Raw genomic sequence first — 56,605 nt, forward strand, 5'->3', positions numbered from 1 at the left:
ACGGCGGTCACGGCCTTCCTGCGCGGCCCGCCGTACACCCACCAGCCGACCACGAACCAGATGAGCAGCACCGACAGGTTGCTGCCCCACGCGTTGGCCCATTCGAAGGGCGCCTCGGGCCGCGGCGAGGCGTGGCCGAGCACCTTCTGGATCTGGGCGGCGGTGGGGTGAATGAGGTTCTGGACGAAGGCGTTTCCGCTGATCCAGCCGGGCAGGACGCGTTCGAGTGGCGAGGTGAAGGCGAACGAGGGGAACAGCACGCCGAGCAGCCCGCCCGCCACGGTGGTGACGAACAGCACGCCGAGCATCCTGACCAGGCGCAGCTGCGGGAGTTCGCGCTCGGTCAGGTTGCCGAGGTAGAGCACCATGATGAGGAGCGAGACGTAGAGCGCGAGGCGCATGAGGTAGCCGACGATCCGGCCCGCGCCGAACTCCCCGTAGGTGTCCTGCGGCATCTCGGCCAGCATCAGCGCGCTGAGCAGGTATCCGGCCAGCAGAAGCACCCACAGGCCCAGGCCGCGCGGCAACCTGATCGGCCGCCTGCGCCACAGGATGTACGCCATGGGGAAGGCGAGGACGATCACCGCGAGGCCGCCGAAGCCGAGCGCCCACCATACGGGATAGCCGACCAGCAGGGCCCCGATCGGCCATGCTGCCCGGCTGTCTCGGCGGGTGTCCCGCACCGTCACGTGTCGGACACCTGGGGGATGGGGGACGTGTCCGCCGCTTCGGGCTTGCGTCCCTGCTGACCGCCCGAGCCGCCCTTGGCGAGGATGTCGCCGGTGACCGGGCTGATCCTCTGCGGCGGCCGCCGCGCGGGGGCTGGCACGAGCGGTGCGGGCAGTCCGGTGGTGAGCCTCGAGGGCGCGGGCTCGGCCGGGGCGGCGGCGGGGCCCCGGTCCGTGACGGTGACCGCGCCGATGACCGGCACCGCGTGCCGCTCCAGCCGTCGTACTGCCAGCGCCACGTCGTCCGCCCTGGCCGCGCCGAGCCCGACCACCAGCAGCGCCCCGTCGGCTCTGGCCAGGTCGCCGACGTCGGAGCCGGTGAGCACGGTGACAGGCGCGGCGGCGGACAGCGGCCGCGCCACCGCCGTCGAGCCCAGCGCGGGCGGCACAGGGCGCAGCAGCAGCCGCGAACCCGGGCATGTGGCGACCACGGAGGCGGCCAGCTCGCGCAGCGCGTGGGGGTCGGCCGGTTCCGACAGGTCGGCGAGGACGGCCAGCCCGGTCAGCCGCTCGACGTCGCCTGCCGTACGCAGCCCTTTGTCGAGCAGGTCGCGCGTGTAGGCGGCGGCGGCGCCGGACACGAGCCCGATCATCAGGCCGCTGCCGAGGTAGAGCGGGAGGCTGGGCGAGCTGGGCGCGGTCGGCTCGGCCGCCTGGCTGATGACGTAGCCGGGCGTCACCGCCACGGTCTTCAGCGAGTCGTATTTCATCGTGAGGCTGTAGATCTGCCTGGTCAGCACGTTCTGCCGCTGGGCCGCGATGGTGTGCTGGGCGGTGCCTCTGCGGAGCCCGGCCAGCTCCTCGACCACCTTGCCGAGGCTGGTGTTGACCTGCTTGAGCTTGGTGGCCAGCGCCTTGAGCTGGGTGGCGAGCGCGGCCTGCGCGGTCTCGGTGCGGTGTTCGAGGTAGGCCAGCGCGTAGGCGCGCGACTGCGCGGCGGCGATGGCGGGGGTGTCGGCCGTGACCGCGATGGACAGCACCGAGGAGTTGGGCGGAACGGTCACGTCCGCCGGAGCGGGTGTGGTCGTCAGCGCCTCGGCGGCCTTGGCCGACACGACCGCCGACTGGGCGATCTGGGCCTCGGTGTCGAGGTTGAGCGCCTCGCGCTGCCTGCCCGTCACCTGGTTGGGCTGCTCCTGCACGCCGGTGGAGGCGACGAGGACCTGTGTCGTGGCGGTGTAGGCGGGCGGGGTGAGGCGCAACAGCGCGACGCCGCCGAGCAGTCCGGTGAGCAGACAGGCGAGGAAGAGGGTCTTGCGCCTGCGTAGCAGCGAGACATGCTCGGCCAGGTCCGCGCCGGAGGACATCAAAAGCAATCTCCCTGTAGTCGCCACGCGACTGTGAGTTACTGGGGTCACGTCACTATAGGGCGGGCGGATATTTCCCCGGTCGAATACCGAAGATTTTCTCCCGACGCCCCCGTCAAATATCGCGAATTAGCGTGAAATGTCGGGGTTGGCGATCCGGGAAACTCGTGACCTCGCAGGTGGGTGGCGTGGCAGGGTGGATCGGCAACGCGGCGGGGGTTGACATGAATACCGAGGGGAGTGAAGAAGAATTGCGTCTGAGAAAAGCGACGGCCCTGATTCTGCTCGCCGTACTGCCCGCCTGTTCCACGGCCTCGGGAACGGCCCGGCCCACCCCGGCGGACACCCAGGTGGAGGCCAGGATCAACGGCCTGCTCGGCATCACGGAGTCGCCGGCGTGCGAGGTCACGGCCAAGCTCATCCCGTCCTGCGGCGCATGGTGGGGGATCGCGCCCGAGATCTTCACGGGGCTGACGTCCGACAGGGCGCTGGCGCAGGCGGAGCGGCGGATGGGCCGCGCCGCCGACATCCTGCACGTCTACCACCGGGGCAAGGAGCTGTTCCCGACCGGCAGGGAGATCGCGCTCGCGCGCGATCCCGGCCATCCCAGGATGTTGCTGATCAACTGGAAGCCGTCGTTCGACACGACCTGGGCGGCGATCGCCGACGGGGCGCTCGACCGGCGCATCGACCGGCTGGCCGAGCACATCAGGCAGACCTTCCCCGAGCGGTTCTTCCTCACCGTCCACCACGAGCCGGAGGACGACGTCAGGGCGAACCCGGGCTCGGGCATGACCGCCCCCGACTATGCCGCGATGTTCCGCCACGTCGTGCAGCGGCTGCGCGAGAAGGGGGTCAAGAACGCGATCACGGTCATGACCTACATGGGCGCGCCGAACTGGGCCTCGCAGCCGTGGTTCGAGCAGCTCTACCCCGGCGACGACGTGGTCGACTGGGTGGCGATGGACCCCTACGCCGACGCCATGGTCCGCGACTTCGACGGGCTGGTGAACAAGACCCGCAAGGACTACGCGCGATGGCCGGGCTTCTACCGGTGGATGCAGTGGCGCTTCCCCGGCAAGCCCATCATGATCGCGGAGTGGGGCGTGTTCTCCTCCGACCGCAAGCGCGCCTTCTTCGAGTCGACGCGGGCGCAGGTCACGCGCTATCCGCAGATCAAGGCGCTGGTCTACTTCGACTCGCCGCGCGCGCCGAGGGGCGACACCAGGTTCGACACCGATCCTGGGGCCGCGCGCGCCTTCACGACACTCGCAACGGATCCTCACTTCTCCGCGACGCGCGTGCCGCGACCGTGAGCGCCGCCCCGCCGAGGACCACGGCCCCGCCGAGGATCCAGGCGGTGGCCGTGTTGGGCACGTCCAGGAGCTTGAGCGCCGACGCGAGCAGCACCACGGCCAGCAGCGCCCTGATCGCGCCGCCGGGCGCCCATGCCGAGATCCGCGCGCCGAGATAGACGCCGGGGATCGAGCCGATCAGAAGCGAGAGCGTGAGGTCGAGCTGGAAGTCGCCATAGAGCAGGTGGCCGAGCGCCGCCGCGGCGACGAGGGGGACGGCCTGCACCAGGTCGGTCCCCACGAGCTGGTTGGCCTTGAGCGCGGGATAGAGGGCCAGCAGCGCCACGATGATCAGCGATCCCGAGCCGACGGAGGATACGCCGACGACCACACCACCGACGATACCGACCAGTACAGTCGGAATAGGGCGCACGTGAATATCGCGGGCACCCGACGAGCCGCCCCTGTCGCCGAGCCAGGTCTTCAGTACCAGGCCCGCGACGGCCAGCAGGAGCGCGACGCCCAGCGCCACCTTCACCGCCTGCTGGACGGCGGCGCCGTCGCCGAAGGCACTGACGAGGAAGACCCCGCTGAAGGCCGCGGGCACCGAGCCCACGCACAGCCAGCCGACCAGACGCAGATTGACGGTGCCCCTGCGCAGGTGGACCAGGCCGCCGACCGGCTTCATGATCGCCGAGGCGACCAGGTCGCTGGAGACGGCGGCCAGCGGGGGGACGTTGAAGAAGAGCATCATCATGGGCGTCATCAGCGCGCCGCCGCCCATGCCGGTCAGCCCGACGACGATCGCGACCAGGAACGACCCGGCCACCAGGGGGAAATCGATCAACGGACCCATCCTCCGCTTCTGAGCGCGTCGAGGACCCGGGAGACGGCGGCCCCGATCGAGATGTGCGTGGTGTCGATGACCAGGTCGGCGTCCTCGGGCTCCTCGTACGGATCGGAGATGCCGGTGAACTCGGGGATCTCGCCCGCGCGGGCCTTGGCGTACAGGCCCTTGCGGTCGCGGCGCTCGCACTCCTCCAGCGGCGTGGACACGTGCACGAGCAGGAAGTCGGCGCCGACGGACTCGACGAGCCCGCGCACCTCCTCGCGGGTGGCGGCGTAGGGTGCGATCGGCGCGCAGATGGCCAGCCCGCCGTGGCGCGCCGCCTCGGCGGCGACGAAGCCGATGCGGCGGATGTTGAGGTCGCGGTCGTCCTTGGAGAAGGTCAGCCCCTTGGACAGCAGGTGACGCACCACGTCGCCGTCGAGGTAGGTGACGGTGCGGGTGCCGAGCTCCAGCAGGGCGTCGCGCAGGCCGCGGGCGATGGTCGACTTGCCGGAGCCCGACAGGCCGGTGAGGAACACCACGACGCCCCTGCGGTGGGGAGGTCCTGGCAGGGTGACGGGTTCGGGTCCCGCCAGGTGCTCGGCCGCGCCGTAGGCGGTCGCGACGTGCTCGCGCAACTCCAGGTCGATCGCCTGGTCGTCGCGAGGGGCGAGGGGTGCCGAGACCACGATCGTGCCCTCCGGCAGCTTCTCGCGGGCCTTCAGCGCGGCTCTGACCACCGCGGGGCCGCCTTCGCCGTACGCCAGGGGGAGCAGCAGGACGACGCCTTCGAGCTCCTCGGCGACGGCCAGGATCTCCTGCGTGCTGAGGTCGTCCAGGGGGCCGCGCATGGTGACGGCCAGCGCGGGACGCCCCGCCAGCTCCTCGCGCACCTCGGCGGGCGAGCGTCGCAGCCTGGCGAAGGGGCCGTGCTCGACGGCGCCCAGGGCCTCGACGGGGCCTGCGACCAGATCGTCGTGCCCGGTCTCCGTCACGGTGAGGACGGCGAGCGCCACGCCCTCGGGGTCGAGCAGCGTGACCCTGTCGCCCTGCTTGGCCTCGGGGACGCGCAGCGTGACCGGCGCGGGCCACGGCGTGCCGTCGGCGAGGGTGCCGCGCTCTTCGACCTCGTGGAGGTCGTCATGGCCGAGGAAGCCGGTCAGCGGGTGGAAGGCGCCGGAGATCAGCAACTCGAGGTCGGCGAGCTCGCGAGGGTCGGGGGTCCACTGGAGGTGCGCCGTCATCGCTCCACATTTCCGATCGACTTAGTCGGATATACCTTACCCTGTCATATCAACCGGGCGAAATGATTCTGGGGCTTCCTGATGACCATCGTCACCTCGTCGTACGAAGAGGTGAACCTTCCGCCCGACAGCTTGTCGACCAGGCGCACCATCGCCGAACCTATGCCTCCCATGGCGGGACCGCTGGTCGAGGAGACATCGTCGCTGACCATCAGGCCGCGCATGAGGCAGAACGCGTGCATGCCCTCGCGGGAGGCGACCGGCTCGTAGACGGCCGGCAGCGGGCCCGCGCCCACGCCCTTCGACAGGCGCGACCACAGCAGGCGGCGGAGCCACCCGGGGGTGAGTCTGTCGCACAGGCCGTAGGCGGTGGACCTGTCGCGCATGCGCAGCAGCAGGAGGCCGCCGGGGCGCAGGCCGTTGAGCAGGCGGTCCAGGACGAGCTCCGCGTGCTGGATGCGCTCGACGAGGAAGGTCACCTGGACGGCGTCGAACGAGCGCGGCGGGACGGGGACCGAGCGGAGGTCGCCGAGGGTCCACGAGTCGAGGTCGCCGCGCTCGGACATGACCGCCCTGATGGCGGGCAGGTCCTCGTCGACGCCGACGACCCTGGTCTCGATCGCGTCGAGGGCCGGCGGCGGATCGTGGGCACACCCGGCGACGAGCAGGTCGAGCCTGCGCCCCAGTTGCTCGGTCCACTGCTCGCGGATCCGCTGCTCGAAGAGGTCGCCTCTGGCGACCGACCACACGTCAGCCATGTCACCCAGAGTAATCATATAAACGCGATCTGTTAGTGATTTCCTGGGCGTTCTTGGGATGCCCTTCCGGTGGCCCCATCCCCCGGACCGCGGCGCTTTCCGGGCGACGGGCGACCCGCCCGAACCCCGCCCGAACCCCTCGATCGTCTCGGCCGCCGCCGAGAGGGGACGCGGCGACCCGTTGCTCCGCGTAACCGGCCCGCCCGGCAGGCGAAGCGAGACCCGTCCCCCGGCGCGGTCAGGTGGAGGCACGGGCCCGCGGTGGAAGTAGTCTGGTCGGACAGACCCCCGCGACCTCACTCGGCCGGGGGTAGTCGTGTTGCCGTCGTGGGGCTTGAGGGCGTATCTGATGAGTCTGTCCGGACTGCTAGACCTAGTCTCCGCCGACCCGAAGCTGACCGCCGCTCTGAAGCAGGGCGGCGACGCCTCGTTGATCGCGCCTGCCGCGCTGCGCCCTTTCGGGGTCGCCGCGCTGGCCGAGCACGACCAGCGCGCCGTCCTGGCCGTCACCGCGACAGGCCGTGAGGCCGAGGACCTGGCCGCAGCGCTCACCAGCCTCATCGAGCCGGGCTCGGTGGCCGTCTTCCCCGCGTGGGAGACGCTGCCGCACGAGCGCCTGTCGCCGCGCAGCGACACGGTGGGGCAGCGGCTGGCCGTCCTGAGGAGGCTCGCGCACCCCGTGAAGGGCGACGCGACGGCGGGCCCGCTGTCGGTCATCGTCGCGCCGATCCGCGCGCTGCTGCAGCCGATCGTGAAGGGTCTGGGCGACCTGGAGCCGATCCGCCTCAAGGCGGGCGACGACGCCGACCTCGAGGACGTGGTCGCGCAGCTCATCCAGAACGGCTACGCCAGGGTCGACATGGTCGAGAAGCGCGGCGAGGTCGCCGTGCGCGGCGGCCTGCTCGACGTGTTCCCCCCGACGGAGGAGCACCCGCTACGCCTGGAGTTCTGGGGCGACACGGTGGAGGAGATCCGCTGGTTCAAGGTCGCCGACCAGCGTTCGCTGGAGGTGGCCGACGACGGTCTGTTCGCACCGCCGTGCCGCGAGCTGCTGCTGACCGACGAGGTCAGGGCCAGAGCGGCGGAGCTGGCCGGCGAGCACCCCTCGCTGGCCGAGGTGCTCGACCGGCTCGCCGAGGGCATGCCGGTGGAGGGCATGGAGGCGTTCGCGCCCGTGCTCGCCGGCGAGATGGATCTGCTCATCGACCACCTGCCCTCGACGGCGACGGTGTTCGTGTGCGATCCCGAGCGCATCAGGGGCAGGGCCGAGGAGCTGGTAAGGACGAGCCAGGAGTTCCTCGAGGCGTCGTGGATCAACGCGGCGGCGGGCGGCGAGGCGCCGATCGACCTCGACGCGGCGGCCTTCCGCACGCTGGAGGAGGTCCGTGACCAGGCCGACTCGCTCGGCCTTCCGTGGTGGACGATGGCGCCCTTCGGCGAAGGCGTGGAGCTCGACGCACAGGACAGCGAGTCCTACAGGGGCGACACCCAGAAGGCGCTGGCCGACATCAAGGGCTGGCTGGGCGAGGACAAGGCCGTCGTGCTGCTCAGCGAGGGCATGGGGCCGGCCGAGCGGATGGTCGAGCTGCTCAAGGGCGTGGATGTTCCCGCTCGTCTGTCGAAATATCTGGACAGCGCGCCGGAGCCGAAGGTGGTGCACGTCTCGACCGGGCTCATCGAGCACGGATTCGTGACGTCGGGGCTCGCCGTACTGACGCACCTGGACCTGGTGGGGCAGAAGGCCAGCACCAAGGACATGCGCCGCCTGCCCAGCAGGCGGCGGAACATGGTCGACCCGCTGCAGCTCAAGGTCGGCGACCACGTGGTGCACGAGCAGCACGGCGTGGGCCGCTACATCGAGATGGTCCAGCGGACCGTGCAGGGCGCCACCCGCGAGTACCTGGTCATCGAGTACGCCAAGGGCGACCGCCTCTACGTGCCGACCGACCAGCTCGACGAGGTGACGCGCTACGTCGGCGGCGAGGCGCCCACGCTCAACAGGATGGGCGGAGCCGACTGGGCCAAGGCCAAGTCGCGGGCCAAGAAGGCGGTCAAGGAGATCGCCGGCGAGCTGATCCGCCTCTACAGCGCGCGCATGGCCAGTCCAGGCCATCCCTTCGCGCCCGACTCGCCGTGGCAGAGGGAGATGGAGGACGCCTTCCCCTACGCCGAGACCGGCGACCAGCTGGAGGCCATCGACGAGGTCAAGCGCGACATGGAGCGGGCCGTCCCGATGGACAGGCTGGTCTGCGGCGACGTCGGCTACGGCAAGACCGAGATCGCGGTGCGGGCGGCGTTCAAGGCGGTGCAGGACGGCAAGCAGGTCGCGGTGCTCGTGCCGACGACGCTGCTGGTGCAACAGCACCTGTCGACGTTCAGCGAGCGCTTCTCCAGCTTCCCCGTCAGCGTCAAGCCCGTCTCCCGGTTCCAGACCGACGGCGAGGTCAAGGTCACCCTCGAAGGGCTCAGGTCGGGCCAGGTCGACCTCGTGATCGGCACGCACAGGCTGCTCAGCCCCGAAGTCCGCTTCAAGGACCTCGGCCTGATCATCATCGACGAGGAGCAGCGCTTCGGCGTCGAGCACAAGGAGGCCATGAAGCACCTGCGCACGCAGGTCGACGTGCTGGCGATGTCGGCCACGCCGATCCCGCGCACGCTGGAGATGGGCCTGACGGGCATCCGCGAGATGTCGACGATCCTGACGCCGCCGGAGGAGCGGCACCCGATCCTGACCTTCGTCGGACCGTACGACGAGAAGCAGATCGGGGCCGCCATCAGGCGCGAGCTGATGCGCGACGGCCAGATCTTCTTCGTCCACAACAGGGTCGCCTCGATCAACAAGGTCGCCTCCAGGCTGAGGGAGCTGGTCCCCGAGGCGCGCATCGCGGTCGCGCACGGCCAGATGAACGAGCACCAGCTCGAGAAGATCATGGTCGGGTTCTGGGAGCGGGAGTACGACGTGCTCGTCTCCACGACGATCGTCGAGTCGGGCCTCGACGTGCCCAACGCCAACACGCTGATCGTGGACAGGGCGGACAACTACGGCCTGTCCCAGCTCCACCAGCTGCGCGGACGCGTCGGCCGGGGCCGCGAGCGCGGCTACGCCTACTTCCTCTACCCGCCGGAGAAGCCGCTCACCGAGACCGCGCACGAGCGCCTCGCCACCATCTCCCAGCACACGGAGATGGGCGCGGGCATGTACGTCGCGATGAAGGACCTGGAGATCCGCGGCGCGGGCAACGTGCTCGGCGCCGAGCAGTCGGGATTCATCGCCGGCGTCGGCTTCGACCTGTACGTCAGGCTCATGGCGGAGGCGGTCCAGGAGCAGAAGGCCAAGCTGTCGGGCGTCGAGGTCGAGGAGGAGCACCAGGACGTCAAGGTCGAACTGCCCATCAACGCGCACATCCCGCACGACTACGTCACGTCGGAGCGGCTGCGGCTGGAGGCGTACAAGCGGATCGCCGCCATCACCGCCGAGATCAACATCGACGAGGTGCGCGACGAGCTCACCGACCGGTACGGCAAGCCGCCCGTCGAGGTGGAGAACCTCCTGGAGGTGGCGCGCTTCCGGCTCAAGGCCCGCAGGGCAGGGCTGACAGACGTGACGCTCCAGGGCCAGAACATCAAGTTCGGCCCCGTCGTGCTGAGGGAGTCCCAGCAGGTCAGGCTGGACCGCCTCTACAAGAAGGCGATCTACAAGCAGGCCGCGGAGACGCTGCTCGTGCCCGCGCCGAAGACCAAGCCGCTGGGCGGCGTGCCGCTGCGCGACCTGGAACTGCTGAAATGGTGCTCCGACCTGGTCGAGGTCATGTTCCTCGAACCGGCGAGGGTAAAGTAACCGACGAGAAACGCGCGCCCATACCGTCCGCAACCGGCCCAGGGCGTCGCGATGGATCGCGAAGGGATCAAGGGTGAAGTCGATTCGAGTGGCCGTGGCCGTCGCCGCGCTGGGTGTCGCGGTGACCGCCTGTTCGTCGCCCGTGCAGGCCGGCTCCGCGGCCATCGTCGGCAATGAGCGCATCGCGGCCAGCGATCTGAACACGCACGTCAAGCAGCTCGAAGAGGCGCTTGTCAAGGCCAAGATCCCGCAGTCGCAGCTGCAGCTGCCCGTCACGCAGTACGTGCTGCTGCAGATGGTCAACGTCGAGCAGTTCAGGCAGCTTGCCGCCAAGGCGGGCGCCAGGGTCACCGACGGCGAGATCGACCAGTTCATCGCCGCTCAGGGCGGTCTGGAGGCGCTGGAGCAGAAGACGCTCGTCCAGGGCGTGCCGCCGGCCTACACCCGCCAGTGGCTCGGCACCTCGATCGCCATCTCGAAGCTGATGCAGCAGTACGGCGGCGGCACCGACCAGGCCGCCCAGCAGCGCGGCCAGGAGAGGCTGATCAAGGAGGCCGCGGCCATCAAGATCACCTACAGCCCGCGCTACGGCACCTTCGACCCCAACAAGGGCTTCGTCGACGCGGGCCGCTTCGGCAGGCCGGCCGCCGCCGCCCAGGGCTGAGATGCCGCTCGTCATCGTCACCACCTCGCCGCGCGTCGCGCCAGGAGTGCTCAGCCACCAGGCGTGGCGGGCGCTGGCGTCGGGGCGGGTGCTGACCGCCTCCGAGGACCACCCGCAGCTGCCGTTCCTGGCGGAGGCGGGCGTCGAGGTGGAGGTGGTGGTCCCCGACCACGCGGCCCTCGTACGGCAGGCCGTCGACGGCACGGTGGTCTGGCTGGCCACCGAGGACGAGCACTTCATGCGCGCCGTCGGCCACGCGGCTCTCGCGCTCGACGAGCCGCCGGTGATCGAGGTCGTGCCCGGCTCCTACGACCTGCCGGGCGCCCGCGTCCTCGACCTGGTCGCGGTGATGGACAGGCTGCGCACCGAGTGCCCGTGGGACCGCAAGCAGACCCACTCCTCCCTCGTGCCCTACCTGATCGAGGAGGCCTACGAGGTCCAGGAGTCCGTCGAGCGGGGCGACTACTCCGCGCTGCGCGAGGAGCTCGGCGACGTGCTGCTGCAGGTCGCCTTCCACTCGAGGGTGGCCGAGGGCTTCGACATCGACGACGTGGCCGACGCGATCGTCACCAAGCTGGTGCGACGCCACCCGCACGTGTTCGGCAGCGTGATCGTCGAGAGCGCCGACGAGGTCAACGCGAACTGGGAGGCCATCAAGGCCACCGAACGGGAGGGCAAGGATCTCTTCGACGGGGTGCCGATGGGCCAGCCCGCCCTGTCGCTCGCCGCGCAGCTGATCCGCAGGGCCGAGGGCGCGGGCGCGCCGGAGGGCCTGTCCCATGCCGTCGGGCAGGGCGTGGCCAGGGAGCTGTTCGACCTGGTACGGCGGGCACAGCAGGCGGGCCTCGACCCGGAGGCCGAGCTGCGGGCCGCGGCCAGGACCTACCGCGATCGGGTGGAAGCCTGGGAGTCCCGGTAGCGGACGGCTTCCCCTGATGCCAGGATCGTCCGGCATGGGGGAATTGAGGCGATTGCAGGCCGGTGAGCCGCCAGAGGTGGGCGGCTATCGCCTGCTCGGCGGGATCGGCGACGGCGGTCAGGGTTCGGTGTTCCTGGGGGAGGGACCCGACGGCCGCAGGGTGGCGGTGAAGATCCTGCACGCGAGGCTGCTCGGTGACCAGCACGCCAAGCGGCGGTTCCTGCAGGAGGGCGCGACCGCCGCGCGGGTGGCCGCGTTCTCGACGGCGAAGGTGATCGAGACGGGCCTGGTGGAGGGCAGGCCGTACATCGTCAGCGAGTACGTCGAGGGCCCATCGCTGCAGGAGCTGGTCGCCAGGGAGGGCCCGCGCGCCGACGGCGCGGTGGAGCGGCTGGCCGTCGGCACGGCGGCCGCGCTGGCCGCCATCCACAGGGCGGGCATCGTGCACCGCGACTTCAAGCCGAGCAACGTGCTCATCGGCCCCGACGGGCCCAGAGTGATCGACTTCGGTATCGCCAAGGCCATGGACGCGGGGACCACGGCCTCCAGCGTGGTCGGCACCCCCGGCTACATGTCGCCCGAGCAGATCGCGGGACAGCCCGCCAGCCCCGCCTCCGACATGTTCGCGTGGGCGACCACGATGGCCTTCGCCGCCACCGGCAGGGCGCTGTTCGCCGGCGAGTCGATCCCCGCGGTGATGCACCGCATCCTCACCGCGCAGCCCGACCTGCGCGAGATCGGGGAGCCGCTGCGCTCGCTGCTGGCCGCGTGCCTGGACAAGGAACCATCCACCCGCCCTTCGGCCGACGACGTGCTGCAGTCCCTCCTGGACGGCTCCACCGCCGACGACGCCTTCCACGCCAAGGCCGCGGCCGCCGCCCGCCGCGCCCCTCGCGGGCCGTCGCGCAGGGCTCGGCACACGGCGCCCGCCAGACGGCGCCGCCCGATCGTGGTGGCGGGCGTGGGCGTGGCGCTGGCCGGGGGACTGGCCCTCGGACTCGCGTGGCAGGGCGACCAGACGCCCACAGGCCGATCGGGTGGCGGATCGGCTGTCGGCAAGGCCGTCACCAGCGCGTCGCCCGCGTCGGCATTCGGCAGACCCCTGGGTGGCCCCTTCGGCACGGGCGAGGTGAGCGCGCTGGCCGTCGGAGAGCTCAACGGATCGGCTGTCGTGGCCGCCGCCGAGGTGAAGACCAGCAGGCTGGGCGTGTGGGACCCGGTCAAGGGCAAGCTGCTGGCCCGCATGCCGCAACGCGTCATCGACGTCGGCTCGCTGGCCTTCGCGTCCGTGGGCGATCAGACTGCGCTGGTATGGGCCACCCCCGACGGCCGGGCGCACTGGTGGCACCCAGGCGGATCCGCGCCCGTGAGATCGACGGTTGTCTGCAAGAAGCAGCCCCACATGGCGGTCGTCCAGCGGCCGGATGGCGACGCGGTGGTCGTCGGCTGCGAGGAGGGCCGGATCCAGGGGTGGGACCTGGCGACGGGCAAGCCGTCGGGCCTGTGGTCCTTCCTCGCCCGTGGGGTCACGAGTGTGTCGTCGGCGGGGGACGGCGAGACCGTGTTCGCCGTCGGCCTCGACGGCCGGGTCCAGAGGTGGAAGCCGTGGGCCAAGCAGCGGCCCGAGACGATCACCTGGGCGGGCGGCACCGCCGTGCACGCCGTCGACCAGCGGATGCTGGCCGTACAGGGGCGAGCGGGGCTGGACGTCGTCGACTTCGACAGCGGCAGGCGGATCTGCGCGGTCGGCTCGCCCCCGTCCCGGCTGGCGAGCAGCAGGAACCTGCTGATCGGGGCGGGCGAGGGCGTTCGCGCGTGGAACCTGCGGACCTGCGAGCCCTTCGCCACCGTGACCGACTCGGGCCAGGTCGGCGTCCTCGCCACCGGGGACGCCGGCGGCCGGCCGTACGCGGTCGCGAGCGTCGACGGCAAGGGCCTGGTGATGTGGAGCCTCGATGACGTGCCAGCTGGCTAGGGTCGATAGGCTTTCATGGCAAACCGCCCTTCGACTCTAGGAGCGCCTGACGTGGCTTCCATCGAGGCCGTTTCCGCCCGCGAGATCCTCGACTCCCGGGGCAACCCGACGGTCGAGGTCGAGGTTCTCCTCGACGACAACAGCACAGGCCGCGCAGCGGTCCCCAGCGGCGCGTCCACCGGCGCGTTCGAGGCCGTGGAGCTCCGCGACGGCGACGAGCGCTACGGCGGCAAGGGCGTCGAGAAGGCCGTGCTCGGCGTCACCGACGAGATCGCCGACGAGATCCTCGGCATCGACGCCGACGAGCAGCGCATCATCGACCAGATCATGATCGACCTGGACGCCACGCCCAACAAGGCCAAGCTCGGCGCCAACGCCATCCTCGGCGTGTCGCTGGCCGTGGCCAAGGCCGCGGCCGACAGCGCCGACCTGCCGCTGTTCCGCTACGTCGGCGGCCCCAACGCGCACGTGCTGCCCGTCCCGATGATGAACATCCTCAACGGCGGCGCCCACGCCGACACCAACGTGGACATCCAGGAGTTCATGATCGCGCCGATCGGTGCCGAGACGTTCCGCGAGGCCGTCCGCATGGGCACCGAGGTCTACCACGCGCTCAAGGGCGTGCTGAAGGAGAAGGGCTACGCCACGGGGCTGGGCGACGAGGGCGGCTTCGCCCCCAACCTGCCCTCCAACCGCGACGCTCTCGACCTGATCCTGGTCGCCATCGAGCGCGCGGGCTACACGCCCGGCGAGGACGTGGCGCTCGCCCTCGACGTGGCCGCCTCCGAGTTCCACAAGGACGGCGTCTACACCATCGACGGCAAGGGGCTGTCGGCCGACGAGCTGATCGCCTTCTACGCCGACCTGGTCGACTCCTACCCGCTGGTCTCCATCGAGGACCCGCTCGACGAGAGCGACTGGGAAGGCTGGAACAAGATCACCAAGGCGCTCGGCGACAAGGTTCAGCTGGTCGGCGACGACCTGTTCGTGACCAACCCCGAGCGGCTGGCCCGCGGCATCGCCGAGGGCACCGCGAACGCGCTGCTGGTCAAGGTCAACCAGATCGGCACGCTGACCGAGACGCTCGACGCGGTCGACCTGGCCCACCGCAACGGCTACCGCTGCATGATGAGCCACCGTTCGGGTGAGACCGAGGACACCACGATCGCCGACCTGGCCGTGGCGACCAACTGCGGCCAGATCAAGACGGGCGCGCCCGCGCGCTCCGACCGGGTGGCCAAGTACAACCAGCTGCTCCGCATCGAGGAAATCCTCGACGACGCCGCGCGTTACGCGGGTCGCGGGGCTTTCCCGCGCTTCCGGCGCTAGTTTCAAGTACGGCCATGGCGTCCGGTCTCGGGCACCTCCCCGAGACCGCCGCGCCGGGCTCGCTCGGACAGGCTTCCCGCGCACCGGGTGTCCGTGCCGCCCTGGGGACCCCTTCGGGCGGGACGGCCGGCTGGTGAGCGGGAACGACCGCCGAGGCGGACGACTCTCGGGTCGCTCGCCCTCGTGGTCGTCTCCGGTCGTAGGCAGACCGACCCCGGCCTGGCCGGTCACCCCGACAGGCCTTGACGGACTGATCGGCCTGGCCGGCCTTGACGGGCCGGTCGGCTTGGTCGGCCTTGCCGGACTGATCGGCCTGGCCGGCCTTGACGGGCCGGTCGGCCTGGCCGGCCGCGTGAACCGGTCTGGCCGGGTTGGGTGTGCGGTCGTCTGGACGGGGCGGGGGTTGGTCGGTCACCCGGATCGGCCGGGTCACCCGCGGTCTGGACGTCCGACGGCGGCCGTGAGCCGGATGGTCGACCGGCGGCCATCGGGTGACCGGCGGTCGGCGGGTGACCGGCGGTCGGTGTGAGTCCGGTGGTCGACCGGTGGCACCGAGTGGCCGATGTCCGACAACCATCGGCAGACCGTCAGTCGGACGGACGCGAGGCGACCGTCAGCCGGTCGGGCGTTGGGCGATTTTCAGCCGGTCGGGCGTTGGGCGGCCGTCGGTCGGTCGGGCGTCGGGCGGCCGGTTCTGGAGGGCAGGAGGTCGGTTCCGGAGGCGGGAGGTCGCCGGTCGAGTCATCGGCCAGCGGGCGAGCCGAACGCCTGCGACCCCGGCGGGACGACCAGCGCGGGGTGGGATGACCGGTGTGGGATGGGACGATCAGCTCAGGGTGGGATGACTAGCTCGGGGTGGGATGACCAGCCCGGGGTGGGATGGCCAGCCCGGGATGGGACGACCAGCTCGGGGTGGGATGACCAGCTCGGGGTGGGACGACCAGCCTGGGCCAAGACGGCCTGGCCGGCCCGGGACGGGATGGCGCCGCCTGACGGCTCGCGGTGGCGCGGCCACCTTGGGTGCGAGGCCCCCGCAGGGGAGGCGGTCACGGCCGGGGGTAGGGGAAGCGGCGGAGTGAGGCGGAGGGAGCACAGGTGGCGAAACGACCGCAGTTGACGGGACGGGCCGCGATCCTCGCGGTGGTGGTGTGCGCGATCGCCATGAGCCTGGCCTACCCCGTGCGCGAATACGTCGCCCAGCGCCGTGCGATCGCCGAGCTGGAGGCCGAGAAGGCCAAGGAGCAGGAGGAACAGCGCGTGCTGGCCGAGCGCCGGCGGCAGCTGGAGGACCCCAACTACATCAAGCGCGAAGCCAGGCGCAGGCTCCACTACTGCGGCGCGGGCGAGAAGTGCTACATGGTCGCCGACAGCAAACCGAAGCAGACCCAGGCGGGCGCGCGGCAACAGGCCGCGATCACGCCGCCCTGGTACCAGACGCTGTGGGAGTCGGTCGAGGCGGCCGACACGGGCAAGGGCGTCAAGGCCTCTGCGGGAGCCACGGTCGAGGAGAAGAAGGACGATGGAAAGCCATGACATCGAGGCGGTCGAGCGGCAGCTCGGCCGTCCGCCGCGAGGCCTGCGCAAGGTCGCGCACCGCTGCCCCTGCGGCAACCCCGACGTGGTCGAGACGGCGCCGCGGCTGCCCGACGGCACCCCGTTTCCCACGCTCTACTACCTGACCTGCCCCAAGGCCGCCTCCGCGATCGGCACTCTCGAAGGTTCGGGGCTGATGAAGGAGATGCAGGCAAGGCTGGCCGACGACGCCGAACTGGCCGCCGCCTACCGGGCAGCGCATGATGACTACATCGCCAGGCGCGACAAGGCCGCGGCGGAGGAGGGCATGGAGCCGCTGCCGCGTGACATGCAGAGCACGGGCGGCATGCCGTACCGGGTGAAGTGCCTGCACGCGCTGGTCGCGCACGAGCTGGCGGTGCAGGGGGGCAACCCGTTCGGGGCGGAGGCGTTGGAGCGGTTGCCGGAGTGGTGGGCCGACGGCCCCTGTGTGCGGGCGGAGGACGAGCAGTGACAGTGAAGCGCGTGGCGGCCGTCGACTGCGGCACCAACTCCGTCCGCCTGTTGATCGCCGACGTGTCGTGCGGTGAGCTCACCGAGATCGAGCGGCGTATGGAGATCGTCAGGCTCGGTCAGGGCGTCGACAGGACGGGACGGCTGGCGCCCGAGGCGCTGGAGCGCACGTTCACGGTGATGCGCGAGTACCGCAAGCTGATCGAGCAGCACGGCGCGACCGCCACCAGGGTCGTGGCGACGAGCGCGACGCGGGACGCCGAGAACCGCCAGGTGTTCGTCGGCGGGGTGCGCGAGATCTTCGGCGTGGAGCCGGAGGTGGTCTCGGGCGACGAGGAGGCCGAGCTGTCCTTCACCGGGGCGACGAAGGGGCTGCTGCACCTGTCTCCCGAGACGGGGGTACCGGACGGTCCGCTGCCGCCGTACCTGGTGGTGGACATCGGAGGCGGCTCCACGGAGTTCGTCGTCGGCTCCGATCATGTGCTGGGGGCGCTGTCGGTCGACATCGGGTGTGTACGGCTGACCGAGCGGCACCTTCGTGACGCGGGCGACCCGCCCTCGCCGGAGGCGCTCGAGCGGGTGGTCGCCGACATCGAGGCCGCGCTCGACAGGGTCGAGTCGGAGGTTCCCGTACGGCAGGCGCGCACGCTCGTCGGCCTCGCGGGCTCCGTCACGACGGTCGCGGGGATCGCGCTCGACCTACCCGCTTACGATCCGGAGCGGATTCATCACACCATTCTCCACGCCGAACAGGTTCATGAAGTGACGCGCCGACTGCTCGCCATGACGCATGGTGAGCGAGCCGCGATTCCCGTCATGCACCCGGGGCGAGTGGACGTGATTGGGACGGGTGCCCTGATTCTGGACCGCATCGTGCGCCGTTTCGCGTTTTCGCAGGTCGTTGTCAGCGAACACGACATTCTGGACGGAATCGCCTGGTCCATCGCCTGAAATTTCCGGGATTTCGGACATTCTCGCCCTTTGGGGCGTGTTGAGAGTGCATTCTGTTCTGTGATTAGGTAAAGGAGCTTTACGGGGGCTTTGCCATATGGTTCGGCACGGGGTGTGCCGGCGTGGCGACCGTTCCCGAGCGCACCTTTTCCCTCACGGAATGGAGCACTCTCACATGAAGTCCTCAGGACTGGCTCGCAGAGTGGCCGCCTTCGGCGCCACGACTGCGATGCTGGCCGCCATGGTCGCGGGGTTGGCCGCCGCCCCCGCACAGGCGGCGACCACGGCCAAGGCGGGCACGCTCTCCACTGCCGCCTCCGCCACCAAGGCCAAGCCCCTCGCGGTTTCGGTCGCGACGCCCAAGGCGTCCGTCCGCGGCTACGAGGGCTCGTGCCCGGTGACCGTCAAGTTCTCCTCGCAGATCAAGGTCAAGCTCAAGGGCAAGACCACGGTCGCCTGGCGTTGGCTGCATGGCAATGGGTCCAAGGGCAAGGTCCAGACCAAGAAGGTCGCGGGCAACGGGGTCAAGACGATCAACGTGTCCCAGGCCATCAAGTTCACGGACAACGTCAAGGGTTGGGAGGCCGTCGAGGTCCTCGGCCCGAAGCACGTGAAGTCGAAGAAGGTCTACTTCTCGGTCACGTGTGGTGACAACAACGACGGCGATGGCCTGCACGAGGCCGACTACGACGACGTGACCGCCCGCGCGTGGGCGTCCCCGAGCACGTACGTCGGTCCGTGTACTCCCGGCGACAAGATCGACTTCACCGGTGTGATCAGCGTGGACAGCCCGCGTTGGGTGCACTACCGCTGGATCCTCAACGGTGACGTCGTCGACGGGGGCAAGGTCAAGGTCTGGAACTCGCGGAAGGTCGGCTTCGGCTTCTCCCCGCGTTCCAGCCACCGTGGCTGGGCGGTCCTCGAGACCCTCGGCCGTGGCGCGACCGAGTCCAACCGCGTCGGCTACAAGGTCTGGTGCAAGGGTGACGGCGGCCACCACGAGACCAAGGTCTCGGTGTCCACTCCCACCACCGGCACCAACCACAACACCTGCGCCGTCGGCGCCAACGCCACCATCTCCTCGACCGGCCGCGGCCGCGTCGAGTACGTGTGGTCGGTGAACGGCAAGGCCGTCGCGACCGGTGACACCTACTTCGGTGACGCCGGCAGCAAGTCGGTCTCGCTGTCGGAGCAGGCGCTGAGCGGTGAGGCCACCAAGGGCGGCACCGTGTCGATCTCCATCTCGGGCCCGAACAACCGCGACTCGGCTTCCCAGTCGTACGCGGCTTGCCAGAAGCCCGAGCCGAAGGTGACCGTGTCCGGTCTGTCGGTCGTCGGTCAGCGCAACGAGATGTGCGCCGACAAGCGGGGTCCCGGTGTGGACTTCAAGGCGACCCTCAACAGCACCGGTCCGACCACGGTGAAGTACCACTGGGTGGTCAACGGCAAGCAGGACGGTCCGCAGCTCGAGCGTCAGGTGAACGGTAGCCTCGACGTCACCTGGGGTATCGGTGGCACGCACGGCGCCTCCGTCACCTCTGGCTCCATCGAGCTCGTGATCGACAGCCCGAACGGTGGGTCCGCTTCCGCGGTTTACAACGCCACCTGCCCGGCTCCGGCTGCCAGCTAGAAGAAGGACGAGAAGGCCCCTGCGGGTGCCTGATCGGTTGAACTGAGACCGGGCGGTGCCTTCGCCGGCGCCGCCCGGTTTTTCTGTTGCCACTACTGCGCATTGCACAGTAGTGTGCATCGCGTGGATAGCAGCCAGCTCCTCAAGGGCGTGCTCGACCTCGCCGTCTTGGCGGTCCTCGACGAACGCGACAGCTATGGCTACGACGTCGTCAGGCGGCTGAGAGAAGCAGGGCTGGAGGACGTGGGCGACGCGTCCGTCTACGGCACGCTGCGCCGCCTGTTCAAATCGGGCGCGCTGACCTCGTACGTGGTGGCCTCCGACGAGGGGCCGCATCGCAAGTACTACGGCCTGAACGACGTCGGCAGGGCCCAGCTCGCCGCCTCGGCCACGACCTGGACCTCCTTCGCCGCCACCATGGCCGACCTGCTCAAGGAGAGGCACCACTGATGACACCCGAACAGTACGCGCAGGCCGTACGAGAGGCTCTCGCCGGCCACCCCAACAGCGAGGAGCTGCTGGAGGATCTCGACGACCATCTGGCGGAGGTGGCGTCGGAATCGGAGGTTCCGCTGGAGGTGCGCCTGGGGCCGCCCGAGGCGTACGCGGCCGAGCTGGCCGCCGCCTACGGTGGCCGGACGGGCGAGCGGCGCAGGAGGTTCAACCTGAGGGCGACGGGAGCCTCTCTGGCTGGACATCCGGTTATGGCCCGCCTGACGGGCCTGTTTCCCGAGCTGCGGCCAGGGTGGTGGGTACTGCGCGGCTACGTCCTGGCCATGCTGCTGATCTCGGTAGTGGACAGGCCGCAGCTGGTGCCCAACGCGTTGGGCGAATTCGCCCTGGTCGCTTTCGCCATCTGGTTGTCGTACGCGCTCGGCAGGGCGAACAGGGGCCGATGGATGACGATCGCCTCGGCGCTCGCCTCCGGCCTCGGCGTGCTCGCCCTGCTCGTCGGTTTCGCCGCCGCGGAGGCGTTGAGGTCGAGGAGCGACGAGCCGCCGATCGCCTACGAGGAGCCGGTGATGATGAACACCGTCTCCTCGTTCGGCGACGTCGTCAACATCAGGCCGTACTCCAAGGACGGGACTCCGCTGAGCGACGTCTACCTCTACGACCAGGACGGCAGGCCGGTCACCACGAACTTCGCCGACTCCGGCTACATCGTGGACCGCGCCTGTGGCGAGCCCGTGCTCAACCGCTACCCGCTGCCTCTGGTCGAGGACAACGGGGGCATGGACGAGAACGGCACCATGCAGGCGCCCACACCCACCAGGTCTCCTACGGCCTGTGCCGCGCCTTCCCCCTCGGCCGTGCCCATGGCGTCCCTCGTGCCGAGTCCCGCTCCCACGAAGGAATCGGAGTAACCGGCTGCTCAGGCCCGCCGGACGGCCCCGTTGTCCGCTGGAGACCCGTCACCGGCATCCGCGTCACCGACGGCCCCGCGACCGTGCGCTATCGCTGATCGGGCACTATCGGTGCCATGAGCTTCGTACCTCCCGGCGCCGGCTGGCCTGATGATCCCGCGGCTCCCGACACCCCCGTGGCGCACTCGCCGGAGGAGGTGCGGGAGCTGGCGGCCGCCGGCCGTACCCTCGCCGAGCTGACGGCCAGGGTGTCGGTCTGCAGGGCCTGTCCCCGGCTTGTGGAGTGGCGGGAGGAGGTCGCGGACGTCAGGCGGCGGGCCTTCGCCGAGGAGACCTACTGGGGGCGGCCCGTCGCGGGCTGGGGCGAGGAGAAGCCGCGCATCCTGCTAGTGGGGCTCGCGCCCGCCGCGCACGGCGGCAACAGGACGGGGCGCATCTTCACCGGCGACCGTAGCGGGGACTGGCTGTTCGCCTCGCTGTACCGCACGGGGCTGGCCGTACAGGAGACCAGCGTGAGGGCGGGCGACGGGCAGCGGCTCATCGACACGCGCATGGTGGCGGCCGTGCGCTGCGCGCCGCCGGCCAACAAGCCGCTGCCCGAGGAGAGGGCCGCCTGCTACCCGTGGCTCCAGCGCGAGCTGGCGCTGACCGCCGACAGCGTGCGCGTGGTGGTGGCGCTCGGCGGCTACGCGTGGCAGGCCGTCTGGCCCGCACTGAAGGAGACCGGGTACGGCATGCCGCGCACCAGGCCGCCGTTCGGCCACGGCGTCGAGGTCCCCCTGTCGTACGGCGGCGCCGAGGTGACGCTGCTCGGCTGCTACCACCCCAGCCAGCAGAACACCTTCACCGGCAGGGTCACCGCCGCCATGCTCGACGGCATCTTCGCCAGGGCATCCGCAAGAGCGGGGAAAACGCAAGCCTAGATTTCCCTCTCGAAGTGTGGGGAGACTCACTGGGAATGCCATGGCCTCCAGCGAGGTTGCACAGATATGCTTGTGAAAGATTTCACAAGCGTGCTCGAGGATGGGACCTCAGGTGAACAAGCACATCGTGATCGTCGGCGGAGGATACGTCGGCATGTACACCGCCCTGCGGCTGCAGCGCAAGCTCGGTAAGGAGCTGCGCGACGGCAGCGTGCACATCACCGTCGTCGACCCCAACTCCTACATGACCTACCAGCCCTTCCTGCCGGAGGCCGCCGCGGGCAACCTGTCGCCGCGGCACGTCGTGGCCCCGCTGCGACGCGTGCTGCCGAAGGTCGAGATCCTCAACGGCGTGGTCACCAAGGTCAACCACGCCGGCAAGCTGGTCACCTTCGCGCCCGCCGAGGGCGAGCCGAGGGACATCCCCTACGACATGCTGGTGATGGCCGCGGGTTCGATCTCGAGGACCCTCCCCATCCCGGGGCTCACCGACATCGGCATCGGATTCAAGACCGTCGGCGAGGCCATCGCCCTGCGCAACAGGGTCCTGCACCAGCTCGACGTGGCCGAGTCGACCGAGGACGCCGAGGTCCGCAGGCGGGCGCTCACCTTCGTGGTCGTCGGCGCCGGGTTCGCGGGCGTCGAGGCGCTGGCCGAGCTCGAGGACATGGCCAAGGACTCCACGCGCTACTACCGCAACATCACGCCGGCGGACGTGCGCTGGGTGCTCGTCGAGGCGACCAACAGGGTGCTGCCCGAGGTCGGCCCCGAGATGGGCAAGTGGACGCTGGAGCAGCTGCGCGAGCGCGGCATCGAGGTGAAGCTGGAGACGCGCCTGGAATCGGCCACCGGCGGCCACGTGGTGCTGTCGGACGGCACCGAGTTCGACGCCGAGACCCTCGTCTGGACCGCGGGCGTCAAGCCCAGCCCTGTCGTGACCGAGGGCGACCTGCCGATCGACGAGCGCGGCCGGATCAAGACCACCACCAAGCTGACCGTCGCGGGAACGAAGGACGCCTTCGCCGCCGGTGACGCCGCGGGCGTGCCCGACGTCACCAACCCTGGTCAGTACTGCGCGCCCAACGCCCAGCACGCCGTACGGCAGGCCAAGGTGCTGGCCGACAACATCGTCCGCTCGCTCCGAGGACAGCAGCTGGTCGAATACCGCCACAAGTATGTCGGATCGGTCGCCGGGCTGGGGCTCCACCAGGGCGTGGCGAACGTCTACGGCATCAAGCTTCGCGGATTGGCTGCATGGTTCATGCACCGCACCTACCATCTGTCCCGGGTGCCGACGCTGAACCGCAAGGTCCGCGTCGTCGCGGACTGGACCCTGGCGCTGTTCTTCAAGCGGGAGACCGTGTCTCTCGGCGAGATGGAACACCCGCGCGACGGGTTCAGGGCGGCGGTCGCGAGCAATCGCCGTCGCTAGCGCTTCGGAACCCTCCTTCCCGCACGATGAGAAGGGGGAGATCCAGGGGTGGGGCTCTCTGCGGTGACCGTGCTCGGCGTCGACCGGCCTGGCGTGATAGCCGAGGTGACAGGTTCGCTCGCCGACTGCGGCGTCAACATCCAGGACTCGACCATGACGCTGCTCGGCGGGCACGTCGCGATGATGCTTCTCGTCGCGGGCGAGCTGTCGGCCGAGCAGCTGCGTGAGAAGGTGTGCGTCCCCGACGTCGTGGTCAGCGCGGCGGCCGTCGACGCGCGCCGCCACTTCAGCTGTCCCGGCACCGGGCTCGGCTACGTGCTCACCCTGCACGGCCCGGACAAGCCGGGCATCATCTCCGCCGTCGCCGGTGTGCTGGCCTCGGTCGGCGGCAACATCACCGGGATGAGCACCAGGCTGAGCGGCCGCCTGTACGTGCTCATCGCCGACGTCGACCTGCCGGCCTCGGTCGACGTGGCCGATCTCATGCGCGAGCTCGCCGCCGTCGGCGCCGACCTCGGCTCGGAGATCACCTTCCGTCCCGGCGAACCGGACCTACTGTGAGCGGAGTCCCGCGGGCGGTCCTCCGCGCCCCCCATCCCGTGCTGTCCACGGCCGCCGAGGTCGTGGACCCGACCGACCCCTTCGTCGTCTCGGCCGCCGCCGACCTGTTGACGACCCTGCGCGAGATCGGCAAGCCCTCGGGGCTGTCCGCGCCCCAGATCGGGCTGAGCTGGCGGCTCATCGCCGTGAACGCGAGCCTGCACCCGAGAAGCAGGTCGAGCGCGGGCGCGCTGACGCTGGTCAATCCACGCCTGGCGGAGGCCTCCGACTGGCGTCAGGGCAGGGAGGGCTGCTTCTCGGTGCCCGGCCTCCTGGGCGAGGTGCCCAGGGCCACCAGGATCACCGTGTACGGCGAGCTGCCCAGGACGGGCGAATCCATCACGATCGAGGCCGATGCCTTCGAAGCCCGATGCATCCAGCATCAACTGGATCATCTGGACGGTGTGCTCTTCCTGGACAGAGTGTCCGGAGCGCGAGCACTTCACCACAGATCTCACTCTTGTTACGCCTGATACAAAGTTGTGCTCCTCGTGAGCATGGTCCGTTTCGTATGATTGCGGCGCCCCCGTGGCCCAATGGCAGAGGCAAACCCCTTAAAAGGGTTGACGTGCGGGTTCGAATCCCGCCGGGGGCACCGCTTATTTATATCTATTTTATGGCTCTGACCTGGCGTTTCTCCTTGACGTCCGGACCTGCAGTCAGGGGGCTGCCACGCTGCGTGTTCGCGGGGTGCGGCAGCCCCTGGGGAGTCGGGCAAAGCGCTTGACAACAGGTCTTTGTTCTGGTTGCTCCCGCGCCTTTATCCGGGCGTCCCGAAAACGGTTTTCTGACCCAGTTAAAGCGGCGTGAACGTCCGTGCCATGGCGCCGCGCTTGGCCAAGGTGACGGGCCGGGAACGTGAAGTGAAACACTCTCCACTCCTTCGAAAAGGACAAATCGGGCAATTAGGTAATTTCGGACTTCTTTCGTGCTCGGTGGAGCGCCCCGCGGCTCGACCTCGATCACTCGAACACCGGTGCCCGGGTCCGAACCGGTCAGGGTCGGCGTCGCGGTCACGCGGGATGCTCGCCCAGCCACTCGCTCAGGCCGTGGCGGTCTCCCCGTAGACGTCGGTGGGCGGCACCACGGCCGCCGCGCCCCGTCCGGCGAGGAAGGAGGCGACGGAAACCTCGCGCGCCATCGCCTCGCCTGGCCTCGGCCTGCCCACACCCTGGCCGCGACCGGATGAGGGCGCGGGCGGATCCGGAGGTCGGGGGAGTCGTGAAGGATCACCGGGTCCCTGACCGCCGGCCCGTGCAGGGCCGCGAGCTCGGTGAACGACCTCGGGAACCGACAGGGGATCTCGTTCGTTGGCATCTCTGCGGAAGTCTCGAATGTACATAGATCCCGGCGTGACTCGGCCCGTGTGACTGCCGGTCCCATACCCTGATCACATTGGTCGCAGCGTGGAGGCAGCGATGGAGAGTAAGAACCCGGTATTCAGCCGGTCGCCATACACCCACCAGCAGCAGCAAGGGTGGACCCCCAGCCCCGAGCACCTGCAGGGGATGTACGACAACCCGGCCTACGCACCACCCACCGCGCCGGCCACCAGGACGATGACCATCGACGACGTCGTGGTCCGCGGGTTCATGACCCTCGGCACGCTCGTCGTCGCCGGCGCCGCCTCGTGGTACTTCGAGGTGGGCATGGGCGTCGCGGTCGTCTCGGCCCTCATCGGCGTCGTCCTCGGCCTGATCGCGTCGTTCAAGCAGAGCACCAGTCCGCCGCTCATCCTCGGCTACGCCCTGTTCTACGGCGTCTTCGTGGGCGCGTTGAGCCGCATGTACGAGTCGTTCTTCAACGGCATCGTGCTTCAGGCGGTGATCGGCACCGCGCTGGCCTTCGCGGCCGTGCTGACCGTCTACTCGCTGCGGATCGTCAGGGTCACGCCGAAGTTCACCAAGTTCGTGGTGGCCGCCGCGATCGGCGCGCTGGCGCTGGTCCTGGTCAACCTCATCGCGGGCTTCTTCGTCGACGGAGGCCTCGGCCTGCGGACCGACAGCCCCCTCGGCTGGATCTTCAGCGCCGCGATGATCCTGCTCGGCACGTTCTTCCTGCTGCTCGACTTCGACGAGATCGAGCGCGGGGTGAAGGCGGGTGCTCCGGAGAAGTTCGCGTGGCAGTGCGCGTTCGGGCTCACGCTGAGCCTGGTCTGGATCTACCTCGAGGTGCTGCGCTTCATCAGCTATTTCTCGGGCGATGACTGATCGCTAACCCGAAAGACCCCGCTGGTCCACCAGCGGGGTCTTTTCTTTGCGCCACCAGTGATCTACCCGGCGTGACAAAACGCTGGCCGCCCAGGGGTTGCCATTCGGGGTGAGGTGTTGCAGTGTCAAGCAAAGGACCTTAATCCGTGGAGGTGCCCATGTCCTTGAACCACTCACCGGAGATGCAGACAAAGCTGATCGCAAGGGTCCCTGCCATTACGGGACGCGAACTCCCAGAGTGGTTCCAAGCCATAGACAACGGTCCATCGTTCCTCAGATGCGACGAACGGGCCCACTGGCTCGCCGAGGAGCACGGACTCACTCACGGCTACGCCGCCGCCATCGTCCTGGAGCACGAGCGGCACCGCCGTAACAGGATGGGGTTCATCTAAACCCCTCAAGGACCGTCGCGCCCGTGCCGTGGATACGGCTCGGGCGCGCATCATTGAGGAATGGATCTCGACAAGGCGCGCGCATACCTGGCGCGCAACCACCACGCCGTCCTGCTCACCCATCACGCCGACGGCCGGCCCCAGATGTCGCCGGTGCTGGTCGGCATCGACGAGGACGGCTACGCGGTCGTCAGCACCCGCGAGGGCGCGGCCAAGACGCGCAACGTGCGCAGGGACCCGCGGGTCGCGGTCTGCGCGTTCACCGACGGCTTCTTCGGCGAGTGGATCCAGGTCGAGGGCACGGCCGAGGTCGTCTCGCTGCCCGAGGCCATGGACCACCTGATCGCCTACTACCGGGCGATCTCAGGGGAGCATCCCGACTGGGCGGACTACCGCGCGGCCATGGAGCGCGAGCGGCGCGTCGTGCTCAGGATCGCGCTCGACCGGGCCGGGCCCGACCATCACGCCTGAGGACGACCGCCGAGCCGTGGTCCTCGTAGTCGCCCGGCCAGCCCACCGCCCACAGGTCCTTCGTGCCGGGGATCGCCGCGACAGCCTCGATCCTGCCGCCCGCACCGCGCTCCGCGGTCCACGTCCTGCCGTCGAAGTGCAGGAACAGCGGGTCGGCCGGGCGGTCGGGGTCGGCTGCCGCGACCCACACGTCGTCGGGGCCGAAGGCGGTGACGCCGGTCGGTTCGGCGGTCAAGAGCGGCAGTTCCTCGCGCTTCCACGAGCGTCCGTCCCAGTGCAGGGCCAGAGGAGTGGCGCGGGACTCGGCCCCCTCAGGCGCGTCGTAGACCGCTGCGGGACATGACCTGTCGGGAAGCGGATCGACCTGACGGCTGTTGACGATCTTCCCCACGGCCCACACGTCCGTGGGGCTGATCTGCACGACCGAGGTCAGCGTGCCCCCGCGGATGTCGGGAACCCGTAGGTGGTCCCAGCCCGAGCCGTCGGCCTTCCTGCTGTGCACGATGTCCGGGGTGACGCCGTCGCAGTTCGCGCGGGGCTTCGCACCGACGATCCAGGTGTGTCCTGCCCGGGACGTGACGGCGTTGAGCATGCTCTCGCCGTCGCCGGTCACGAGTTCGTAGCCGCCTCGCCCGCTGGTGACGATGAACGAGCGCGGCCCGTCCGAGCCGATCAGCACCGCCCTGTCGCCGTCGGAGGCGACGTCGTGAAAGTGCTTGTCTTCGGAGATCCCGAACGGCCGCTTCTCCGTCCAGCGGCGGCCGTCCCAGCGCGCGACCGTGTCGCCGCCTGCGATCCAGAGGTCGTTCGGGCCCGTGGCGTCGAAGCCGTCGTAGCCGAGATACCGGGGGATCGGCAGTTTCGACCATTTCGCGCCGTTCCATCGGGCGACGGTGGCGTAGCCGCCGTCATCCTCCGCGCCGTTCTCGAACCCCAGCGCCCAGGCCTGCCGCGGTCCTGTCGCCACCACGTCCATGAGCCCCGAGGAATCGGCGAGCGGGAGCCTCCCGACGTCCCTCCACCGTCTGGAGACGGGGACCGCGCTCGGCGTGGGGCTCGCCGTCGGGCCTGCCTGGTGCCGGGTCGCGCCGCCATCGGGCCTCGCCGCCGGCGCCGTGCTCCCGCCCGCGCCCGCGCCCCCGCCCCCGCCCGAACAGGCCGTGAGGCCCGAGCAGGCCGCGAGAAGGGACAGGCAGCTCACCGCGGCCATGGCCCGGTTTGCGATCTTCATCGCTCGGATTATGGCGAAGCTTCCAATACGGCACGCCGATTCCGGGGAGATCGTCCGGCCATACCGGCGCCGCGGGAAGCCCGGCCACGCGCTTCGGGTGGCGCGTGGCCGGGCCTGCCGTACCGGGTCGGTCAGGAGAGGCGCTCGAGCACGAGCGCCATGCCCTGGCCGCCGCCCACGCACATGGTCTCGAGACCCATGGTCTTGTCGTGGTGCTGGAGGCTGTTGATCAGCGTGGAGGTGATACGCGCGCCCGTCATGCCGAACGGGTGGCCGACCGCGATCGCGCCGCCGTTGACGTTCAGCCGGTCGATGTCGATGCCGAGGTCCTGGTACGACGGGATCACCTGGGCGGCGAACGCCTCGTTGATCTCGACCAGGTCGATGTCGGAGATCGACATCCCGGCACGGGCCAGCGCCTGCTTGGAGGCCTCGACCGGGCCCAGGCCCATGATCTCGGGCGAGAGGCCGGTCACGCCCGTGGAGACGATGCGGGCCAGCGGCGTGATGCCCAGCTCGGCCGCCTTGGTGTCGCTCATGACGATCACCGCTGCCGCGCCGTCGTTCAGCGGGCAGCAGTTGCCGGCCGTGACCGTGCCGTCAGGGCGGAAGACCGGCTTGAGCTGCGAGACGGCCTCGTAGGTCGTGCCGGCGCGCGGGCCGTCGTCCTTGCTGACGACCGTGCCGTCGGGGAGCGTGACGGGCGTGATGTCCTTCTGCCAGAAGCCGTCGGCGAGCGCCTTCTCGGCGAGGTTCTGCGAGCGGACGCCGAACTCGTCCTGCTCGGTCCTGGAGATGCCCTTGAGCTGGGCGAGGTTCTCCGCGGTCTGGCCCATCGCGATGTAGATGTCGGGCACGGTGCCGTCCTCGCGCGGGTCGCGCCAGGTCTGGCCGCCCTGCGCGAAGGTGACGCTCCTGGCGCGGGCGCCGTCGAAGACGGGGTTCTCGAAGCGCGGCTTGGGCAGCGCGCTGTCCTCGGGCCAGGCCGCGGCGTCGGAGTTGCCCTTCACGAAGCGGGAGACGGTCTCCACGCCCGCCGACACGAAGACGTCGCCCTCGCCGGCCTTGATGGCGTGGAAGGCCATCCGGGTGGTCTGCAGCGACGATGAGCAGTAGCGGGTGATCGTGGTGCCGGGGACGTTGTCCAGGCCCATCATCACCGACACCACACGGGCCATGTTGAAGCCCTGCTCACCGCCGGGCAGGCCACAGCCGAGCATGATGTCGTCGATCGTCTTCGGGTCGAGCTGCGGCACCTTGGCGAGCGCGGCCTGGATCATCTGGACGGTCAGGTCGTCGGGACGGATGTCCTTCAACGACCCCTTGAAGGCTCGGCCGATCGGCGAGCGCGCGGTGGCGACGATGACTGCCTCGGGCATGGGGCTCTCCTGGGTTCGTGTCAGCACTCCAACCGCGAGGTTACCCCTCGGTAGCCCGGATACAACGATCTGGGGCCCGGAAAACAGAATGTTGTTTCGGAAAGGAGAAGGCCAGGCCGCCTCGGCCGCCCGGCCTCCGCTCATCCGTACATGCCGGGCGCGCTGGCGGTGCCGTCCTTGATGCCGTGGATGCCGCCCTTCTCGTCGCGCCAGAGTCGCCAGCCGTCGTGGCTGCCGGTGAACCAGGAGGGCGGCGCGTTCTCCGCCGCCACCCGCTTGCCGTTCGACAGGTCGAACTCGCAGAGCGAGGCGATCGAGTAGAAGCCGGGCGCCTGTCCCTTCAACGGCAGCGGCTTGGGATCGGTGACGCAGAAGGACCAGCCGTGCTGCTCCTTCACCGGCACCGACTTGCCGCTGGCCAGGTCGAAGGCGGTGCCGCTGCTGTTGTGCTTGAGGAACCCGAGCCGCTCCATCTGCCCCGGGAAGGCCAGCCACCAGCCCGAGCCGGGCACCTGGGCGGCGGTGATCTGCCCCATGACGCGACCGGTGTCGGAGTCGAGCCTGGCGAACCCGCCGTACTGGCCCTGCTGGTCGACCGGACGGACCACCGGCGCCACGCCGGGGCTGCCGCTGGGGTAGACGCGCACGACCGAAGGGCGCATCCAGTTGATCGTGCCATCGACGATCTTGAGCGAGAACAGGCCGAAGGTCGAGAGCTTCTTCGTGCGCGGGCTGGTGTACGGCGCGACGTAGCCGACGAGGTTCTCGCCCGTCGCCCCGAAGGCCCAGCCGCCCGACATGTCGATGCCGGGGCCGAGTGCCTGCTCGATCGGCTGCTGCCACTGCAGCTTGCCGCTCTTGAGCTCGTAGGACTCGATCATCGGGTTGGTGGCCAGGCGCAGGAGCAGCACCCTGTCGGCGTCGGACCACTCCACCTCGGCCACGCCGGGCAGCTTCCACTTCACCTTGCCCGTGGCAGGGTCGAGCACGACGACCCTGGCCGCCGCCAGAGCGGTGTGCTCGGACACGCACACGTAGGAGCCGCAGCGCTGCGGGCCGAACGTCGAATGGACGGGCCTGACCCACTTCTGCCTGCCCGTGCGAGAGTCACGGGCGACGAGGTCGGCGTTCCACCTGCCCCGCTGCTTGCGGGGGTCGAGCGAGACGACGGTGCCGTCGACGATCGCGGGCGGCGGCACGCCCATGCCCGGCAGCCTGCCCTCCATCGTGGCGGGCTGGGACCAGAGCTTCCTGCCGCTTGCCAGGTCGAGCGCGACCGTCTCCAGCGTGCCGTCGGGCTTCATGGAGGTGGTGGTGGCCACGCCCGCGGCGGTGACCATGCGGCTGACCACGTTGATGTCGGAGTTGTGCCATGTCGGGAAGTCCGCCGTGGCGGCGTCGCTGCCCGAGCAGGCAGCCAGCGCCAGGGTTCCGGCGAGGGCGAGGGCCGGTTTCGCGAGAGGCCGGAGCACCGTTATTCCACTCCAATGGGGGCGAGGAGTGGCGGCTCAACCAGGGAGGGTGTCTTCAGGTCGCCGGCGGAAGAGCGTCACCCATCTCCCGTGGGGACCCGTCGCCCGCCCGGCGACCCTGGTCGCGGTGACCTCGGTGCCTGACTCCTCCGCGGCCGTCGCCGCCGCAAGGTAGATCGGTTGCAGTCCTTCACCACGTCCGGGCCGTGGCTCAGGCCACAACCCCAACGCAGCGCATACAGAAGGTAGCACCGCGTAAGCGGCCTGTGCGTAACCTCGGTCAGATGGATGGAAACGATCGGGTCCGAACATTTCTGTCGGGTTTGTAGCGAATTCCGGCCCCAGGATGTCGGCGAAGGCCACGGTCCTGCCGCCCGCCTCCACCACCGCCACCGTCTGAGCCGCGGCGAGCTGGCGGCTCCACCGCCGCGTCACCCACCGCAGCGGCTGCCCGATCGGCCGCACCGTGCCCAGGTCGGGACAGGTGCCCACCACGACCTCCGCCTCCGCCTCCCGCAGCCGCCGCACCGCCTTGGCCAGATGCCGTACGGCCGTCGCCGGTGGCGTCTGCGTGGTCACGTCGTTGGCGCCGATGAAGATGACCGCCACCTCGGGCCGCGTCCTGAGGGCCCTGTCGACCTGGTCGCCGAGCTCGGCCGACGGCGCGCCCGACTGCCCCACGACGGTCAGCGTCACGGGGCGCTCGGCGACCGCCGCCAGGCCGCGGGCCAGCCGTACGCCGGGGGTGTGCTCGTGGTCGGCCATGCCCAGGCCGACGGAGGTCGAGTCGCCCAGCATCGCGAGCCTGATGGGCTCGCCGGGGAAGTCACCGTAGCGGCCGTCGGACACGGGGCCGTCCATGCCGTGCGGGCGGCCGATCACCTTCCTGGCGACCAGGCTCTCGGCGATGAGCAGACCGTACGCCGTCGCGCCCAGCGCGGTCAGACCGCCGCCGCCGAGCGCCGCCGCCGCCGCGATCCTGCGGGCGGCGCGCGCCACCCCGGGAGTCCAGATCACCTCAGCGGCCCCTCTCCACCTGTCGCGACGGTAGCGTTGTCCTTGAGAAACGCGCCGGTGGGGCCGCTCGGGCGGACTTCCTGCGTGATCCTCATCGGTCTGAAACCTAACCGAGGCTCCACCACCCCCTGGGAGCCGCGGCCATCCACAAGCTGATCAAGCTTCGGCAAAGAAGGTGAACACCTCAGTGCGCGTTTACGATTCCCTGATCGAGCTCATGGGGAACACTCCGCTCGTCAGGCTGCACAAGGTCTCCGCCGGCCTGCCCGCACAGGTGCTCGCCAAGGTCGAGTACTTCAACCCTGGCGGCTCGGTGAAGGACCGCATCGCGGTTCGCATGATCGAGGCCGCCGAGGCGTCGGGCGCACTGCGGCCGGGCGGCACGATCGTCGAGCCGACCTCGGGCAACACCGGCGTCGGCCTGGCCATCGTGGCCCAGAAGAAGGGCTACAAGTGCGTCTTCGTCGTGCCCGACAAGGTCGCCCAGGACAAGATCTCCGTGCTGCGCGCCTACGGGGCCGACGTCGTGGTGTGCCCGACGGCCGTCTCGCCCGACCACCCGGAGTCCTACTACTCGGTGTCGGACAGGCTGGCGCGGGAGATCCCGAACGCGTGGAAGCCCGACCAGTACTCCAACGTCCAGAACCCCGAGTCGCACTACCACTCCACCGGCCCTGAGCTGTGGGAGCAGACCGAGGGCAGGATCACGCACTTCGTGGCGGGCGTCGGCACCGGCGGCACCATCAGTGGCACGGGGCGCTACCTCAAGGAGGTCTCCGGCGGCCGGGTGAAGATCATCGGCGCGGACCCCGAGGGCTCGGTCTACTCGGGCGGCACGGGACGCCCGTACCTCGTCGAAGGGGTCGGCGAGGACATCTGGCCCGCGACCTACGACACGACGATCTGCGACTCGATCATCGCGGTGTCCGACAAGGACTCCTTCAACATGACGCGGCGCCTGGCCCGCGAGGAGGGCCTGCTCGTCGGCGGCTCCTGCGGCATGGCCGTGGTCGCCGCGCTCGAGGTGGCGGCGCAGGCCGGTCCCGACGACGTCGTGGTCGTGCTGCTGCCCGACGGCGGCCGCGGCTACCTGTCCAAGATCTTCAACGACGACTGGATGGCGGACTACGGGTTCCTGACCACGGCCTCGGACGACGGGCTCGTGCGCGACGTGCTGTCGCGCAAGGGCGGGACGATGCCGGAGTTCGTGCACGCGCACCCGCACGAGTCGGTGGGCACCGCGATCTCGATCATGCGTGAGTACTCGGTGTCGCAGCTTCCCGTCATGAAGGAGGAGCCGCCGGTGATGGCGGCCGAGGTGGTCGGCTCGATCGTGGAGCGCGACCTGCTGGAGGCGCTGTACCGGGGCAAGCTCAGCTCCGACGACCCGATCGCGGACCACATGTCGCAGCCGCTGCCGATGATCGGCGCGGGCGAGCCGGTGTCGCGGGCGGTCGAGGCGCTGGAGAAGGCGGACGCGGCGGTGGTGCTGGACGACGGCAAGCCCGTCGGGCTCCTCACCCGCCAGGACCTGCTGGCCTTCCTCGCCAACCACTGACCCTGAGCTGAGCCGGGGCCTTCCGGCCGGGTCGCACCCGACCCGGCCGTGGCGACGGTCGTGGAGCCGGGGTGTTGCCGCATGACGCGGCCGTGCGGGCGGTCCTGCCGAGGTCTTCATGACCTCGTGAAAGGACCGCCCGCCTGGTTCGGGGCTACGGCTTCTTGACGGACTCGATGACCGACCCGAGCCCCTCCGCTCCGTGGCCTTCGGCGACCGCGCGGGCGAACAGCTCCTTCAGCGCGACCGGCACCGTCGGGTCCAGCCCCGCGTCCTCGAACGTGTGCACCACGTGCTCCATCCCGACGGCCTGCATGTGCAGGTTGTTCAGCTCGCCCGGATACGCACGCGCCTCGAACTCCGCCGCCAGGATCTTCAGGAACCCCATCGGCCCCTCGCCCGCCAGCCCGCCGAACGTCTCCTGCGCGTACGGCAGCATCGTCGACACCGGCAGCCCCGCGCTCTCCGCCAGCGCGCTCGCGTACATGAACGAGGTCAGCCCCGACCAGAACATGAGCAGCTGCGACTGGTAGAACAGCATCGCCAGCCCGGGGTCGGCCCCGACGTAGGTCACATCGGTCAGCGCCTTCAGCGTCTCCTCGTGCCGGGAGAGCACGTCGGACGGCCCGCTGTAGAACGTGTACGCGCCGGGCTGGCCGATCCCCGGCGGCGGGGTCATGATGCCGCCCGTGATGAGCACACCGCCCCTGGCCGACACCCACTCGGCGGCCTCGCGTAGCTTCGACGGGGAGTCGGAGCTGAGGTTGACCAGCACCTTCCCCGTCAGGTCGACGCCGGAGAAGCTGTCGTACATGGCCTGGTAGTCGACCTGGCTGACCACCACCAGCTCGCCCGCCTCGGCGGGGGAGGCCGCCTCGCGCGCGCCCAGTGCCACGAGCGCGCCCGCCCTGCCCGGCGTCCTGTTCCACACCGTCACCTGGTGGCCCGCCTTCAGGAACGTCTCGGCCATCGCCGAGCCCATCGCGCCGAGCCCGATCACCGTCACATGTGTTGTCATGCGCCCAGACTCGGCGACCGCCCTTCGGGAATCCTTCTGGTTAGCTACGGGTCATGCGTTTCGGAGTGCTGGGGCCGCTGGCGGTGTGGGCGGACGACGGGAGTCCCGTGCGGGTGCCCGAGGCCAAGGTCCGTGCGCTGCTGGTCGATCTGCTGGTGCACGAGGGCCGCCCCGTGCCCATGGACAGGCTGATCGACGACCTGTGGGGCGGGCGCCCGTCGAGCAACCCGGCGGGGACGCTGCAGGCGAGGGTCTCGCAGTTGCGCCGCGCGCTCGGCGGTCCCGAGACGGTGGTGCGCGAGCCTGCCGGGTACCGCCTGGCGGGGGCGGAGGTCGACGCGGAGGAGTTCACCGCTCTGGTGGCGCGGGCACGGGAGGGCACGCCGGAGGCGAGGGCGGGCCTGCTGGCCGACGCTCTGGCGTTGTGGCGGGGTTCCGCCTACGCCGACCACGCCGACGCGCCGTTCGTGGCGGCGGCGGCCGCGAGGCTGGAGGAGGCACGCCTGGCGGCGCTCGAAGACCAGGCCGAGGTACGGCTGGCGCTGGGCGAGCCGGTGGAGCTCGGCACGCTGGTCCTGCGGCACCCGCTGAGGGAGCGGCTGCGCGGGCTGCACATGCGCGCTCTCTACAGGGGAGGGCGGCAGAGCGAGGCGCTGGAGAATTACGCCGAGGTGCGCGAGCGGCTGGCCGACGAGCTGGGCGTGGACCCTGGCAGGGAGCTGGCGGCGCTGTACGAGGCGATCCTGCGCCAGGACCCGTCGCTCGACCCGGCGCGCGTGCCGGGAGTGCGGCTGCCGCTGCCCCTGACCGAGCTGATCGGGCGCGAGGACGCGGTCGCCGAGGTGCGCGCGCTCCTCGACGCGGGCCGCCTGGTGACGCTCACGGGGCCCGGCGGCGTGGGCAAGACACGGCTCGCGATGGAGACCGCCGGTCGGCTGGAGGACGTGCGGCTGGTCGAACTGGCCGCCACGACCGATCCCGTCCAGGCGGTGATCGAGGCGCTGGGCGTCCGCGACGACGGGGCGTCCGCGGGCCCGGTCGAGCGCCTCGTCACGGCGCTGCGGGACAAGCGGCTGCTGCTCGTCATGGACAACTGCGAGCACGTGATCGACGGCACGGCCGGCCTGGTCTCGACGCTGCTGAGGGCCGCGGGAGGGCTGCGGGTGCTGGCGACGAGCAGGGAGCCGCTGGCCGTACAGGGGGAGCGGGTGTGGCCGGTGCCCCCGCTGGAGATCGAGCAGGGGGTGCGGCTGTTCGCGGCGCGGGCCGTGGCCGCCGACCCAGGCTTCGCGCTGGACGACGGCAACGCGGCGACGGTCGCGACCATCGTCGAGCGGCTCGACGGGCTTCCGCTGGCGCTGGAGCTGGCGGCGACGAGAGTACGGGCGCTGGGCGTGCGTGAGCTGGCCGCGCGGCTGGACGACAGGTTCAGGGTGCTCGGCGCGGGGCGCAGAGGCGCTCCCGGCAGGCAGCAGACGTTGCGGGCGGTCATCGACTGGAGCTGGGAGCTGCTGTCGGAGCCCGAGCGGGTGGTGCTGCGCCGGCTGGCGGTCCACGCGGACGGGTGCCTGCTGGAGGCGGCCGAGCGGGTCTGCGCGCAGCCGGGGGTGGACGTCCTCGGGACGCTCGCGCAACTGGTCGACAGGTCGCTGGTGAGCCCGGGGCCGCGCTACCGGCTGCTGGAGACGGTCAGGGCCTACGGGCTCGAACGGCTGGCGGAGGCGGGCGAGGCCCTGGAGCTGAGGGAGCGGCACGCGGCGTACTACACCGAGCTGGCCGAACGGGCCGAGCTGCGCGAGTCCGGGCAGGGGGAGTGGCTGCGCAGGCTCGACGCCGAGGGCGCCAACCTGCGCCTGGCCCTGGAGAGCGAGAGTCACGCGCTGCGGCTGGTCAACGCGCTGGGCTGGTACTGGTTCCTGCGCGGAAGGCGGGGCGAGGCGAGCAGGGCGATCGCCAGGGCGCTGTCGTCCGGCGGGGGTGAGGCCGGCGAGCGGGCGCTGGCCGCGGTGTGGCAGGCGGGGATGACGCTGTCGACGGGCGACACCGCCGACACCGTGCCGTACGAGGAGCTGGACAGGGCGGGGGCGGCGTTCGCCGACTGGTTCCTCAGCTACGTGAGGTGGGCCTACGGCGACCATCCCGCGCACGAGGTCAGGGTGGAGCGGGCCCTGGCCGCCTTCGAGGAGCTGGGCGACCGCTGGGGCACGGCGGCGGCGCTGGACGTGCGGGCCAAGCTCGCGATCGTCCGCGGCGACCTGACCGCGATGCAGGCGAACGGCGAACGCAGTCTCGCGATCTTCCAGGAGGTCGGCGACGGCTGGGGCCAGAGCGAGGCGATGGAGACGCTCGGCCTGCTGGCCGAGATCCGCGGCGAGTACGCGGAGTCGGCACGGCGGCGCGAACGGGGGCTGGAACTGGCCGAGGAACTGGGGCTCGAATCGGCCTTCCGCCTGTCGGTGCTGGGCAGGACCGCGCTGCTGAGAGGCGACTACGCGCTGGCCGACGACTACCACGAGCGGGCCAGGAAGCTGGCGGTCGAGCAGTCGTACAAGTCGGCGGAGGAGCACGCCGCGCTCGGCCTGGGGCTGAGCGCGCGGCGGCAGGGACGGCTGGAGGAGGCGGAGACGCTGCTGCGCCCATGGCTGGCCTGGCTGCGACAGGTGGACGGGCAGCCGGGGCTCGCGCTGATCCTGGCCGAACTGGGCTTCGCCGCCGAGCAGCGCGGCGACACGGCGGCGGCGCTGGCCCTGCACCGCGAGGGCTACGCCTGCGCGCGGGCCAGTGGCGACCCGAGGGCCGTCGCGCTCGCGCTGGAGGGGCTGGCGGGCGCGCTGCCCGCCAGGGACGCGGCCAGGTTCCTCGGTACGGCGGCCGCCATCAGGGAGTCGGTCGGCGCGCCCCTGCCGCCCGCCGAACGCGGCGACGTGGAGCGGATCGCCGCCAGGGCGCTGGCCGAGCTGGGCGAGCACGCCTACGCCGAGGCCCGCGACTCAGGGCAGCGGGAACTCCGCACGCACCTCCCACGCGCCTTCCGCGGTGGGCCCGGCCATCAGCCTGCCGCCCAGCGCCTCGATCCGCTCGGCCATGCCGACCAGCCCGAACCCCCCGCCCAGTCGTGAGATGCGCGGGTCGGTGGCCGAGCCGTAGTTGCGCACCCGCAGCACGACGACCTTGTCGTAGCGCCGCAGGTCGACCTCGACCCAGCCGGTGCCGGGCGCGTGGCGGCGCACGTTGGTGAGCGACTCCTGCAGCACCCTGTGCAGGGTCGTCATGACCTCGGGCGGCAGCGTGGAGTCGTCGATGCCCTGTCCGACCTCGAAGGCGACGTTCGGGCCGTTGGAGGAGAAGCGCTCGGTCAGCAGGCGCAGGTCGGCGAGCGAGGTGCCGGGGGTGCGGGCCGCCTCGTCCTGCGCGCGCAGCACGCCGACCAGGCGGCGCATCGAGGTGAGCGCGTCCGCGCCCGCGTTGGCGATGGCGTCGAGGGCGGGTACGACGGCCTCCGGCTTCATCTCGGCCACGGTGCGGGCGGCCTGGGCCTGGACGACGATACCGGTGATGTGGTGGGCGACCAGGTCGTGCAGCTCCCTGGCCAGCTCCAGGCGTTCGGCCCGCCGTACCGAGTCGATGGCCTCGGTGCGGCGCTCCTGCATGAAGCGCAGGTAGCCGCCGACGCCCGCCGCGATCGCCCAGCCGAAGAACAGCACGAACGAGAAGGCGAGCCCGCCGTTCTTGTAGTCGCGCATGCCGCCCTCGGCCATGAGGACGGCCATCGCGACCAGCGACAGCGTCGCGGCCGTCGGGACGGGCTCGACGTGCCGAAGGATCCCGATGGTGAGGATGAGCAGCGCGCCGCTCTCGGCCATCCCGGGGAAGCCCGCGGAGCCGGTCGCCTGGATCAGCAGGGAGACGGCGAGCGAGCACGACAACAGGACGACGAAACCCTCGATCCTGTAGCGCCTGCGCAGCACCACGGCGGCGATCCCGACCGCGCCGCACACCGGCACCAGGTGCTGCAGGGCGCCCACGCTGAAGGAGGCCACCAGGTCCACCAGCAGCAGCATGCCCAGCCAGCCGATCATCGCGATCTCGCTGAGCCGCCTGATCCAGTAGACGAAACGTTTGTTGTCCCCCACGGCACCGAGCCTAGGCCGGAAGTCGGACCACCCATATCAACCATTCGGCCGAGAGCCGCACCTGCGGACCAACCCTTCAGCGGAGGTGGATGACACCGCCGGTCGCCGATGCTTGAAGCGTCGAAGGAGATGAAGGACATGGTCGTTATCGGATTCGTGATGCTGTTCCTCGGACTCGTCGTCGTGCTGCTTCTCGCACTGGCAGACCCGGTCCTGCTGTCCCGGATCAACGGCGAGCCCGCCGAAGGCGGGAGCGGCCGGCACCTCGGCGCCGACGTCGTACGGCTGCCGCGGCGCGCCGAAGAGCGCAGCGAGGCCAAGGCGGCTTGACACCCTGATCTCGTCACGGGTGGGCGGTTGGGGGACGGCCCGCTCGTGACGGCGGTGAGGCCCGTGATCGGTTGGGGGACGGATCACGGGCCTCACGGTTTAGCGTGGGGGGTATGAACAACGGATTTGAGACTCTGGCCATTCATGCTGGCCAGGAGCCCGACCCGACGACCGGTGCGGTCGTGCCGCCGATCTACGCCACGTCCACCTACAAGCAGGACGGCGTGGGCGGCCTGCGGGGCGGATACGAGTACAGCCGCTCGGCGAACCCGACGCGGACGGCGTTGGAGGAGGCGCTGGCGGCGGTCGAGGGAGGGGCGAGGGGCCTGGCGTTCGCCTCGGGCCTGGCGGCCGAGGACACGCTGCTGCGTACGGTATGCAAGCCGAACGACCACGTCATCATTCCCAATGACGCCTACGGCGGCACCTACCGCCTGTTCGCCAAGGTGCACCAGCGGTGGGACCTGCACTACGACCCGGTTCCGCTGGGCGACCTCGACGCCGTCGCCGCCGCCATGACGCAGAAGACCAGGATCATCTGGGTGGAGACGCCGACGAACCCGCTGCTCGGCATCGCCGACATCGCCGCGCTCGCCCAGCTCGCGCACGAGAACGAGGCGCTGCTCGTGGTGGACAACACCTTCGCCTCGCCGTACCTGCAGCAGCCGCTGTCGCTGGGCGCCGACGTGGTGGTGCACTCGACCACGAAGTACGTCGGCGGACACTCCGACGTCGTAGGCGGCGCGCTGATCGCGGCGTCTCAGTCGGTCGGCGAGGAGCTCGCCTACCACCAGAACGCCATCGGCGGGGTCGCGGGGCCGTTCGACGCGTGGCTGACGCTGCGCGGGCTCAAGACGCTGGGCGTGCGGATGGACCGCCACTGCGACAACGCCGAGCGCGTGGTCGATCTGCTGCTCGCGCACCCGCGCGTCACCCAGGTGCTCTACCCGGGCCTTGACGAGCACCCTGGGCACGAGGTGGCGGCCAAGCAGATGAAGCGCTTCGGCGGCATGGTGTCGTTCAGGGTCGACGGCGGCGAGCAGGAGGCCGTCGAGATCTGCAACAGGACCAAGCTGTTCACGCTGGGCGAGTCGCTGGGCGGCGTCGAGTCGCTCATCGAGCACCCGGGCAGGATGACGCACGCCTCGGCGGCGGGCTCCCCGCTGGAGGTGCCCTCCGACCTGGTGCGGCTGTCGGTCGGCATCGAGACGATCGACGACCTGCTGGCCGACCTGACCCAGGCGCTGGGCGGCTAGGTACCGGGGACGACCATCAGGAACAGGATCACGAGGTAGATCAGGCCGATCAGACCGCCGAACGCGGCGATGCGGCCGTTCTCGACCTTCGCGTCGTCGTCAGGGGTCTCGCTGGAGAAGACCCTGACAGCGGCGCGAAGGTCGCGGTCGACGATGAACAGCAGGACGAGGGCGACGAGGAAGAGCGTCATCGACGCCGTCATGTACCATTCGCCGATCACGCCGAGGCTGACGGCCAGCCAGATGCCGAAGACCAGGACGCCGAGCGATCCGAGGCCGTAGATCCTGGTCATCCGCTGCAGGGTCTGCAGGACGGCCGTGTTCTTGGCCCGGATCGCGCGCGGCGCGGCCATGATCGCGGCGGTGAGCGGACCGATCGCGAAGATCGCGAACGCGATGTGCAGCCAGAGCAACGTGCTATTCATGAGGCTGACATTAGTCGCCCGGTGATCTCACCGGGAAACACTCTCCTCCTGGGAGTCATCGCGGTCGTGAGGGCAGCTCATGCACAGCTCGAAAGCCGCGATGGCCACGGCCATCACGATGATGATCACAATCATGGGGAGCATGGGCCTCCTCCTTCCCCGAATATCGTCCGTAATGACTAGACGCTCTGGCAATGGAATAAGTTCAGCGCCGGTAAGGTTGTTTATCTGTTTCCCAGGCACAAGGGGGTGCCGTCGTGGCCGTCAGGCACGTCGAGCCGTACTCGGACGAGTGGGTACGCCAGCCGTTCTCCTACGTCAGCCAGGTCGTCGGCCTGCTCGGAGCTGAGGTGGGCGACTGGTGGGAGGGCCCGTGCGACCCTCGCGACGCCACCGTGCGCCTGAGTGACGGCAGTGCCCTGGTCTGGGATGAGGAGAGCGGCTGGCGCCTCGGGCGGTTCGTCTCCGGCTGTCGCGGTGAGCACACCGAGCTGGCCGATGTGCGTTACCTCGGTCACGGACTGCTGCCGAAGCCGGAACGGGTGCCTGGCGCGCTGGCCGACGCCCGCGCGGGGGTCGGGGCGAGTTCGGCGTGGCGGCCCAGCTACCGTTCCCACCGCCACTGCCGCGACGGATTCGACGTCGCGCTCAGCTACTACTGCTCCCTGCTCAACGCCTGACGTCCACAGGCGCGTACCGCCTGTCGGTGGACCTCCGGATACCGTCCGCGGCCCCCTTTCCCGGGAAGTTGGTTACATTAGGGTAAAGCTTCCCCCATCGAAGGGATGAGCATGCGGCCGTACACGCCCGAATGGCTTTCGATGCCTGTCGCCTATGTCGCGGAAGTCGCCCTGGCAGTGGACGCTCTCGAGTGGTGGGACGACCCCTTCGACCCACGCGACGCCACCATCCTGCTCGTCTCGGGATCCGCGCTGGTCTGGGACGAGGAGAGCGGCTGGCGGCACGGCACGTTCATCTCGGGGGAGAAGGGCGTGCGCACGGAGCTGGCCGACCCGCGCTACCTCGGTGGCGGTGTGCTGCCCAGGCCCGCGAACGTGCCCGTCCTGCAGGCCATGGGCGGCAGCCCGGTCAGACCCGTCTACCGCTCCTACCGCGACTACGGCGACGGGCTCGACGAACGGCTCGCCACCTACACCATTCCCGCGATCGTCTAGCGGGACCTGCGCTGGCGGAGGAAGTCGCTGACGACGTACTCTCCCAGCCGGTCGGCGCTGGGCGAGAAGACCCTGCCGCCGTTGCGCCTGGCCACCTCGTCGACGAACTCCTTCAGCCGGTCGTCGGCGGCGAGCATGAACACGTTGATCGTGGCTCGCCGCCTGGTCATCTTGTCGACCTCGGCGAGCGTCAGCTCCAGCGTCTCCGGTGAGGGCGGCCACTCGAAGGCGGAGCGGCCGTTGCGCATCAGGTGCGCGGTCGGCTCGCCGTCGGTGACCACGAGGACGACGGGCTCGAAGTCGGGGTGCCTGTCGAGGTGCCGGCCGGCGATGAGCAGGGCGTGGTGCAGGTTGGTGCCCTGGACCATGTCCCAGTCGAGGCCCGCCAGCTCGTCGGGCTGCAGGACCCTGGCGTAGTTGGAGAAGCCGACGATCTGGACGGCGTCCTGGGGGAACTTGGAGGCGACCAGGGCCTGCAGGGCCAGCGCGGTCTGCTTGGCGGCGGCCCAGGTGCCCCTGAGCGCCATCGAGTAGGACAGGTCGACGAGCAGGCAGACGGCGGCGGCGCTGCGCCGCTCGGTCTCGCTGACCTCGAAGTCGTCCACCGACAGCCTGACCCTCGGGCTTGCGGCGGCGACGCGCGGGTGCCCGCCGGGGCCGTCGCCCCGCTGTACAGGGGCGCGAGCCGGGCTCACGGTACGGCGGGCGGCGGTGTCGCCCCGCCGGATGCCGTTGACGAGCGTGCGGACCACGTCGATCGGCTGCTCGTCCCCGAAGCGCCACGCCCGGGACGACCCGGTCAGCTCGCCCGCCGATCCCGCGTCGCGCTGGTCGTGGTCGCCGCGCCGTCCGGCGTCGAGGGAGGAGAAGACACGGCGCAGCGCGGTCTCCCCGAGGCGGCGCACCGCCTTGGGGGTGAGTTCGAGCTTGCCGCGCCGCCGCAGCAGGTACCCCTGCTCCTCCAGCTCGCGTTCGATCCGCTTCAACGCCTCCAGGTCGTCGACCGCCGAACGCCCGAGGGCGCGGCGGATCGCGGCCTCGTCGATGTCGTCCAGGCGCGCGCCGGGGTAGTCCTGGCGAAGCGCGGCCTCCAGCTGGGTGAGGTCGGCCAGTTCCTCCAGCGCGCTCACGGCGTCGCCCATGCCCATCGGGTCCTCGCCGGTCAGCCGCTCGGGCGTGCCCCACGCCAGGTCGGGCCTGCGCGCGTAGAGGGAGTCGCCGAGGCGGCGCATCTGCTCCGACAGGCCTGCCTGGTCGAGCGTCTGGTTGATCAGGTTGGCGAGCTCCTCGCGCTGGCGAGGGGTGAGCGAGGCCAGCATCCGCTGAGTGGCGGCGGCCCTGCGGGCGAGGGCGTCGACGAGCTCGTCGAGGGTGCGCGGCTTCTCAGGGAACATGTCGCCATATTTCGACATGAAGGAATCGAAGTCCGCTTGGGTGTGCTCACCTCGGGCGTCCCTGTCGAGCATGTCGTTCAGGTCGCTCATCATCTGCCTGATCCGCTCCATCGCGGCGGGATCAGGGTTGGCCAGCGCGTCGCGCATGCCCTTGAACTGCGAGTCGAGCACCTCCCTGCGCAGCAGGTCGCGCAGTTCCTCGAAGGTCTGCCGCGCCGCCGCCGAGCGCCACTCGTAGGAGTTCAGCTCCTGGATCGCGCTCGCGGTGTCATCGGGGAGGGCGTCGAGCGAGGCCTCGCGCAGCCTGGCGTCGTCCGAAGGGTCGGGGAACAGCTCGGCGCGCTCCTGCCCGATCGCCTTGTCCAGCAGCGAACGAGCCCGGTCGAGGGTGCCGTCGAGCCGTCCGCGCTCGCGTAGCTCGCGGCGGCGGCGCCGGACCTCGCGCAGCATGTCGTCCAGGCCCCTGCGGTCCTGCGCGCCGGGCAGGCCCCGCTTGAGCAGGTCGCGCAGCGCGTGGATGGGGGTGGACCCGGACAGGATGGCGTCGCCCATCTCGTCGAGCGCCGCCCGCACGTCGTACGGCGGAGCGAGCGGGTCGGGCCCGTCGTGGTACTCGCCATAGCGGTAGACCATGGGCCCACGCTAACCCGAGATATCCGTCTATGCGTCGCCGAAGACCTCCCAGACCTCCTGCAGTTCACCGCTCAGCGGGTTGTAGTCGGCCTTGACCAGCACGGGGTGCTGCTGCGCCTTCAGGACCTTGGTGAACTCGGCGGCGTCGCAGTGCTTCTTGCCGAGCCCGTCGCGGTCGGCGTTGACGGGCTTGCCGGACAGCCAGCCCGACGCGCACGAGGCGGTGACCCTGTTGAAGCCGACGGCGTGGGTGTAGCCGAGCTTGATCCCCTTGAAGGAGACCGTGGTGTCGTTGATCCGCTTGATCGTGCCGAAGGCGGTCTTCGAGCCGCCCCAGTCGGTCAGGAACTCGCTGACCCTGACCGCCGTCTTCCCCGTGTACTCGACCTTGACGGGGGCGGGCCCGCGCTGCAGCGTGAAGGCGAGATCGGCGGCCGCGCACTCCGTCCTGCCCAGGCCCTTGGCGTCCAGAGCCACGTGGCCCTCGGTCTCGACCAGGTCGCACGCGACGGTGACCCGGCGGTAGGCGGCCTTGCCGTACGCGAGCCTGACCTCCTTGGCGCCGGTGACGGCCTTCAGCTTGTGGCGCAGGATCCCGTGCTCCTTGACGAGTGTCGCGCGGGCGGGCGTGACCCTGAGCACGCCCTTGCCGTCCGCCCAGGCGAAGCCGTACGCGACCGAGCCGGCGGCCGCGGCGGAGGCGGCGCCGGTGGCGCAGAGGCCGGCGCAGAGAACGGCACTGGCGGTCAGAGCGAGCAGGCGCATGATCTCCCCCGAGGTCGTAGGTTCAATCATCTAGGACGCGGGACAGGGGAGAAATGTTCACCTGAGCGTGTCGGCGGATCAGGTCCGGTAGACGGCGACCCCGTCCACGTCGTCCTTCGACAGGCGGCGCATGAGGTAGAGGCCCTCCAGCGTGAACTCCAGGGCGGCGGCCGCGTGGCCAGGAGACTCCTCGCCGGTACCCATGCCGAGCTTGGACATGACCTTGGCCAGGCCCTCGACGGGCCCGATGCGGCGCAGCAGCTCGGCGGCGGCGACCAGCTCGCCGGACTCCACCTGGTTGCCCGCGGCGAACTTGTCCAGCAGCGGCGTCAGATCCATGCCGCCGAGCCTGCCGCGGAAGGTCTCGGCCGTGGCCCTGCGCAGCAGGTGCGCGAGGATCTCGTTCTCCCGACCCTCCTCGCTGACCTCGAACTCCACCTTGCCGCGCAGGCTGGGCACGACGGTGGACAGGTCGCAGACACGCGTCACCGCGCGCTCCTCACCGGTGATCGCGGCCCGCCGTACGGCGGAGGCGGCCGCCGTCTCAGCCGCGGCGATGGAGAAGCGCGCCGACACGCCCGAGCGGGCGTCCACGGCGGTCGACTCCCTGACCAGGCGGGTGAAGCGGGCGATGACCTCGACCAGGTGCTCGGGGACGTCGGCGCCGATGTCGGGCATCGACTCCTGGCGGATGAGCGTGAGCTCGTCCTCGATCGTCAGCGGGTAGTGGGTGCGGACCTCGGCGCCGAAGCGGTCCTTCAGCGGGGTGATGATCCGGCCGCGGTTGGTGTAGTCCTCGGGGTTGGCGCTGGCGATGAGCAGGATGTCCAGGGGCAGCCGCAGGTTGTAGCCGCGGACCTGGATGTCGCGCTCCTCCAGCACGTTCAGCAGCGAGACCTGGATGCGCTCGGCGAGGTCGGGCAGCTCGTTGACGGAGAAGACGCCGCGGTTGGTGCGCGGCACCAGGCCGTAGTGGACCGTCTCGGGGTCGCCCAGCGTGCGACCTTCGGCGATCTTGATCGGGTCGACGTCGCCGATCAGGTCGCCGACCGAGGTGTCGGGCGTGGCCAGCTTCTCGCCGTAGCGCTCGTCGCGGTGCTTCCACGCGACGGGCAGCTCCTCGCCGCGCTCGGCGGCCAGCCGTACGCATCGGGCGCAGACCGGCGCGTAGGGGTGGTCGTTGATCTCGCAACCCTCGACCACGGGGGTCCATTCGTCGAGCAGGCCCGTGACCGTGCGGATGAGGCGGGTCTTGCCCTGGCCGCGTTCGCCGAGCAGGACCAGATCGTGGCCCGCGAGCAGGGCGCGTTCGAGGTGGGGCAGGACGGTGTCGTCGAAGCCCACGATGCCGGGAAAGCGCGGCTCGCCCGCCCGCAGCCTGGCGAGCAGGTTGTCGCGGACCTCGGTTTTGACGCTGCGATGGGCGTGGCCGCTCTCTCGCAACTCGCGGAGAATACGAGGCTGATGCACGCGTTCGAGACTACGTCGCCTTGGGGGAATGCGGGAATGTCTTTCGGATTTGACTGATGCGTGACGATAAGGGCGCGTGCTTGTCCTCGCAGTGGGGAGAATCCGCCCGAGGGAAATCACCGAAGCGTAGGGAGGCGAGACGCGTGGCCCTGTTGACGAGCCGTTTCGCTGACGGCCTCGCCGTGGGTTCCGATCTGGTCGCCGCCGCCGAGACGGCTGTGCGGCAGGCCCTGGCAGGGCTGAGCGGGCCCGCGGACCTCGTCTGCTTCTTCATCTGCGGTGAGGATCCCGACGACGTGGCCAGGGCCGGGCTTCGGGCCATGGCGGTGGCGCCGGCGGCTCATGTGATCGGCTGCAGCGCGACGGGTGTCATCGGGGACGGCCAGGGCGTGGAGCTCACGCCGTCGGTGAGCGCGTGGGCGGCCACCCTCGACGGGGGACGGCTGACCACGTTCGCGCTGGAGACGTTGAGCGCCGAGGACAGGTTCGTGGTCATCGGCCTGCCCGAGCGGCAGGTCGACGACAGGGTGGCCATCCTGCTCGCCGACCCCTACACCTTTCCCACCGACGCCTTCGTCGAGCGCTCGGCCGAGGTGCTCGGCGACCTGCCGCTGATCGGCGGCCTGGCCAACGGGCTGCAGGGCAGGGGGTCGGTACGGCTGTTCGCCGATGGCGAGGTCTACTCCGAGGGCGCCATCGGCGTGCTGCTGAGCGGCGAGGTCAAGGTCAGCACGGTGGTCAGCCAGGGGTGCAGGCCGATCGGCCCGACCATGGTCGTCACGGGCGCCGAGGAGAACCTGCTTCTCGAGCTGGCCGGCCAGCCCGCGCTGGCCAGGCTGGAGGACATCGTCAGCGACCTGGACGAGGACGACCGCGAGCTGGTCGCGTCGGGCCTGCAGATCGGCGTGGCGATGGACGAGTACGCCGAGCATCACGAGCGGGGGGACTTCCTGATCCGCGGAGTCCTCGGCATCGATCCCGAGCGGGAGGCCGTCGCGATAGGGGACGTGGTCGACGTCGGCAGGACCGTGCGCTTCCAGGTGCGCGACGCCGCCACCGCGGACGAGGACCTCTACGACCTGCTCGACGCGCACCGCGAGGAGCTGGGCAGGGTCGACGGCGCGCTCCTGTTCGCCTGCAACGGCAGGGGGTCGGCGATGTTCGGCACCGCCGACCACGACGCGGTGGCGCTGCGCGACACGCTCGGCGCGATCGGCATGGCGGGCTTCTTCGCCGCGGGAGAGGTGGGGCCCGTGGGGGGCCAGAACCACGTGCACGGGTTCACCGCCTCCATCCTGGTCTTCTCCTCGTGATCCAGGCCGTGGCGGGCGGGGGTGCCCGGAGTTCTCCTCAGCGCAGCGCGTCGACCGGCTCCATGCGGGCGGCCCGCAGCGCGGGATACAGGCCCGCCAGCAGGCCCACCACCGCTCCCGCGAGCGGCGCGACCACGGCGAGCCGCAGGTCGAGCACGGGCGTCCACTGCTTGGCCGCCGCGACGGCGACGATCGAGACCACGCCGAGGCTGGCGCCGATCACCCCGCCGGTCAGCCCGGTCAGCGTCGACTCCAGCAGGAACTGGGCGGCGATGTGCCTGCGCGCGGCGCCGAGCGAGCGGCGCAGGCCGATCTCCGCGACCCGCTCCATGACGGTGACCAGCGTGACGTTGGCGATGCCGACCGCGCCGACGACCAGCGAGACCAGGCCCAGGATCAGGAACAGCGCGTTGACGTCGCTCTGCACGCCGTCGCGCGCCCTGGTGGGGCTCGGCGGCGCGATGACCTGCAGCAGGCTCTCGTTGCCCGGGCTGAGCGCGAGCGCCGCCTGCCCGGCGACGAGGTCGGCGGCGCCGAGGCTGGTGTTGATGAGCACCCTGGTAACGTCCTTGAGCCCGAACCGCCTGCCGATCGTGGGCGGGACCATGACGGCGGTGCCGAGGTTCCGTTCCCTCTTCATCCCGCCGAGGATGCCGATGACCGTGTAGGCGTGCCTGCCGATGAAGACGGCAGGCGCTCGCTCCAGCCGGGTGATGCCGAGCATCTTGGCCGCCTGCTCGCCGACGACGACCACCTTGTCCTTGCGCGTGAGGTGCCCGGCGTCGAAGAACCGGCCCTCGATCATGCTGCCCTTGACGGCCTGGGGGAGGCTGGGGCTGGCGGCCACCACGGTCAGGGTCTGGTCGGTCACCCTGGTGGGGTCCACGATCATGTTGGAGCGCACGCTCAGGTTGGCGCTCTGCTTGGTCTCCGCGACCGCGGCGGCCGATGTCACCCCGCGCAGCCTGGTGACCTGGTCGATGGCGTTCCACCCGACGACGACCTTGCCGTCCTCGGGCACCTCGACGGTGATCGTCGTGGCGGTCAGCTCGTCGAACCTGCCGACGATCTGGTTGCCCGCCGTGGCGGCGACGCCGAGCGTCACGACCAGCGTGGTGATGCCGAGCACGGTGCCCAGGGTGGTGAGCGCGGTTCTGACGGGGCGGGCCAGCATGCCGGCCATGGCCTCGTTCAGCAGGTCACGTAGGTCCACTACTCCTCCACCAGGATGCCGTCGGTGATCCGCACCCTGCGCCTGGCCCGGCCGCTCACCTCGGTCTCGTGGGTGATCACCACGATCGTCAGCCCCTGGTCGCGCAGGTCGTCGAAGAGGTCGAGGACAGCGTCGGTGTTACGGCTGTCGAGATTGCCTGTGGGCTCGTCGCACAGCAACAGTGAGGGGCCGCCCATCAGCGCCCTGGCGATCGCCGCCCGCTGCCGCTCGCCGCCCGACAGCCGGTCGGGCAGGAAGTCGACCCTGTGCGACAGGCCGACACGGTCGAGCGCCCGCAGCGCCCTGTCCCTGCGGTCCTTGCGCCCGCGCTTGTCGGCGCCGCTCTGGTACACCTCGGCGAGCATCACGTTCTCCGCCACGCTGCGGTGGGAGAGCAGGTGGAAGGACTGGAAGACGAAGCCGATCCGGCTGCCGCGCAGCCTGGTCCGCTCGCCGTCGCGCAGCCTGGTGGTCTCGATGCCGTCCAGCAGGTAGCTGCCCGAGCTGGGCCTGTCGAGCAGCCCGAGCACGTTGAGCAGCGTGGACTTGCCCGACCCCGAGGGGCCGACGATCGCGAGGTAGTCGGCCGGGCGCACCACGAGCGAGACGTCGGACAGCGCGTGCACGGGCGGGTCCGATGGGAACTCCTTGCTGACGGCCTCCAGCGCGATGACGGGCTCAGGCACCGTTGACCACCACCCTGTCGCCCTCCTTGAGCTCGCCGGTGACCTCGACCTTGCCGTCGGCGGTCAGGCCCGTGCGCACCTCGACGTCCTTGGTCCTGTCCGGAGAGACCTCCACCCGCACCCGCGCTTTGCCGTCCGCGGAGGTGATCACCGCGGCGACCGGGACGACGAGCACTTCGGCGTCGGTCGCGCCCACCGTCACCCTCGTGGTGACGTTCGCGCCGGACAGCCCCTTGAGCCCCTTCTCCGACAACGGGCTGATCAGCACGGGCACCGAGCTCATCTGCTGGGAGCCGTCACCCGCCTTGGCCTCGCCGGTGGACAGCTTCGCCTTCTCCCCGAACGCGATCAGCCGCGCCGGATGGGTCTTGCCCGCATCGGTCTCGATGACCGCCCGGAGCCCCTCTTTGAGCAGGTCGGCCTCGGCGGCCTCCACCGATCCCGTCACCACGAAGGACGAGCTGGTCACGGTGGCGATCGCCTTGTCCACGGTCTCGCCCGCCTTGACCCCCGCCTTGTGGAGGCGGGCGGGAAGCTTCGGCAGGAACACCAGCTCGCCGGGCGGGATCGTGGTGCCGTAGGTCCTCGTGTACTCGGCCATCAACGCCTGCGCGGCGCTCACGTCCTTCTTGGCGTTGGCGACCTTGAGCTTGACGGGCGACAGCTCGCGAGCCTGACGCAACCCCTGCCCGGCGAGGGCGACGGCCTCCTTCGCGTCGCGCACGGTCTTGCTCAGCTCGGCCAGCTTCTTCTCGCGGGCCTGCCGCGCCTCCTCCTCGATCCGCCCGTACGTCCCGCGCGCGGCGTCCAGGTCGGCCCGCGCGTTGGACACCTTCAGCTCCAGCAGCGTGGTGTCGGTGGGCTGCTTCGGCGGCGAAGAGGGCGCGGGTGTGGCCCCAGGAGTGCCGGCCGGCGTGCTCGGCTCAGGCCGGCTGTTCTCCGCCCTCGCGGCCGCCAGGTCCTGCTCGGCCTGCAGCAGCTTCTCCTCGGCCGCCCTGACGGCCGCGTCGGCGGCCTCGATCTTGGCGATGTCCTCGGTGGTGTACTGCTGCGCCCTGGCCTGCCGGTGGGCGAGCTCGGCAGCCTTCAGGTCCGCCCTGGCGTTGGTGAGTTTCAGCTTCAGCGGCAGGACGTCGCCGCCCTGGTCCAGAGTCTTCTGCTCGGCGGCCAGCGTCTCCTGCGCGGTCTGTACGGCCTTGCGCAGCGTGTCGAGCTGCTGGCGGGCTTCGAGCGTGGGCTGCTGGGCCTCGTAGCCCTTCTTGGCGTAGAACCTGGTGACCGCCGCGACGGTGGCCTGGTCGAACACGCCGGTCACGGAGGTGCCGTACCCCAGCCTGCGCAGCGACCGCTGCAGCTGCTTGACGTCGTCGCCCTTGGCGCCCGGATTGATGGTGCGGTGCATCGGCACCTTGCCCGACATGGCGAAGACGGGCCTTCCGTTCACCTCCATGAGGATCCCGCCCTCCCTGACCTGGCCGGGATGGGGCGCGCGGGTGGCGCGCTGGCCGGCATCGGCTCCGCCGACGACGCCCGCCAGCGTGACGGGCAGCGGCGAGCCGTACTCGAGGGTGCCGTTGACGACGATCGTGCTGGCCAGCTTGGTGCGTTCGACCGGGGCGGTGACCAGCGAGGCCTTCGGAGGCTTGCGCAGGGCCGCCTCGTCGGCGGGCGAGCGCAGCCTGGTGCTGACTCCCCAGCCGACGCCCGCGATCACGATCACGCCGGCGACGGTGCCGATGAGCACCTTGCGGGGGGACTTCACGTCGGAACTCCTTGATTTCGGGCATGCCGAACAGAGCTCGTGGCCCTGCGGCGAGCTAGAGGAGGATGCGGCGCCTGGCGCGGTACGGCACGGCCGCCGCCGCGATCGTCAGAACCACCAGGAGGGCGGCGTGCGCGATGTCCTGCCTGGTGATGTGCTCGATGCTCTCGGTGTTCTCGTAGAGCACGGCCGTGGCGGGCACCAGGTAGACGGTCGCCGCGATCGCCCATCGCAGGTCGGCGGTGAGGTGCCCGGCGAGGGCGGCGCCGAACAGCAGCGCCGCCTCCAGGCACACCCTCGTCATGGCCGTGGGCGAGCCCGCCGCGATGTCGAGCCACGCGGGGTCCGCGCCGGCGACGAGCGGCACCGCCGCCAGCCACCACCACGAGCGGGTGCGAGGCCGCTCACGCCTGCTCGCCAGGACCAGCAGTCCCGCGATGATCAGCACGTTGGAGGTCAGCGGGGCGATGGGGCCGCCGTTGCCGTACAGCGCGGGACCCGACCACAGCTCTTCGGGAAAGTCGGGGAAGACGGGCAGCAGCGTGGCGTCCAGCCACTGCTGCCCCATGGTGATCGAGGTGACCTTGACGGCGACGGCTCCCGCGACGGGGAGCGCCGGCCGTACGTGGCCGCGCAGGATGAGCACGAGAGCGACGGCCGACAGCGCCAGCCACAACGGCACGCTGGTGGCGTAGGGAACGAGCACCGCGAGGTTGAGCATGGCCAGCGCCGCGACGCCCAGGTGCAACCCGTCCGCCCAGGCGGGCCCCTGTGCCGCCGCGATGATCCGGGTGCGTATCCCGCCGACCACCAGGGCGTAGGCCTCGCGCGCCGGTGGAAGCGCCTGGCCTGGCTCGGCGCTGTCCAGCAGGACGTCGAGAAGCTCGTCACCATGGTCGGCCCGGTAGCCGTCGGGGTAGGCCCGCAACAGCCAGCGATAACGTCGCTCGAGCGAGGTCATCCGAACGTCGCCCCGAGGTTGTGGCGTCCCGTCACGACGGCGGCCGCCTGCTGCATGCGCCTGGCCTCCGCCTCGACCATGCCGCTGCCCTCGTCGGTGATCCTGAAGTAGCGGCGTTTGCGGCCGTTGACGATCTCCTCGCGCTCGACCATGATGACGCCGTTAGCGGCCAGCCGGTCGAGGGCGCCGTAGAGGGTGCCGACGGCCAGTGTGATCCTGCCGTGGGAGAGGTCGACGACCTTCTTGATGATCGCGTGTCCGTGGAGCGGACCGTCCAGGAGTGCGGCGAGGACGAAATAGGTCTGCTCACTCAAACCGGATGATCCCTTAGACATAGCCGGAAACGTACTTCGTGCGGCGAAGTATCGTCAACCCCATGTCCGTATCCCGTACTCCGCGTCCACCTTCGTGTCGATCTCCTGCTCTCGTGGCAGGTAGGCCGCGTAGAAGTCCTTGCCGCACTCCAGGTCGTCGAGCGCGACCTTGATCTCCTTGGTGAGATGGGGCCTGGCCTGCGCGGCCGTGAGCGTGGGTTCGTAGAACTGCCCCTCGGGCAGCTTGCTGTCGTCGACGTCGTCGGTCTTGCCCAGGTTCTCGACCTGGGCGCGGATCTCGTCCGAGCCGCGCGTGGCGATGGCGGTCGGATTGGTCTTCGACACCCTGTAGCCCTGGCCCTTCAGGCAGTCGGCCATGCGCGCGGCCTTCTCCACCAGGGTGGGATCGCCGTCGAGCTCACGGACCTCGGCCTGCGTCCTGGCCTTGGCCACCTGCTCGTAGTGGTCCATCGACGACTTCACGACCTTGCCCGTGAGCTTCTTGATCGCGGCCGTGTAGCAGGACTCGTGGGCGTCGTCGTAGGCCTTGCGCTGCTGTTCGGACAGCGAGCTCTGGATCGCCCAGTTCGGGTTGATCTCCGGCTTCTCCGGTTTGTACATCGGGCTGTCGAATTCCTTGGGGTAGACGTAGAGGGAGAAGTGCCCGAAGCCGTACTTGCCGCGTTCCGCCTTCATCGCCGCGTAGTCGCCGCCGAAGGCCGCCTTGCGCTGCTCGCTCAGCTGCCGGCCCTTGGCCACGAACGCGACATACTTGAAGCCCTTGCCCTTCATGCAGGTGGCGAGCTCGGCCTCCTTGCGCTGCTCGATCCCCTGGGCGGCCTGGGGGCTCGGCTCCGTCTCGGCCGCGGTGGCGCCGCACCCGGCCAGCAGGGTGAGGGTGAGGAACCCCGCCGCGCACCACGCCGGCCGTACCGCGCGGCGCTGCGCGCCCTTGGCGGTGTTCGCCGGGGGGCGACCATGGGTGGCGTCGGAGAGGTACGGCCCGGCCTCGGCGGAGGGTGGCGAGAATAAGGTCGGCGGGTGATTCGCCATTGATCGGTTCGGCATGGAGAGGACCATACTTCGTGCGACGAAGTATGGTCAAGCGGTGCGTCGCGCCCTGCGCCTCCCCCGTCGAGGGGCTCAAGCCGCCGGCCCGGGTCCCGCGCTTCACACATGACCGGCGTCCCACCTGGACCTTTCGACGACCTCGGGCCCGTCCGGGCGGTGGGAGACTGGTCGGCATGGTTCTCCCGCGAGTGACCCTCGACGACGTGGTGGCCGCACGCGACCTCCTGGCGGGCGTCGCCGTCCAGACTCCCGTGCTCCGGTCCCGTGTCCTGTCGGAGACCATCGGTGGCCCCGTGCACCTCAAGTGCGAGAACCTCCAGCGGGCGGGCTCGTTCAAGGTCCGCGGCGCCTACGTCCGCATCGCCAAGCTCACCGAGGACGACAGACGGAAGGGCGTGGTCGCCGCCAGCGCGGGCAACCACGCGCAGGGTGTCGCGCTCGCCTCAGGGCTGGTCGGCGCGCGGGCCACGGTCTACATGCCGGAGGCCGCGCCGCTGCCCAAGGTGGAGGCGACGCAGGCCTACGGCGCCGAGGTCGTGCTCGGCGGCGCCAGCGTCGACGTGGCGCTGGCCAAGGCGAAAGAGCACGCCGAGCGGACGGGGGCGGTCTTCATCCACCCCTTCGACCACCCCGACGTCATCGCGGGCCAGGGCACGATCGGCTTGGAGATCATCGAGCAGCTCCCCGACACGGGCACGATCGTGCTCGGCATCGGCGGCGGCGGGCTGGCCGCGGGCGTGGCCCTGGCCGTCAAGTCGCTACGGCCCGGCGTGCGGATCGTCGGCGTGCAGGCCGAGCAGGCGGCCGCCTACCTGGCCTCGCTCGCCATGGGGGAGCCCGTGGTGGTCGACCCGTCGGGCACCATGGCCGACGGCATCGCGGTGGGCCGCCCCGGCGAGCTGCCGTTCGAGATGATCCACTACCTGGTCGACAGCGTGGTGACCGTGTCGGAGGAGGAGATCTCCAGGGCGCTCGTGCTGTGCGTCGAGCGCGGCAAGCTGGTGGTCGAGCCCGCGGGAGTGGTCGGCGTGGCGGCGCTGCTCGCGCACCCGCACGCCTTCGAGCCGCCCGCCGTGGCGGTGCTGTCGGGCGGCAACATCGACCCGCTGCTGCTGTCGAAGGTGCTCCGGCACGGCCTGGCCGCCGCCGGTCGCTACCTCACGGTCAGGATCAGGCTCCACGACCGGCCCGGCGCGCTCGCCGCGCTGCTCGCCACCCTGGGAGAGCTGCGCGCCAACGTGATCGACATCGTTCACGAGCGGGTCAACGCCAGGCTCCACGTCGACGAGGTCGAGGTGCGGCTCCAGCTCGAGACGCGGGGCCAGGCGCACTGCGACGAGGTGCTGGGGGTGCTCGCAAGAGAAGGCTACAAGGTCTTCTTCTGAGTCAGCGTCCGAGCAGCGGCCCGTACTCGGCCCATACCCGAGTATTGATCGAGGCCTGCTTGGGGGCGAAGCGGGTGTAGAAGTCCTTGCCGCATTCCAGGTCCTCCATCGCCGCCTTGACCTCCCGATCCAGGTACGGCCTGGCCTGCGCCGGCGTGAGGTCCAGAGGCTCGTTGGGCGCCTTGCCAAGCTTGTCCGCCTCGTCGAAGAACTGGTTTTCACCTCTCTTGGCCAGAGCGGTCGGCTTGGTCGTGGACATGCGCTGCCCCTTGCGGACGAGGCAGTCGGCGAAGGCCGAGGCGAGGCCGACCAGCTCGGTGTCGCCATCGATCTCGGCGGCCTCCAGCTGCTTTCTGGCATCCCTCAGCAGGATGACTCCCTTCAGCTTCGAGCCCACCTCCTTGTTCAGCACCTCCTTGGCGGCCTTCTGATAGCAGCTGTCCTTCGCCTTGTTGTAGGAAGCGAGCTGGCGGTCGTTCAACTTCCATACGAGCTCGTGGTTCGGGTCGCCGTGGTCGGGGGAGCTCTCGATGCTGCCGCTCAGGGGATCCTTCGGGTAGACGTACTGGGCGAACACCCCGAAGCCGTACTTCTGGCGGTAGACCTTTATGGCCTCGTAGGTGCTCAGATCGGGTTTCGGCTGCTCCGGCGACACAAAGGCGATGTACTTGAAGCCCTTCTGCTTCATGCAGTCGGCCTTGATCTGCTCCATCCTGGGCCGCGGATCGGGCCCCTTGGTGGGCGCGGGAGCGGCGGCCTGTTCGGCCGCGCATCCCGATAGGAGGGCAAGCGAAAGCAACCATGTGACACGACGCATGGAAATCTCCAGATCAGTCGAACGCGCGCGTGCGCGACCCGCGCGGCGCGACGGCCGCGACAAGGGTGAGGAACGCCAGCAGCCCCCAATAGGCCAGGTTCTGGCGTGATTGGTCGACCAGGTGCTCGCCGAAGGCCGTCGAGCCGGCAACCAGGTAGAGCGCGGCGGCCAGCGCCCAGCGCCGATCGCCGGTCATCCGTCCCGCCCACACCGCGCCCGCCAGTGTCGCGGCCTCGGCCACGACCCTGACCAGGACGAGGGGGGAGGGATCGTCGAGCGCCATCCACGCCGGATCGGCGACCGCCAGCAGGGGGACGACCGCCGGCCACCACAGCGAGCGCCGCCGGGGCCGCTCCCCGCGAACGGCCAGGATCGCCAGCCCCGCGCACGCCGGCAGCGACCAGGCGGCCGCCCCGATCGGGCCGCTGTTGCCGTAGAGCGCGTCATGCATCAGGAAGGCAGGTTCGATCGGCAGCAGCGTGGCGTCCACGAAGACGACGCCGGTGCCGAGCGTCCACGACTTGATCCCGGTCAGCAGGACCAGCGGCAGCGCGAGCCGAAACCGTCCCATGATGGTGAGGATCAGCCCGAGCGTGGACAGTGCGCACCACACCGGGATCGACGTGGCGTAGGGCAGCCACCCTGAGAGGTGGGCCGCGCAGAGCGCGGTTACGCCGAGGTGCAGCCCGTCGGCCCACATCGGGGCCGTGGTGGCCTGCCAGACCCGCTCCCGCAGCCCGTTGACCAGGAGTCCCGCCGCCTCTTTCAGTGGCGGCCTCGAACGCTTCGGGTCGGTGTGTCCGAGCAGGACGTCGAGCAGCTCATCGCCGTGAGCCGAGCGGTAGGCGCGCGGGTAGGCCCACATCAGCCGCCGGTAGCGCCGCTCCAGCGGCGTCACGTCAGGCCCAGGTCGCGGCGGCCCTTGATCACGCTGGCGGCGTGA

The 56,605-nt window shown here is 70.4% G+C and carries 50 protein-coding genes, 1 tRNA gene and 1 pseudogene (2 of these 52 cut by a window edge); 28 read left to right on the forward strand and 24 right to left on the reverse strand.

Features of this window, described 5'->3' with window-relative positions; all coding sequences use genetic code 11:
- Positions 1–689 carry the 5' portion of a hypothetical protein gene (locus ACFSKW_RS54180; protein WP_379583647.1) on the reverse strand. Its footprint begins 607 nt before the window's first position, so the window shows 689 of its 1,296 coding nt (coding positions 1–689); the start codon lies at positions 687–689; its stop codon lies beyond the left edge, outside the window.
- The gene (locus ACFSKW_RS54185) at positions 686–2,035 is read right to left on the reverse strand and encodes a YveK family protein (protein ID WP_379583649.1); all 1,350 of its coding nucleotides are present in this window, start codon (positions 2,033–2,035) and stop codon (positions 686–688) included. The genes ACFSKW_RS54180 and ACFSKW_RS54185 overlap by 4 nt, the downstream gene beginning before the upstream one ends.
- A gap of 251 nt (positions 2,036–2,286) precedes the next feature.
- Between ACFSKW_RS54185 and ACFSKW_RS54190 the strand changes: the two genes are divergently transcribed.
- Positions 2,287–3,351 carry a glycoside hydrolase family 26 protein gene (locus ACFSKW_RS54190; protein ID WP_379583651.1) on the forward strand — a complete coding sequence of 355 codons (1,065 nt, stop codon included), beginning with the start codon at positions 2,287–2,289 and terminating at the stop codon, positions 3,349–3,351.
- On the opposite strand, the gene ACFSKW_RS54195 is transcribed toward ACFSKW_RS54190, so the two are convergent.
- The 3 genes from ACFSKW_RS54195 to ACFSKW_RS54205 are packed head-to-tail and all read right to left on the reverse strand — an operon-like array spanning position 3,296 to position 6,161.
- Positions 3,296–4,177 (reverse strand): sulfite exporter TauE/SafE family protein, encoded by an 882-nt coding sequence (locus ACFSKW_RS54195; RefSeq protein ID WP_379583653.1) that lies wholly within the window; start codon positions 4,175–4,177, stop codon positions 3,296–3,298. The two genes, ACFSKW_RS54190 and ACFSKW_RS54195, sit on opposite strands and share 56 nt — an antisense overlap.
- Positions 4,174–5,403, reverse strand: a complete 1,230-nt coding sequence (gene cysC, locus ACFSKW_RS54200) for an adenylyl-sulfate kinase (protein ID WP_379583655.1) — start codon at positions 5,401–5,403, stop codon at positions 4,174–4,176. The genes ACFSKW_RS54195 and cysC overlap by 4 nt, the downstream gene beginning before the upstream one ends.
- 44 nt (positions 5,404–5,447) lie before the next feature.
- Positions 5,448–6,161, reverse strand: a complete 714-nt coding sequence (locus ACFSKW_RS54205) for a methyltransferase domain-containing protein (protein ID WP_379583657.1) — start codon at positions 6,159–6,161, stop codon at positions 5,448–5,450.
- Between the two features lie 349 nt (positions 6,162–6,510).
- Here ACFSKW_RS54205 and mfd point away from each other — a divergent pair, with 349 nt between their 5' ends.
- The 19 genes from mfd to ACFSKW_RS54300 all read left to right on the forward strand — a co-directional run bounded on the left by mfd (position 6,511) and on the right by ACFSKW_RS54300 (position 26,884).
- Positions 6,511–9,999: a transcription-repair coupling factor gene (mfd, locus tag ACFSKW_RS54210; RefSeq protein ID WP_379583659.1), complete on the forward strand. Its 3,489-nt coding sequence runs from the start codon at positions 6,511–6,513 to the stop codon at positions 9,997–9,999.
- A gap of 73 nt (positions 10,000–10,072) precedes the next feature.
- Positions 10,073–10,663, forward strand: coding sequence for a SurA N-terminal domain-containing protein (locus tag ACFSKW_RS54215; protein ID WP_379583661.1), 591 nt, complete (start codon positions 10,073–10,075; stop codon positions 10,661–10,663).
- Position 10,664: 1 nt separating this feature from the next.
- Complete coding sequence (locus tag ACFSKW_RS54220) at positions 10,665–11,582, forward strand: nucleoside triphosphate pyrophosphohydrolase (RefSeq protein WP_379583663.1); 918 nt, start codon at positions 10,665–10,667, stop codon at positions 11,580–11,582.
- A 34-nt stretch (positions 11,583–11,616) separates the two neighbouring features.
- Positions 11,617–13,557: a WD40 repeat domain-containing serine/threonine protein kinase gene (locus ACFSKW_RS54225; protein WP_379583665.1), complete on the forward strand. Its 1,941-nt coding sequence runs from the start codon at positions 11,617–11,619 to the stop codon at positions 13,555–13,557.
- Positions 13,558–13,608: 51 nt separating this feature from the next.
- A complete protein-coding gene (eno, locus tag ACFSKW_RS54230; protein WP_379583667.1) occupies positions 13,609–14,886 on the forward strand; it encodes a phosphopyruvate hydratase in 1,278 nt (425 codons plus the stop codon).
- Between the two features lie 1,095 nt (positions 14,887–15,981).
- Positions 15,982–16,419, forward strand: coding sequence for an FtsB family cell division protein (locus tag ACFSKW_RS54235; protein WP_379583669.1), 438 nt, complete (start codon positions 15,982–15,984; stop codon positions 16,417–16,419).
- Positions 16,406–16,912 (forward strand): DUF501 domain-containing protein, encoded by a 507-nt coding sequence (locus ACFSKW_RS54240; RefSeq protein ID WP_379583671.1) that lies wholly within the window; start codon positions 16,406–16,408, stop codon positions 16,910–16,912. Before ACFSKW_RS54235 ends, ACFSKW_RS54240 begins: the two co-directional genes overlap by 14 nt.
- A gap of 2 nt (positions 16,913–16,914) precedes the next feature.
- Positions 16,915–17,862: a Ppx/GppA phosphatase family protein gene (locus ACFSKW_RS54245; protein ID WP_379583778.1), complete on the forward strand. Its 948-nt coding sequence runs from the start codon at positions 16,915–16,917 to the stop codon at positions 17,860–17,862.
- Between the two features lie 175 nt (positions 17,863–18,037).
- Positions 18,038–19,492 carry a hypothetical protein gene (locus ACFSKW_RS54250; protein WP_379583673.1) on the forward strand — a complete coding sequence of 485 codons (1,455 nt, stop codon included), beginning with the start codon at positions 18,038–18,040 and terminating at the stop codon, positions 19,490–19,492.
- A gap of 123 nt (positions 19,493–19,615) precedes the next feature.
- The gene (locus ACFSKW_RS54255) at positions 19,616–19,942 is read left to right on the forward strand and encodes a PadR family transcriptional regulator (protein WP_358142190.1); all 327 of its coding nucleotides are present in this window, start codon (positions 19,616–19,618) and stop codon (positions 19,940–19,942) included.
- The gene (locus tag ACFSKW_RS54260) at positions 19,942–20,856 is read left to right on the forward strand and encodes a hypothetical protein (protein WP_379583675.1); all 915 of its coding nucleotides are present in this window, start codon (positions 19,942–19,944) and stop codon (positions 20,854–20,856) included. The genes ACFSKW_RS54255 and ACFSKW_RS54260 overlap by 1 nt, the downstream gene beginning before the upstream one ends.
- A 116-nt stretch (positions 20,857–20,972) precedes the next feature.
- Complete coding sequence (locus ACFSKW_RS54265) at positions 20,973–21,779, forward strand: uracil-DNA glycosylase (protein ID WP_379583676.1); 807 nt, start codon at positions 20,973–20,975, stop codon at positions 21,777–21,779.
- A gap of 100 nt (positions 21,780–21,879) precedes the next feature.
- Positions 21,880–23,211 (forward strand): NAD(P)/FAD-dependent oxidoreductase, encoded by a 1,332-nt coding sequence (locus ACFSKW_RS54270; RefSeq protein WP_379583678.1) that lies wholly within the window; start codon positions 21,880–21,882, stop codon positions 23,209–23,211.
- 48 nt (positions 23,212–23,259) lie between these two features.
- Complete coding sequence (locus ACFSKW_RS54275) at positions 23,260–23,772, forward strand: glycine cleavage system transcriptional repressor (RefSeq protein WP_379583679.1); 513 nt, start codon at positions 23,260–23,262, stop codon at positions 23,770–23,772.
- Complete coding sequence (locus ACFSKW_RS54280; RefSeq protein WP_379583681.1) at positions 23,769–24,284, forward strand: peptide deformylase; 516 nt, start codon at positions 23,769–23,771, stop codon at positions 24,282–24,284. Before ACFSKW_RS54275 ends, ACFSKW_RS54280 begins: the two co-directional genes overlap by 4 nt.
- A 49-nt stretch (positions 24,285–24,333) precedes the next feature.
- Positions 24,334–24,406, forward strand: a tRNA-Leu gene (locus tag ACFSKW_RS54285).
- Between the two features lie 823 nt (positions 24,407–25,229).
- Positions 25,230–26,021: a Bax inhibitor-1/YccA family protein gene (locus ACFSKW_RS54290; RefSeq protein ID WP_379583683.1), complete on the forward strand. Its 792-nt coding sequence runs from the start codon at positions 25,230–25,232 to the stop codon at positions 26,019–26,021.
- A 158-nt stretch (positions 26,022–26,179) separates the two neighbouring features.
- The gene (locus ACFSKW_RS54295) at positions 26,180–26,413 is read left to right on the forward strand and encodes a DUF4287 domain-containing protein (protein WP_354905975.1); all 234 of its coding nucleotides are present in this window, start codon (positions 26,180–26,182) and stop codon (positions 26,411–26,413) included.
- Positions 26,414–26,473: 60 nt separating this feature from the next.
- Complete coding sequence (locus ACFSKW_RS54300; protein WP_379583685.1) at positions 26,474–26,884, forward strand: PPOX class F420-dependent oxidoreductase; 411 nt, start codon at positions 26,474–26,476, stop codon at positions 26,882–26,884.
- On the opposite strand, the gene ACFSKW_RS54305 is transcribed toward ACFSKW_RS54300, so the two are convergent.
- From ACFSKW_RS54305 to ACFSKW_RS54320, 4 genes are all read right to left on the reverse strand, one after another.
- Positions 26,841–28,115 carry a hypothetical protein gene (locus ACFSKW_RS54305; RefSeq protein WP_379583687.1) on the reverse strand — a complete coding sequence of 425 codons (1,275 nt, stop codon included), beginning with the start codon at positions 28,113–28,115 and terminating at the stop codon, positions 26,841–26,843. The genes ACFSKW_RS54300 and ACFSKW_RS54305 overlap by 44 nt on opposite strands.
- A 131-nt stretch (positions 28,116–28,246) precedes the next feature.
- Positions 28,247–29,494, reverse strand: coding sequence for an acetyl-CoA C-acetyltransferase (locus ACFSKW_RS54310; protein WP_379583689.1), 1,248 nt, complete (start codon positions 29,492–29,494; stop codon positions 28,247–28,249).
- 140 nt (positions 29,495–29,634) lie between these two features.
- Positions 29,635–30,966 (reverse strand): outer membrane protein assembly factor BamB family protein, encoded by a 1,332-nt coding sequence (locus tag ACFSKW_RS54315; protein WP_379583691.1) that lies wholly within the window; start codon positions 30,964–30,966, stop codon positions 29,635–29,637.
- 36 nt (positions 30,967–31,002) lie between these two features.
- The gene (locus ACFSKW_RS54320; RefSeq protein WP_379583693.1) at positions 31,003–31,983 is read right to left on the reverse strand and encodes an SGNH/GDSL hydrolase family protein; all 981 of its coding nucleotides are present in this window, start codon (positions 31,981–31,983) and stop codon (positions 31,003–31,005) included.
- Between the two features lie 187 nt (positions 31,984–32,170).
- Between ACFSKW_RS54320 and ACFSKW_RS54325 the strand changes: the two genes are divergently transcribed.
- Positions 32,171–33,541: a cystathionine beta-synthase gene (locus ACFSKW_RS54325; RefSeq protein WP_379583695.1), complete on the forward strand. Its 1,371-nt coding sequence runs from the start codon at positions 32,171–32,173 to the stop codon at positions 33,539–33,541.
- A 154-nt stretch (positions 33,542–33,695) separates the two neighbouring features.
- On the opposite strand, the gene ACFSKW_RS54330 is transcribed toward ACFSKW_RS54325, so the two are convergent.
- On the reverse strand, positions 33,696–34,559 hold the full coding sequence (locus tag ACFSKW_RS54330) for an NAD(P)-dependent oxidoreductase (protein ID WP_379583697.1): 864 nt from the start codon (positions 34,557–34,559) through the stop codon (positions 33,696–33,698).
- A 53-nt stretch (positions 34,560–34,612) separates the two neighbouring features.
- Between ACFSKW_RS54330 and ACFSKW_RS54335 the strand changes: the two genes are divergently transcribed.
- Positions 34,613–37,678: a BTAD domain-containing putative transcriptional regulator gene (locus ACFSKW_RS54335; RefSeq protein WP_379583699.1), complete on the forward strand. Its 3,066-nt coding sequence runs from the start codon at positions 34,613–34,615 to the stop codon at positions 37,676–37,678.
- On the opposite strand, the pseudogene ACFSKW_RS54340 reads toward ACFSKW_RS54335, so the two are convergent.
- Positions 37,616–38,638 (reverse strand): annotated as a pseudogene (locus ACFSKW_RS54340) (sensor histidine kinase); the annotation flags it as partial. The gene ACFSKW_RS54335 and the pseudogene ACFSKW_RS54340 sit on opposite strands and share 63 nt — an antisense overlap.
- Before the next feature lie 192 nt (positions 38,639–38,830).
- Between ACFSKW_RS54340 and ACFSKW_RS54345 the strand changes: the two are divergent.
- Entirely contained in the window at positions 38,831–39,022 is a 192-nt protein-coding gene (locus tag ACFSKW_RS54345; protein WP_379583701.1) for a hypothetical protein, read from the forward strand.
- Positions 39,023–39,135: 113 nt separating this feature from the next.
- A complete protein-coding gene (locus ACFSKW_RS54350) occupies positions 39,136–40,278 on the forward strand; it encodes a cystathionine gamma-synthase (protein WP_379583703.1) in 1,143 nt (380 codons plus the stop codon).
- Here the strand turns inward: ACFSKW_RS54350 and ACFSKW_RS54355 are convergent.
- The gene (locus ACFSKW_RS54355; protein WP_379583705.1) at positions 40,275–40,703 is read right to left on the reverse strand and encodes a DUF2269 family protein; all 429 of its coding nucleotides are present in this window, start codon (positions 40,701–40,703) and stop codon (positions 40,275–40,277) included. The two genes, ACFSKW_RS54350 and ACFSKW_RS54355, sit on opposite strands and share 4 nt — an antisense overlap.
- Positions 40,704–40,960: 257 nt before the next feature.
- On the opposite strand from ACFSKW_RS54355, the gene ACFSKW_RS54360 reads away from it, so the two are divergent.
- Both ACFSKW_RS54360 and ACFSKW_RS54365 read left to right on the forward strand, forming a co-directional pair.
- On the forward strand, positions 40,961–41,383 hold the full coding sequence (locus ACFSKW_RS54360) for a DUF6292 family protein (RefSeq protein WP_379583707.1): 423 nt from the start codon (positions 40,961–40,963) through the stop codon (positions 41,381–41,383).
- A gap of 141 nt (positions 41,384–41,524) precedes the next feature.
- Positions 41,525–41,878: a DUF6292 family protein gene (locus ACFSKW_RS54365; protein WP_379583709.1), complete on the forward strand. Its 354-nt coding sequence runs from the start codon at positions 41,525–41,527 to the stop codon at positions 41,876–41,878.
- On the opposite strand, the gene ACFSKW_RS54370 is transcribed toward ACFSKW_RS54365, so the two are convergent.
- From ACFSKW_RS54370 to ACFSKW_RS54380, 3 genes are read right to left on the reverse strand one after another with little or no spacing between them, the layout of a single operon-like run.
- Positions 41,875–43,905, reverse strand: a complete 2,031-nt coding sequence (locus ACFSKW_RS54370) for a vWA domain-containing protein (RefSeq protein WP_379583710.1) — start codon at positions 43,903–43,905, stop codon at positions 41,875–41,877. The genes ACFSKW_RS54365 and ACFSKW_RS54370 overlap by 4 nt on opposite strands.
- A 27-nt stretch (positions 43,906–43,932) precedes the next feature.
- Complete coding sequence (locus ACFSKW_RS54375) at positions 43,933–44,700, reverse strand: hypothetical protein (RefSeq protein ID WP_379583711.1); 768 nt, start codon at positions 44,698–44,700, stop codon at positions 43,933–43,935.
- Positions 44,701–44,748: 48 nt separating this feature from the next.
- Positions 44,749–46,140: a sigma 54-interacting transcriptional regulator gene (locus tag ACFSKW_RS54380; protein WP_379583712.1), complete on the reverse strand. Its 1,392-nt coding sequence runs from the start codon at positions 46,138–46,140 to the stop codon at positions 44,749–44,751.
- A 143-nt stretch (positions 46,141–46,283) separates the two neighbouring features.
- Here ACFSKW_RS54380 and ACFSKW_RS54385 point away from each other — a divergent pair, with 143 nt between their 5' ends.
- Positions 46,284–47,453, forward strand: a complete 1,170-nt coding sequence (locus tag ACFSKW_RS54385; protein ID WP_379583714.1) for an FIST signal transduction protein — start codon at positions 46,284–46,286, stop codon at positions 47,451–47,453.
- A 37-nt stretch (positions 47,454–47,490) separates the two neighbouring features.
- On the opposite strand, the gene ACFSKW_RS54390 is transcribed toward ACFSKW_RS54385, so the two are convergent.
- The 6 genes from ACFSKW_RS54390 to ACFSKW_RS54415 are packed head-to-tail and all read right to left on the reverse strand — an operon-like array spanning position 47,491 to position 53,457.
- The gene (locus ACFSKW_RS54390) at positions 47,491–48,666 is read right to left on the reverse strand and encodes an ABC transporter permease (RefSeq protein ID WP_379583715.1); all 1,176 of its coding nucleotides are present in this window, start codon (positions 48,664–48,666) and stop codon (positions 47,491–47,493) included.
- Positions 48,666–49,352, reverse strand: a complete 687-nt coding sequence (locus tag ACFSKW_RS54395) for an ABC transporter ATP-binding protein (protein ID WP_379583717.1) — start codon at positions 49,350–49,352, stop codon at positions 48,666–48,668. The genes ACFSKW_RS54390 and ACFSKW_RS54395 overlap by 1 nt, the downstream gene beginning before the upstream one ends.
- Entirely contained in the window at positions 49,345–51,114 is a 1,770-nt protein-coding gene (locus ACFSKW_RS54400) for a peptidoglycan-binding protein (RefSeq protein ID WP_379583718.1), read from the reverse strand. The genes ACFSKW_RS54395 and ACFSKW_RS54400 overlap by 8 nt, the downstream gene beginning before the upstream one ends.
- Before the next feature lie 55 nt (positions 51,115–51,169).
- Positions 51,170–52,075, reverse strand: coding sequence for a hypothetical protein (locus ACFSKW_RS54405; RefSeq protein ID WP_379583720.1), 906 nt, complete (start codon positions 52,073–52,075; stop codon positions 51,170–51,172).
- Positions 52,072–52,389 (reverse strand): PadR family transcriptional regulator, encoded by a 318-nt coding sequence (locus ACFSKW_RS54410; RefSeq protein WP_379583722.1) that lies wholly within the window; start codon positions 52,387–52,389, stop codon positions 52,072–52,074. The genes ACFSKW_RS54405 and ACFSKW_RS54410 overlap by 4 nt, the downstream gene beginning before the upstream one ends.
- 54 nt (positions 52,390–52,443) lie before the next feature.
- Complete coding sequence (locus ACFSKW_RS54415) at positions 52,444–53,457, reverse strand: hypothetical protein (protein ID WP_379583724.1); 1,014 nt, start codon at positions 53,455–53,457, stop codon at positions 52,444–52,446.
- A gap of 176 nt (positions 53,458–53,633) precedes the next feature.
- On the opposite strand from ACFSKW_RS54415, the gene ilvA reads away from it, so the two are divergent.
- A complete protein-coding gene (gene ilvA / locus ACFSKW_RS54420) occupies positions 53,634–54,845 on the forward strand; it encodes a threonine ammonia-lyase (RefSeq protein ID WP_379583726.1) in 1,212 nt (403 codons plus the stop codon).
- Position 54,846: 1 nt separating this feature from the next.
- Here ilvA and ACFSKW_RS54425 read toward each other — a convergent pair whose 3' ends face one another.
- The 3 genes in view from ACFSKW_RS54425 to ACFSKW_RS54435 are tightly spaced (at most 13 nt apart) and all read right to left on the reverse strand, a layout consistent with a single transcriptional unit that may run on beyond the window.
- Entirely contained in the window at positions 54,847–55,662 is an 816-nt protein-coding gene (locus ACFSKW_RS54425; RefSeq protein ID WP_379583728.1) for a hypothetical protein, read from the reverse strand.
- 13 nt (positions 55,663–55,675) lie between these two features.
- The gene (locus ACFSKW_RS54430; RefSeq protein WP_379583730.1) at positions 55,676–56,560 is read right to left on the reverse strand and encodes a hypothetical protein; all 885 of its coding nucleotides are present in this window, start codon (positions 56,558–56,560) and stop codon (positions 55,676–55,678) included.
- Positions 56,557–56,605, reverse strand: the final stretch of a protein-coding gene (locus tag ACFSKW_RS54435; RefSeq protein ID WP_379583732.1) for a PadR family transcriptional regulator. 284 nt of this gene lie beyond the right edge of the window; the window shows 49 of its 333 coding nt (coding positions 285–333); its start codon lies off the right edge, out of view — the gene reads right to left on this strand; its stop codon occupies positions 56,557–56,559. The genes ACFSKW_RS54430 and ACFSKW_RS54435 overlap by 4 nt, the downstream gene beginning before the upstream one ends.

It is taken from the genome of Nonomuraea mangrovi (assembly GCF_042681425.1).
Lineage (GTDB): Bacteria > Actinomycetota > Actinomycetes > Streptosporangiales > Streptosporangiaceae > Nonomuraea > Nonomuraea mangrovi.

What these genes read in the sequence shown, in the direction of transcription:
- cysC (WP_379583655.1), bottom strand. Translation starts at nt 5,403, where the DNA reads ATGACGGCGCACCTCCAGTGGACCCCCGACCCTCGCGAGCTCGCCGAC.
- ACFSKW_RS54425 (WP_379583728.1), bottom strand. Translation starts at nt 55,662, where the DNA reads ATGCGTCGTGTCACATGGTTGCTTTCGCTTGCCCTCCTATCGGGATGC.
- ACFSKW_RS54350 (WP_379583703.1), top strand. Translation starts at nt 39,136, where the DNA reads ATGAACAACGGATTTGAGACTCTGGCCATTCATGCTGGCCAGGAGCCC.
- ACFSKW_RS54335 (WP_379583699.1), top strand. Translation starts at nt 34,613, where the DNA reads ATGCGTTTCGGAGTGCTGGGGCCGCTGGCGGTGTGGGCGGACGACGGG.
- ACFSKW_RS54345 (WP_379583701.1), top strand. Translation starts at nt 38,831, where the DNA reads ATGGTCGTTATCGGATTCGTGATGCTGTTCCTCGGACTCGTCGTCGTG.
- ACFSKW_RS54415 (WP_379583724.1), bottom strand. Translation starts at nt 53,457, where the DNA reads ATGCCGAACCGATCAATGGCGAATCACCCGCCGACCTTATTCTCGCCA.
- ACFSKW_RS54250 (WP_379583673.1), top strand. Translation starts at nt 18,038, where the DNA reads ATGAAGTCCTCAGGACTGGCTCGCAGAGTGGCCGCCTTCGGCGCCACG.
- ACFSKW_RS54375 (WP_379583711.1), bottom strand. Translation starts at nt 44,700, where the DNA reads ATGATTGAACCTACGACCTCGGGGGAGATCATGCGCCTGCTCGCTCTG.
- ACFSKW_RS54405 (WP_379583720.1), bottom strand. Translation starts at nt 52,075, where the DNA reads ATGACCTCGCTCGAGCGACGTTATCGCTGGCTGTTGCGGGCCTACCCC.
- ACFSKW_RS54220 (WP_379583663.1), top strand. Translation starts at nt 10,665, where the DNA reads ATGCCGCTCGTCATCGTCACCACCTCGCCGCGCGTCGCGCCAGGAGTG.
- ACFSKW_RS54300 (WP_379583685.1), top strand. Translation starts at nt 26,474, where the DNA reads ATGGATCTCGACAAGGCGCGCGCATACCTGGCGCGCAACCACCACGCC.
- ACFSKW_RS54290 (WP_379583683.1), top strand. Translation starts at nt 25,230, where the DNA reads ATGGAGAGTAAGAACCCGGTATTCAGCCGGTCGCCATACACCCACCAG.
- ACFSKW_RS54240 (WP_379583671.1), top strand. Translation starts at nt 16,406, where the DNA reads ATGGAAAGCCATGACATCGAGGCGGTCGAGCGGCAGCTCGGCCGTCCG.
- ACFSKW_RS54270 (WP_379583678.1), top strand. Translation starts at nt 21,880, where the DNA reads ATGGGACCTCAGGTGAACAAGCACATCGTGATCGTCGGCGGAGGATAC.
- ACFSKW_RS54295 (WP_354905975.1), top strand. Translation starts at nt 26,180, where the DNA reads ATGTCCTTGAACCACTCACCGGAGATGCAGACAAAGCTGATCGCAAGG.
- ACFSKW_RS54265 (WP_379583676.1), top strand. Translation starts at nt 20,973, where the DNA reads ATGAGCTTCGTACCTCCCGGCGCCGGCTGGCCTGATGATCCCGCGGCT.
- ACFSKW_RS54225 (WP_379583665.1), top strand. Translation starts at nt 11,617, where the DNA reads ATGGGGGAATTGAGGCGATTGCAGGCCGGTGAGCCGCCAGAGGTGGGC.
- ACFSKW_RS54355 (WP_379583705.1), bottom strand. Translation starts at nt 40,703, where the DNA reads ATGAATAGCACGTTGCTCTGGCTGCACATCGCGTTCGCGATCTTCGCG.
- ilvA (WP_379583726.1), top strand. Translation starts at nt 53,634, where the DNA reads ATGGTTCTCCCGCGAGTGACCCTCGACGACGTGGTGGCCGCACGCGAC.
- ACFSKW_RS54260 (WP_379583675.1), top strand. Translation starts at nt 19,942, where the DNA reads ATGACACCCGAACAGTACGCGCAGGCCGTACGAGAGGCTCTCGCCGGC.
- ACFSKW_RS54370 (WP_379583710.1), bottom strand. Translation starts at nt 43,905, where the DNA reads ATGGTCTACCGCTATGGCGAGTACCACGACGGGCCCGACCCGCTCGCT.
- mfd (WP_379583659.1), top strand. Translation starts at nt 6,511, where the DNA reads ATGAGTCTGTCCGGACTGCTAGACCTAGTCTCCGCCGACCCGAAGCTG.
- ACFSKW_RS54310 (WP_379583689.1), bottom strand. Translation starts at nt 29,494, where the DNA reads ATGCCCGAGGCAGTCATCGTCGCCACCGCGCGCTCGCCGATCGGCCGA.
- ACFSKW_RS54330 (WP_379583697.1), bottom strand. Translation starts at nt 34,559, where the DNA reads ATGACAACACATGTGACGGTGATCGGGCTCGGCGCGATGGGCTCGGCG.
- ACFSKW_RS54205 (WP_379583657.1), bottom strand. Translation starts at nt 6,161, where the DNA reads ATGGCTGACGTGTGGTCGGTCGCCAGAGGCGACCTCTTCGAGCAGCGG.
- ACFSKW_RS54365 (WP_379583709.1), top strand. Translation starts at nt 41,525, where the DNA reads ATGCCTGTCGCCTATGTCGCGGAAGTCGCCCTGGCAGTGGACGCTCTC.
- ACFSKW_RS54305 (WP_379583687.1), bottom strand. Translation starts at nt 28,115, where the DNA reads ATGAAGATCGCAAACCGGGCCATGGCCGCGGTGAGCTGCCTGTCCCTT.
- ACFSKW_RS54185 (WP_379583649.1), bottom strand. Translation starts at nt 2,035, where the DNA reads ATGTCCTCCGGCGCGGACCTGGCCGAGCATGTCTCGCTGCTACGCAGG.